The organism is Kitasatospora sp. NPDC088742, assembly GCF_055584905.1.
In genome coordinates this window covers 1-52,274 of the sequence record NZ_JBVJLD010000008.1, presented here as the reverse complement: position 1 = coordinate 52,274, position 52,274 = coordinate 1, and the positions used below count along the sequence as shown (strand labels likewise).

At 71.9% G+C, this 52,274-nt stretch carries 38 protein-coding genes and 1 riboswitch; of the genes, 22 read left to right on the top strand and 16 right to left on the bottom strand.

The window, feature by feature from the left end:
• Positions 1-40 precede the first annotated feature (40 nt).
• From pyk to pta, 3 genes are all read right to left on the bottom strand, one after another.
• Positions 41-1,471 carry a pyruvate kinase gene (pyk, locus tag ACZ6ZR_RS09635; protein WP_465641144.1) on the bottom strand — a complete coding sequence of 477 codons (1,431 nt, stop codon included), beginning with the start codon at positions 1,469-1,471 and terminating at the stop codon, positions 41-43.
• Between the two features lie 97 nt (positions 1,472-1,568).
• Positions 1,569-2,774: an acetate kinase gene (locus ACZ6ZR_RS09630; RefSeq protein WP_465641142.1), complete on the bottom strand. Its 1,206-nt coding sequence runs from the start codon at positions 2,772-2,774 to the stop codon at positions 1,569-1,571.
• Positions 2,771-4,936 (bottom strand): phosphate acetyltransferase, encoded by a 2,166-nt coding sequence (pta, locus tag ACZ6ZR_RS09625; RefSeq protein WP_465641140.1) that lies wholly within the window; start codon positions 4,934-4,936, stop codon positions 2,771-2,773. The genes ACZ6ZR_RS09630 and pta overlap by 4 nt, the downstream gene beginning before the upstream one ends.
• 231 nt (positions 4,937-5,167) lie before the next feature.
• Between pta and ACZ6ZR_RS09620 the strand changes: the two genes are divergently transcribed.
• Positions 5,168-5,872 carry a peptidase inhibitor family I36 protein gene (locus ACZ6ZR_RS09620; protein WP_465641138.1) on the top strand — a complete coding sequence of 235 codons (705 nt, stop codon included), beginning with the start codon at positions 5,168-5,170 and terminating at the stop codon, positions 5,870-5,872.
• Complete coding sequence (locus ACZ6ZR_RS09615; RefSeq protein ID WP_465641136.1) at positions 5,866-7,251, top strand: phosphodiester glycosidase family protein; 1,386 nt, start codon at positions 5,866-5,868, stop codon at positions 7,249-7,251. Before ACZ6ZR_RS09620 ends, ACZ6ZR_RS09615 begins: the two co-directional genes overlap by 7 nt.
• 46 nt (positions 7,252-7,297) lie before the next feature.
• On the opposite strand, the gene glgB is transcribed toward ACZ6ZR_RS09615, so the two are convergent.
• The 4 genes from glgB to ACZ6ZR_RS09595 form a co-directional block, all read right to left on the bottom strand.
• A complete protein-coding gene (gene glgB, locus ACZ6ZR_RS09610; protein WP_465641134.1) occupies positions 7,298-9,733 on the bottom strand; it encodes a 1,4-alpha-glucan branching enzyme in 2,436 nt (811 codons plus the stop codon).
• Between the two features lie 119 nt (positions 9,734-9,852).
• Positions 9,853-11,337: a maltokinase N-terminal cap-like domain-containing protein gene (locus ACZ6ZR_RS09605; RefSeq protein ID WP_465641132.1), complete on the bottom strand. Its 1,485-nt coding sequence runs from the start codon at positions 11,335-11,337 to the stop codon at positions 9,853-9,855.
• 242 nt (positions 11,338-11,579) lie between these two features.
• Entirely contained in the window at positions 11,580-13,283 is a 1,704-nt protein-coding gene (treS, locus tag ACZ6ZR_RS09600; protein WP_465641130.1) for a maltose alpha-D-glucosyltransferase, read from the bottom strand.
• Positions 13,280-15,235: an alpha-1,4-glucan--maltose-1-phosphate maltosyltransferase gene (locus ACZ6ZR_RS09595; protein WP_465641321.1), complete on the bottom strand. Its 1,956-nt coding sequence runs from the start codon at positions 15,233-15,235 to the stop codon at positions 13,280-13,282. Before ACZ6ZR_RS09595 ends, treS begins: the two co-directional genes overlap by 4 nt.
• Positions 15,236-15,996: 761 nt before the next feature.
• Here ACZ6ZR_RS09595 and glgP point away from each other — a divergent pair.
• The 3 genes from glgP to ACZ6ZR_RS09580 all read left to right on the top strand — a co-directional run bounded on the left by glgP (position 15,997) and on the right by ACZ6ZR_RS09580 (position 20,391).
• A complete protein-coding gene (gene glgP / locus ACZ6ZR_RS09590) occupies positions 15,997-18,666 on the top strand; it encodes an alpha-glucan family phosphorylase (protein WP_465641128.1) in 2,670 nt (889 codons plus the stop codon).
• Between the two features lie 67 nt (positions 18,667-18,733).
• Positions 18,734-19,312, top strand: coding sequence for a nicotinamide riboside transporter PnuC (gene pnuC / locus ACZ6ZR_RS09585; RefSeq protein ID WP_465641126.1), 579 nt, complete (start codon positions 18,734-18,736; stop codon positions 19,310-19,312).
• A complete protein-coding gene (locus ACZ6ZR_RS09580; protein WP_465641124.1) occupies positions 19,309-20,391 on the top strand; it encodes an AAA family ATPase in 1,083 nt (360 codons plus the stop codon). The genes pnuC and ACZ6ZR_RS09580 overlap by 4 nt, the downstream gene beginning before the upstream one ends.
• Before the next feature lie 143 nt (positions 20,392-20,534).
• Here ACZ6ZR_RS09580 and ACZ6ZR_RS09575 read toward each other — a convergent pair whose 3' ends face one another.
• The gene (locus ACZ6ZR_RS09575; RefSeq protein ID WP_465641122.1) at positions 20,535-22,367 is read right to left on the bottom strand and encodes an ABC transporter ATP-binding protein; all 1,833 of its coding nucleotides are present in this window, start codon (positions 22,365-22,367) and stop codon (positions 20,535-20,537) included.
• A complete protein-coding gene (locus tag ACZ6ZR_RS09570; protein WP_465641120.1) occupies positions 22,364-24,262 on the bottom strand; it encodes an ABC transporter ATP-binding protein in 1,899 nt (632 codons plus the stop codon). The genes ACZ6ZR_RS09575 and ACZ6ZR_RS09570 overlap by 4 nt, the downstream gene beginning before the upstream one ends.
• Positions 24,263-24,526: 264 nt before the next feature.
• Between ACZ6ZR_RS09570 and ACZ6ZR_RS09565 the strand changes: the two genes are divergently transcribed.
• Entirely contained in the window at positions 24,527-25,948 is a 1,422-nt protein-coding gene (locus tag ACZ6ZR_RS09565) for a family 2B encapsulin nanocompartment shell protein (RefSeq protein ID WP_465641118.1), read from the top strand.
• 298 nt (positions 25,949-26,246) lie between these two features.
• On the opposite strand, the gene glgX is transcribed toward ACZ6ZR_RS09565, so the two are convergent.
• Positions 26,247-28,442, bottom strand: a complete 2,196-nt coding sequence (gene glgX / locus ACZ6ZR_RS09560; RefSeq protein ID WP_465641116.1) for a glycogen debranching protein GlgX — start codon at positions 28,440-28,442, stop codon at positions 26,247-26,249.
• 220 nt (positions 28,443-28,662) lie between these two features.
• Between glgX and ACZ6ZR_RS09555 the strand changes: the two genes are divergently transcribed.
• The 5 genes from ACZ6ZR_RS09555 to ACZ6ZR_RS09535 all read left to right on the top strand — a co-directional run bounded on the left by ACZ6ZR_RS09555 (position 28,663) and on the right by ACZ6ZR_RS09535 (position 33,160).
• Positions 28,663-29,856 (top strand): L,D-transpeptidase, encoded by a 1,194-nt coding sequence (locus ACZ6ZR_RS09555; RefSeq protein WP_465641114.1) that lies wholly within the window; start codon positions 28,663-28,665, stop codon positions 29,854-29,856.
• A gap of 145 nt (positions 29,857-30,001) precedes the next feature.
• Positions 30,002-31,306 (top strand): L,D-transpeptidase, encoded by a 1,305-nt coding sequence (locus tag ACZ6ZR_RS09550; RefSeq protein WP_465641112.1) that lies wholly within the window; start codon positions 30,002-30,004, stop codon positions 31,304-31,306.
• Positions 31,307-31,627: 321 nt separating this feature from the next.
• On the top strand, positions 31,628-32,041 hold the full coding sequence (locus tag ACZ6ZR_RS09545; RefSeq protein ID WP_465641110.1) for an ATP-binding protein: 414 nt from the start codon (positions 31,628-31,630) through the stop codon (positions 32,039-32,041).
• A 233-nt stretch (positions 32,042-32,274) separates the two neighbouring features.
• Entirely contained in the window at positions 32,275-32,610 is a 336-nt protein-coding gene (locus ACZ6ZR_RS09540; protein WP_465641108.1) for an excalibur calcium-binding domain-containing protein, read from the top strand.
• A 46-nt stretch (positions 32,611-32,656) separates the two neighbouring features.
• Positions 32,657-33,160: a DinB family protein gene (locus tag ACZ6ZR_RS09535; protein WP_465641106.1), complete on the top strand. Its 504-nt coding sequence runs from the start codon at positions 32,657-32,659 to the stop codon at positions 33,158-33,160.
• Between the two features lie 15 nt (positions 33,161-33,175).
• On the opposite strand, the gene ACZ6ZR_RS09530 is transcribed toward ACZ6ZR_RS09535, so the two are convergent.
• The 5 genes from ACZ6ZR_RS09530 to gcvT all read right to left on the bottom strand — a co-directional run bounded on the left by ACZ6ZR_RS09530 (position 33,176) and on the right by gcvT (position 38,567).
• Positions 33,176-34,039, bottom strand: coding sequence for an AraC family transcriptional regulator (locus ACZ6ZR_RS09530; protein WP_465641104.1), 864 nt, complete (start codon positions 34,037-34,039; stop codon positions 33,176-33,178).
• Positions 34,040-34,126: 87 nt separating this feature from the next.
• A complete protein-coding gene (locus ACZ6ZR_RS09525; protein ID WP_465641102.1) occupies positions 34,127-35,494 on the bottom strand; it encodes an L-serine ammonia-lyase in 1,368 nt (455 codons plus the stop codon).
• 137 nt (positions 35,495-35,631) lie between these two features.
• Complete coding sequence (locus ACZ6ZR_RS09520) at positions 35,632-36,897, bottom strand: serine hydroxymethyltransferase (protein WP_465641100.1); 1,266 nt, start codon at positions 36,895-36,897, stop codon at positions 35,632-35,634.
• Between the two features lie 86 nt (positions 36,898-36,983).
• Positions 36,984-37,361 carry a glycine cleavage system protein GcvH gene (gene gcvH, locus ACZ6ZR_RS09515; protein WP_465641098.1) on the bottom strand — a complete coding sequence of 126 codons (378 nt, stop codon included), beginning with the start codon at positions 37,359-37,361 and terminating at the stop codon, positions 36,984-36,986.
• Positions 37,362-37,457: 96 nt separating this feature from the next.
• Positions 37,458-38,567 (bottom strand): glycine cleavage system aminomethyltransferase GcvT, encoded by a 1,110-nt coding sequence (gcvT, locus tag ACZ6ZR_RS09510; protein WP_465641096.1) that lies wholly within the window; start codon positions 38,565-38,567, stop codon positions 37,458-37,460.
• 151 nt (positions 38,568-38,718) lie between these two features.
• Positions 38,719-38,822: riboswitch (glycine riboswitch) on the bottom strand.
• A gap of 171 nt (positions 38,823-38,993) precedes the next feature.
• On the opposite strand from gcvT, the gene ACZ6ZR_RS09505 reads away from it, so the two are divergent.
• The 9 genes from ACZ6ZR_RS09505 to ACZ6ZR_RS09465 all read left to right on the top strand — a co-directional run bounded on the left by ACZ6ZR_RS09505 (position 38,994) and on the right by ACZ6ZR_RS09465 (position 48,758).
• A complete protein-coding gene (locus ACZ6ZR_RS09505) occupies positions 38,994-39,803 on the top strand; it encodes an enhanced serine sensitivity protein SseB (RefSeq protein WP_465641094.1) in 810 nt (269 codons plus the stop codon).
• A 145-nt stretch (positions 39,804-39,948) separates the two neighbouring features.
• Positions 39,949-40,716: an enhanced serine sensitivity protein SseB C-terminal domain-containing protein gene (locus ACZ6ZR_RS09500; RefSeq protein ID WP_465641092.1), complete on the top strand. Its 768-nt coding sequence runs from the start codon at positions 39,949-39,951 to the stop codon at positions 40,714-40,716.
• 369 nt (positions 40,717-41,085) lie between these two features.
• Complete coding sequence (locus ACZ6ZR_RS09495; RefSeq protein ID WP_465641090.1) at positions 41,086-42,063, top strand: ABC transporter permease; 978 nt, start codon at positions 41,086-41,088, stop codon at positions 42,061-42,063.
• An 89-nt stretch (positions 42,064-42,152) separates the two neighbouring features.
• Positions 42,153-43,925: an ABC transporter substrate-binding protein gene (locus ACZ6ZR_RS09490; RefSeq protein ID WP_465641088.1), complete on the top strand. Its 1,773-nt coding sequence runs from the start codon at positions 42,153-42,155 to the stop codon at positions 43,923-43,925.
• 107 nt (positions 43,926-44,032) lie between these two features.
• A complete protein-coding gene (locus ACZ6ZR_RS09485) occupies positions 44,033-45,031 on the top strand; it encodes an ABC transporter permease (RefSeq protein ID WP_465641086.1) in 999 nt (332 codons plus the stop codon).
• On the top strand, positions 45,028-46,101 hold the full coding sequence (locus ACZ6ZR_RS09480; protein ID WP_465641084.1) for an ABC transporter ATP-binding protein: 1,074 nt from the start codon (positions 45,028-45,030) through the stop codon (positions 46,099-46,101). The genes ACZ6ZR_RS09485 and ACZ6ZR_RS09480 overlap by 4 nt, the downstream gene beginning before the upstream one ends.
• 34 nt (positions 46,102-46,135) lie before the next feature.
• Positions 46,136-47,170 carry an ABC transporter ATP-binding protein gene (locus ACZ6ZR_RS09475; protein ID WP_465641082.1) on the top strand — a complete coding sequence of 345 codons (1,035 nt, stop codon included), beginning with the start codon at positions 46,136-46,138 and terminating at the stop codon, positions 47,168-47,170.
• 67 nt (positions 47,171-47,237) lie between these two features.
• Entirely contained in the window at positions 47,238-48,047 is an 810-nt protein-coding gene (locus ACZ6ZR_RS09470) for a class I SAM-dependent methyltransferase (protein WP_465641080.1), read from the top strand.
• Between the two features lie 51 nt (positions 48,048-48,098).
• Positions 48,099-48,758: a trimeric intracellular cation channel family protein gene (locus ACZ6ZR_RS09465; RefSeq protein WP_465641078.1), complete on the top strand. Its 660-nt coding sequence runs from the start codon at positions 48,099-48,101 to the stop codon at positions 48,756-48,758.
• On the opposite strand, the gene ACZ6ZR_RS09460 is transcribed toward ACZ6ZR_RS09465, so the two are convergent.
• Entirely contained in the window at positions 48,694-49,515 is an 822-nt protein-coding gene (locus ACZ6ZR_RS09460) for an IclR family transcriptional regulator (protein ID WP_465641076.1), read from the bottom strand. The two genes, ACZ6ZR_RS09465 and ACZ6ZR_RS09460, sit on opposite strands and share 65 nt — an antisense overlap.
• Before the next feature lie 146 nt (positions 49,516-49,661).
• On the opposite strand from ACZ6ZR_RS09460, the gene ACZ6ZR_RS09455 reads away from it, so the two are divergent.
• The gene (locus ACZ6ZR_RS09455) at positions 49,662-50,846 is read left to right on the top strand and encodes a cysteine desulfurase family protein (protein WP_465641074.1); all 1,185 of its coding nucleotides are present in this window, start codon (positions 49,662-49,664) and stop codon (positions 50,844-50,846) included.
• A 189-nt stretch (positions 50,847-51,035) separates the two neighbouring features.
• Positions 51,036-52,172, top strand: coding sequence for a tRNA 2-thiouridine(34) synthase MnmA (gene mnmA, locus ACZ6ZR_RS09450; protein WP_465641072.1), 1,137 nt, complete (start codon positions 51,036-51,038; stop codon positions 52,170-52,172).
• Positions 52,173-52,274: the final 102 nt, after the last annotated feature.

Sequence of the window (52,274 nt, the reverse complement as noted above, 5' to 3'; positions counted from 1 at the left end):
CCGTGAGGAGGTGACGGCCCGTTCGGCTTGCCGCTACAGGTCAGAGACCGCTGCGGGTGCCCAGGTGGTGGACCTGGACCATGTTGGTGTTGCCGGGGACGCCGGGCGGGGAGCCGGCCGTGACGATGACGGTGTCGCCCTCGCTCAGGCGGCTCAGCGCCAGCAGCTCCTGGTCGACCTGGGCGACCATGGCGTCGGTGGTCTCTACCTGCTCGGTGACGTACGCCTCGACGCCCCAGCTCAGCGAGAGCTGGGCGCGGGTCGCGGCGTCCGGGGTGAAGGCGATCACCGGGATCGGCGAGCGGTAGCGCGACAGGCGGCGGGCGGTGTCACCGGACTTGGTGAACGCGACCAGCGCCTTGGCGTTGAGGAAGTCGCCCAGCTCGCAGGCGGCGCGGGCGATCGAGCCGCCCTGGGTGCGCGGCTTGCGGCCCGGGTTGAGCGGCTGGAGGCCCTGCGCGAGCAGCTCCTCCTCGGCCGTCTCGGCGATCCGGCTCATGGTCTTGACGGTCTCGATCGGGTACTTGCCGACGCTGGACTCGGCGGAGAGCATGATCGCGTCCGCGCCGTCCAGGATGGCGTTGGCCACGTCGGAGACCTCGGCGCGGGTCGGCCGCGAGGCGTGGATCATCGACTCCATCATCTGGGTGGCGACGATGACCGGCTTGGCGTTGCGGCGGGCCAGGGTGATCAGCTGCTTCTGGACCAGCGGCACCTTCTCCAGCGGGTACTCGACCGCCAGGTCGCCGCGGGCCACCATGATGGCGTCGAAGGCGAGGACGATCTCCTCCATCGCCTCGACGGCCTGCGGCTTCTCGATCTTGGCGATGACCGGCACACGAATGCCGACCTCGTCCATGACCTTGTGCACGTCGTCGATGTCGGCCGCGTTCCGCACGAAGGACAGCGCGACCATGTCGACCCCGAGCTCCAGGGCGAAGCGCAGGTCGTCCTTGTCCTTCTCGGACAGGGCCGGCACGTTGACCGCCGCGCCGGGGAGGTTGATGCCCTTGTTGTTCGAGAGCACGCCGCCCTCGATCACCACGGTCTTCACCCGCGGGCCGTCGACGCTGACGACCTCCAGGGCGATGACGCCGTCGTTGATCAGGACCGGGTCGCCGGGCTTCACGTCGCCCGGCAGGCCCTTGTAGGTGGTGCCGCAGATGTGCTGGTCGCCCGGCACGTCCTCGGTGGTGATGGTGAACTCGTCACCGTTGTCGACCGTGACCGGGCCGTTGGCGAAGGTCGCCAGGCGGATCTTCGGGCCCTGGAGGTCGGCGAGGATGCCGATGGTACGACCGGTGTCCTGGGACACCTGGCGGACCTTGCGGTACCGCTCCTCGTGCTCGGCGTGGGAGCCGTGGCTCATGTTCAGTCGGGCGACGTTCATGCCCGCTTCGACGATGGCCTTCAGCTGTTCGTAGGAGTCCGTGGCCGGACCCAGGGTGCAGACAATTTTCGCTCGGCGCATATCGGTCAGTCTATCCGTTCGTGTTATCGGTGCATTCGGCCCGAAAGCTGAGGAATCGTCAACGAACTGTCCCGAGGGGTGGGATGCTGATGGTTCGTCAGGTTTGGTGTACCAGAGCGAAGGTCTGCCTGGCGATTTCCAGCTCCTCGTCGGTCGGCACCACCGCCACCGTGACCCGGGAGTACTCGGGCGAGATCACCCGGGCCTCACCGGAGCGGACCGCGTTCAGCTCCGGGTCCACCGCGATGCCGAGCTCCTCCAGACCGGCGCAGGCGGCGGCCCGGACGGGGGCGGCGTTCTCGCCCACCCCGGCCGTGAAGGCCACCGCGTCCACCCGGCCGAGCACGGCGTAGTAGCCGCCGAGGTACTTGCGCAGCCGGTGCACGTAGGCGTCGAAGGCCAGCTTCGCCTCGGCGTCGCCCTCCCCGGCGCGGCGCATCACCTCGCGCATGTCGTTGTCCCCGCACAGGCCCAGCAGGCCGGAGCGGCGGTTCAGCAGCTCGTCGATCTGATCGATGCTCAGGCCGCCCACCCGGTGCAGGTGGAAGACCACGCCCGGGTCGATGTCACCCGAACGAGTGCCCATCACCAGGCCCTCCAGCGGAGTGAGGCCCATCGAGGTGTCCACGCAGACCCCGCCGGCCACGGCCGAGACCGAGCCGCCGTTGCCCAGGTGCAGCACGATCACGTTGACCTCGGCCGGGTCCTTGCCGAGCAGCCGGGCGGTGGCCCGGGAGACGTACTGGTGCGAGGTGCCGTGGAAGCCGTAGCGGCGCACCCGGTGCTCGTCGGCGGTCTTCCGGTCGATCGCGTAGCGGGCCGCGTACTCCGGCATCGTCGCGTGGAAGGCGGTGTCGAAGACCGCGACCTGGGGGAGGTCGGGGCGCAGCGCCCGGGCCACCTCGATGCCGGTGATGTTGGCGGGGTTGTGCAGCGGGGCGACCGGGATCAGCCGGCGGATCTCGGTCAGCACCTCCTCGGTGACCAGGGTGGGCTCGGTGAACCGCAGCCCGCCGTGCACCACCCGGTGGCCGATCGCGGCCAGCTCGGGGGAGTCCAGGCCGAGGCCGTCGGCGGTGAGCTCCTCGGCGACGGCCTTGAGCGCGGCGGCGTGGTCGGCGAAGAGCGCCGAGACCTCGCGCTTCTCCCGGCCGAGCGGGGCGTGCGCCAGGCGGCCGCCGCTCTCGCCGATCCGCTCGACCAGGCCCGAGGCGAGCCGGGAGCCGTCCACCATGTCGATCAGCTGGTACTTGACCGAGGAGGACCCGGCGTTGAGGACGAGTACCCGGGTGGCTCCGGTCACGAGGCGGCTCCTTGGTTCTGCGCCTGGGCCTGGCTCTGGCTCTGGGCCTGGCCCTGGGCCTGGATGGCGGTGATGGCGACGGTGTTCACGATGTCCTGGACCAGTGCCCCCCGCGACAGGTCGTTGACCGGCTTGCGCAGGCCCTGGAGGACCGGGCCGACGGCCACGGCTCCGGCCGAGCGCTGCACGGCCTTGTAGGTGTTGTTGCCGGTGTTGAGGTCGGGGAAGACCAGCACGGTGGCCCGGCCGGCCACCTCGGAGCCGGGCAGCTTGGTGGCGGCCACGTTCGGGTCCACCGCCGCGTCGTACTGGATCGGGCCCTCGACCAGGAGGTCCGGGCGCAGTCCGCGGATCAGCTCGGTGGCCTTGCGGACCTTGTCCACGTCCACGCCGGAGCCGGAGGTGCCGGTGGAGTAGGAGAGCATCGCGACCCGGGGCTCGACCCCGAACTGGGCGGCGGTCTCGGCCGACTGGATCGCGATGTCGGCCAGCTGCTGGGCGTCCGGGTCGGGGTTGACCGCGCAGTCGCCGTAGACCAGCACCTTGTCGGCCAGGCACATGAAGAAGACCGAGGAGACGATCGCGGCGCCGGGCGAGGTCTTGATCACCTCGAAGGCGGGCCGGATGGTGGCGGCGGTCGAGTGCACCGCGCCGGAGACCATGCCGTCGGCGATGCCCTCCTGGACCATCAGGGTGCCGAAGTAGGAGACGTCGGTGACCACGTCCAGGGCCAGCTCGACCGTCATGCCCTTGTGCGCGCGCAGCTTGGCGTAGAGCTCGGCGAACTGCTGGCGCAGCGGGGAGGTGGCCGGGTCGACGATCCGCAGCCGGGCGCCGTCGGCCCGGTCGAGGTCCTCCGCAGGCACCGCGATGCCCAGCGCGGCGGCCTTGCGGCGCACCTCGTCCGGCGGGCCGAGCAGGGTGAGGTCGCAGATGTTGCGGCGCAGCAGCACCTCGGCGGCGCGCAGCACCCGCTCCTCGGTGCCCTCCGGGAGCACCACGTGCCGGCGGTCCGACCGGGCCCGCTCCAGCAGCTCGTGCTCGAACATCATCGGGGTGACCCGCTCGGACTTGCCGAGCTCGATCCGCTTGGTCAACTCGGCGGTGTCCACGTGGAGTTCGAAGAGCCCGAGGGCGATCTCGGCCTTCCGCGGACTGGCCGGGCCGATCCGGCCCTCCAGATGGGTGAGCGCGGCGGCGGTCAGCCAGCTGCCCTCCGGGACCACGGCCACCGGGGTGCCGGGGGCCAGCCGGCCGGCCAGCGCCATCACGTTCGGGCCGGGGTGCTGACCGAGCGTCAGCAGCACGCCGGCGATCGGCGGGGCGCCCGCCGCGTGGGCGGCCAGCGAGCCGATCACCAGGTCGGCCCGGTCCCCGGGGGTGACCACCAGGGCGCCGTCGGTCAGCGCGTTCAGGAAGGTCGGCAGCATGGCGCCGCCGAAGACGAAGCCGCGGACGTCCCGGGCCAGCCCCGCCGCGTCGCCGAGCAGCACCTCGGCACCGGTCGCCTCGACCAGCTGGGCCACCGTGGGGGCGGCCAGGGCGGGCTCCTCCGGGAGCACGTAGGACGGGACGGAGAGCTTCTCCGCCAGCACCCGCTGGATCTGCTGCTTGGCGCCGGGGGCGACCCGGTTGGCGATCATCGCCAGCACCGAGCAGCCCAGGTCGCGGTAGGCCCGGTGGGCGTTGCGCACCTCGGCGACCACGGCCTGCGGGTCCTCGTCGTGGCCGCCGACCACCGGGAGCACCCAGGCGCCGAACTCGTTCGCCAGCCGGGCGTTGAAGGCCAGCTCGTCCGGGATGTTGGTGTCCGCGAAGTCGGTGCCGAGCACCAGGACGGCCTGGCAGCGGCGCTCCAGCGCGTGGAACCGCTCCACCAGGGTCGAGACCAGCTCGTCCTGCCCCTGGGCGGCCTGCAGCGCGGCGGCCTCCTCGTAGGTGAGCCCGTAGAGCTCGTGGGTCGGCAGGTCCAGCCGGTACCGGTCGCGCAGCAGCTCCACCACGTGGTCCGAGCCGGCCTCGCCCGGCGCGCTCGCGTGGACCAGCGGCCGGAAGATCCCGACCCGGTCCACCTGACGGGTGAGCAGTTCCATGACCCCGAGTTCGACCGCCTGCCGGCCGTCCCCCCGGTCGATCCCGGTCACGTACACGCTGCGCGCCACCTGGCAGCTCCGTTTCGGTCGTCCCTCGGTCAGCGGTCACATCGACCATACATTCGCACCGGTCACGGGCGTCCGCATGCCCGGACACCCACCGGAGGCAAGGGACGAAGGTCACCGGACCGCCGGGCCGCAGGGCCCTGACGGGCGGTCAGCCGTTGCCGAAAACCCCTCTCCGGCCGGCCGTGGGGACCCTAGGATCGGCCGTTCATGATCAATAAGGGGGAACCGCACGTGCGAACAGCACTTCTGCGCACCGGCCTGGGCGTCTGCCTGCTCGGCCTGGTGCTCACACTGCTCACCGGGACACGGGCCACCGCGCTCGTGCCGGAGAGCTGCCAGGCCGGGCACTTCTGCACCTACGACGGCGCCGACGGCCAGCTCCGCCTGCACGAGTACCCGGCGGGGGCCTCGGACCTGGAGTTCGCCGACGCTTGGAAGAACCGGGTGAGCTCGGTCCGGAACAACACCGACTACTGGGGGTGCCTCTACGACGGGGTCTCCTACGGCGGGGAGCTGCAGGCGATCCGCCCCCGGTCGAGTGCCGTGGTGAACCTGACGGGTGCGCAGCTCGCCGACAAGGCCGAGTCGTTCAAGCTCGCCAAGTCCAAGGCCGGCTGCTCCACCGGCTACGAGCGCTGCGAGCAGGGCTACGTCTGCCTGTTCAAGGACGTCAGCGGCCGGGGCGTGATGACCTCGGTCGGCGTGCCGGCGATCGCGCAGTACAACCCGGACTGGGACGACCAGGCGGTCTCGATCTTCAACCACACCGCCAGGCACGCCTGTTTCTACCCGCACGCCGATCACACGGTGGGCTGGCCCGGGGACCCGGCGAACCGGATGTTCGTGGTGCTCAGCGGGGACAGCGCGACCCTGCCCGCGGTGTACGCCGGCAACATCAGCTCCCACCAGCAGGTCGAGGGGACGAGCCAGTGCTGACCATCCGACGTACCGTCACCCTCGGCCTGACGGCCGCCCTGCTGACCGGGCTCGGCACCGCTCCGGGGGCGGCGGAGGAGCCGCCCGCCTTCACCGCCGCCAACCTGGCCGCGCTGAGCACCGTGACCACCTCGGCCCCGGGCCCCGGGATCACCCGCACCACCTACACCCGGGACGCGGCCGACCGCCCGTGGCGGGTCAACGTCGTGGTGGTGGACCCGGATGCCGCGCCGCTCTCGCTCACGGGCACGGTCGGTGCGGGCACGGCCCGGGCCGAGCAGGTCACCGCGATGCTGGAGGCCACCACGGCGGTGAAGAGCCGCAAGCCGTACGTCGGGGTCAACGGCGGGTTCTTCGACAACCAGGTGGTGTTCGACCCGGCCACCGGGGTGTCCACCGGTGACCTCGGTGGGCTCTCGATCGCGGACGGGAAGCTGCTCGGCGAGGCGGCCGGCGGCCGGCCGAAGGGTGGGACCGGTACCGAACGCCGCCCGGCCGGATCGGCCCTGGTGCTCCGTCACGGACGCCCGTACATCTCGGAGTTCAGCAGCGCACTGGTGATCGGGACGGCGGCCGGGACGCGGAAGCTGGACGGCGTCGACCGGGCGCCCGGCCGGGCCGCGCACTGCCAGCTCGCCGACCCGCTGGACCGGGACGAGCGGATGAGCGGCGGTGCCTGCACCGATTCGTCGGAGATCGTCGAGTTCACCCCCGAGTACGGCGCGCCGACCCCGGCCGCGGGCTTCCTGGGCGCGGCCGACACCGACGACGGCTACGAGGTCCAGGTGGACGCCGCCGGAGCGGTGAGCTGCTACCCCGTCCGGGGCGGGCGGACGGTGCCGGCCGGCGGCACCGCCTACCAGGGCATCGGGGAGGGGGCGAGCTGGCTGGAGGCCAATCTCTGCGGCCCCGTCAGGACCGCTCCCACGGTGAGCCGGACGGTCACCGACACCCGCTTCGGCGACCAGCTGGTCAGCCCCGGGCAGCCGGTCGACCCGGCGATGTACGTCACGCCCGGCGGGGACCTGCTGGTGCGCGACGCCAAGCGCGAGTACGTCCTGGACGCCCCGGCCGACCAGGCCGCGCGGACGGCCGTCGGGGTGGACGGGTACGGCCGGATGATGCTGGTCACGGTGGACGCCCGGAAGACCGGGACCGTCTGGTACGGCGCCTCCCGCCTGGAGCTGGCCCAGCTGATGCTGGACCTCGGCGCGGTGGACGCGCTCAACCTGGACGGCGGTGGCTCCACCACGCTGGCCGTCCGCGGCGCGGACTACACCGAGCAGCTCGCCAACGTCCCGTCCGAGGGCGGCTTCGACGGCCAGCGCCCGGTCGGCGACGCCGTCTACGTCGGCCGGGGCGGCTACCCGCTCCCGTAGGACGGACCGTCACCCCGGGGGCCCACGCCCCCGGGGTGACGGGTGCTCAGACCGCCGGGCGGAGCCAGAGGGTGGCCAGCGGGGGGAGGACCAGTTCGGCGGAGCGGGGCTGGTCGTTCCAGGGGGTGGCCTCGGACTTGACGGGGTGGGAGTTGGCGATGCCGCTGCCGCCGTACTGCTCGGCGTCGGTGTTCACCACCTCCTCCCAGAGCTGCTCCCGGCCGGGGAGCTGGGGCAGGCCCACCCGGTGGCCGTGGCGGACCACGGGGGAGAAGTTGCAGACCGCGACCAGCGGGGTGCCGTCGGCGGCGTGGCGGACGAAGGAGAGCAGGTTGTCCTCGGCCGCGCCGCCGTCCAGCCAGCGGAAGCCCTCGGGGGTGGTGTCCTGCTCCCAGAGGGCGGGGGTGTCCAGGTAGGTGTGGTTGAGGTCGGCGACCAGGCGGCGCACGCCGAGGTGCTCGCCGGCCGCCGGCCAGTCGTCACCGAGCACCCACCACTGCGGGCCGTCCTCGTGGTTCCACTCCGCCCCCTGAGCGAACTCCTGTCCCATGAACAGGAGTTGCTTGCCTGGGTGGGCCCACATGAAGCCCAGGTAGGCCCGGTGGTTGGCCCGCTGCTGCCACCAGTCGCCGGGCATCTTGGAGACCAGCGCGCGCTTGCCGTGCACCACCTCGTCGTGCGAGATCGGCAGCACGTAGTTCTCCGACCAGGCGTACACCAGCGAGAAGGTGATCTCGTCGTGGTGGTGCTTGCGGTGCACCGGCTCCTTGGAGATGTAGACCAGCGAGTCGTGCATCCAGCCCATGTTCCACTTCAGCCCGAAGCCCAGGCCGCCGCTGTCGGTGGGCCGGGTGACGCCGTCCCAGGCGGTGGACTCCTCGGCGATGGTGACCACGCCGGGGCAGCGCCGGTAGACGGTGGCGTTCATCTCCTGGAGGAAGGCGACGGCGTCCAGGTTCTCCCGGCCGCCGAACTGGTTCGGGGTCCAGGCGCCGCCCTCGCGGGAGTAGTCCAGGTAGAGCATCGAGGCCACCGCGTCCACCCGCAGGCCGTCGACGTGGAACTCCTCGCACCAGTAGACGGCGTTGGCGACAAGGAAGTTGCGCACCTCGGTGCGGGCGTAGTCGAACTCCAGCGTGCCCCAGTCCGGGTGCTCGGCGCGCAGCGGGTCGGCCGGCTCGTAGAGCGGCACGCCGTCGAAGCGGGCCAGCGCGAAGTCGTCCTTGGGGAAGTGCGCGGGCACCCAGTCGACGATCACGCCGATGCCGTGCCGGTGCAGGGTGTCCACCAGGAAGCGGAAGTCGTCGGGGGAGCCCAGCCGGGAGGTCGGCGCGTAGAAGCCGGTCACCTGGTAGCCCCAGGAACCGCCGAAGGGGTGCTCCATCACCGGCATGAACTCCACGTGGGTGAAGCCCAGGCCCTGGAGGTAGCCGGGGAGTTCGGCGGCCAGCTCGCGGTAGGTGGTGAGGTCCGGGCGCCAGGAGGCCAGGTGCAGCTCGTAGACCGACATCGGGGCCCGGTGGTGCACCGTGCGGGCCCGGCGGGCCATCCAGTCGGCGTCCTGCCAGACGTACTCCGAACTGGTCACCACCGAGGCGGTGGCCGGCGGCACCTGGGTGGCCCGGGCCATCGGGTCGGCCTTCTCCAGCACCCGGCCGTCCCGGGCGTGGATCTCGTACTTGTACGTGGCGCCCTCGGCCAGCCCCGGCACGAAGAGCTCCCAGACCCCGGAGGAGCCGAGCGAGCGCATCGGGTGGCCGGTGCCGTCCCAGTGGTTGAAGTCGCCGATCAGCCGCACGCCGGTGGCGTTCGGCGCCCAGACCGCGAAGGAGGTCCCGGCGATCCCGGCCACCGTGCGGACCTGGCTGCCGAGCGCCCGCCAGAGCTGCTCGTGCCGGCCCTCCTGGATCAGGTGCAGGTCCAACTCGCCCAGGGTGGGCGGCAGTCGGTAGCCGTCCTGCTGCTCCAGCGGCTCGGCGCCCGGGTAGCCGACCCGGAGCGTGTACGCCGGGATCTCCCGAAGGCCCGTCAGCAGGCCGGTGAACAGGCCGCGCTGGAGGTGGGTCAGCTCCACCGGCCCCTGCCCGGTGAGCACCAGCACGCGCTCGGCGAACGGGCGCAGCACCCGGATCGTCACGCCCTCGGTGGTGACGTGCGCGCCGAGCAGGGCGTGCGGGTCGTGGTGCTCGCCGGAGAGCAGCCGGTCGATCTCACTGGGCGGCAGCGGTGCCTCGGGCAACCGCAGCGCGGTCTCCGGGTGCCGGGAGGGGGCCGGGTCCGGGACGAGTGCCGGGACGGGGGCCGGGGCCGGGACGGGCGCCGCCGGTTCCGCCGTGACCGCGACGGGGCGTGGTGGGGCCGGCGGATGGGTGCGCCCGGGGCGGGGCTTGGCGCGGCGGTGGGCCGGGTCGCCGGGCCGCTCGGGCAGGAAGGTGGCGGGCACGGGTGTGCTGCGGTCGCGCTTCTGGCCGGGCGGGGTCACGGCGGGGTCCTCCTGCGGGGGGTCGGGCGGATCGTCGGGTCGGGGCGGTCGGGGTGGTCGGGGTGGTCGGGGTGGTGCGGGGCGGGGAAGGCCGGGGAGGCGGACGGGGTGAGCTGCCGTCAGACGGTGAGGGCCAGGCGGTTGATGGCGGCCAGCGGGATGGGGAGCCAGCTCGGCCGGTGCCGGGCCTCGTAGACCACCTCGTAGACCGCCTTGTCGATCTCCAGCGCGCGCATCAGCTCGGGCACCGAGCCCGGCTCCATCCCGCCGCCGGCGTGGTAGCCCGCGCAGTACGCGGTGCGGTTGCGGCCGGCCCAGGCGGCGGCCAGGTGGGCCAGCTCCGGGTCGGCCGGGGTACCGGCCAGCAGGTGGGCGGCGGCGTAGTCGAAGGAGCGCAGCATGGCGGCCACGTCGCGCAGCGCGGGCTGCGGGAGCCTGCGCTCGGCCAGCGGCTTGGCCGGTTCGCCCTCGAAGTCCAGCAGCACCCAGCCGTGCGGGGTGCGCATCGCCTGGCCCAGGTGCAGGTCGCCGTGGATGCGCTGGACCGGCAGGCCGTCCAGGTGGTCCGCCGTCAGCGCGCGGAAGGCGGACCGCAGGGCGGACCGGTACCGGGCCAGGCCGGGGACGGCGGTGACCGCCCGGTCCAGCCGGTCGGCCATCTGGGCCGCCAGCAGGCTGGTCTGGGCCCGGTCCAGCCGGGCCACCGGCATCGAGCGGGCCAGCACCCGGTGCACCTCGGCGGTGGCCCGGCCGAGCCGGTGCGCCTCGATCGCGAAGTTGCCGGGGGAGGGGTCGCCCTTGAGCCGGCCGACCTGGTCCAGGGCCAGCTCCCAGCCGTCCTCGGCGTCCGGCAGGTAGCGCTGGAGCAGGCCGAGGGTGGCCGGTTCGGCCCCCTCCATCCGGCTCTCGAACCAGGCGGCCACCCGGGGGATCCGGGTGGAACCGGCCCGGGAGAGCGCGAGCGAGAGCTCCAGGTCCGGGTTGGTGCCCGGGCTGATCCGGCGGAACAGCTTGAGGATGAACTCGGTGCCGTAGATCACCGAGCTGTTGGACTGCTCGGCGGTGGAGGCCCGGCCGGGCAGGTGGGCGGGCAGGCCCGGGCCCGGGGTGCGGCGGAAGGAGAGCGCGCCGAAGCGGTCGCCGGTGGCCAGGTGCTCCAGCAGACGCCCCGTCAGCTCCGGGTCGTGCACCGCGTCGTAGAGCGCGGCGCCGTCGTGCTGGCCGCCGGAGAGCCGGCCCAGCACGGCGGTCGGCGGCAGGCCGGACGAGTGCTGGGAGCGGATGCCGAGCATCAGCTGGTAGATCTCGCCGGGCGAGTCGTCACCCGCGTACTCCACCCGCAGCAGGAGGTGGAGCAGGGCCGGGTCACCCACCTGGAGCGGGGTGCCGACCAAGGGTGTCAGCCCGGTGATCGCGCGCCCCTTGCCCGCGTACCAGCGCTGGCCGGGCAGCCAGGCCGCGATCAGCGGCAGGGCGGACTGGACCAGCTCGCTGACCCCGACAGCGGTTCTCCGGACCCCGGTGCCCCGCGCTCCGACCGGGGCGGGGGCCGCTCCGGTCGGATCTTGGTGCAGGTGGGCCTGAGAACGGGAGGTTTCGGACATGACTCCCTTTCCCCGGAAGCGGGCCGACTGCCCGACGGGTCTGGCCGGGTCCGTCAGTCTTCCGGATTTCGGCGGCGCGGCGGCGACGGCACGCGAGCCGGGCTCGGGTGTCACGCCATAGTGTGGGTGGCCGTTGGGCTGTTCTCCGTACGCGGTGGTGCAGAGAGGCGCCCGGGGGCGCGAGAACACGCCCTCGCGCCCCCGGGGCAGGTGAACTGACTGATCGTTACTTCACTGGCCGGTCACTGCTTGCGAGGGTTGCGCAGCTGGAACCAGTAGAAGCCGTGCCCGGCCAGGGTCAGCAGGTACGGCCACTCGCCGATGGACGGGAAGCGCACACCGCCGATCAGCTCGACCGGGTAGCGACCCCCGTACCGCCGCAGGTCCAACTCGGTCGGCTGCGCGAACCGCGAGAAGTTGTTCACGCACATGACCAGGTCGTCCTCGTGCTCGCGCACGAAGGCCAGCACCGCGGGGTTGCTGGAGGGCAGTTCGGTGTAGCTGCCGAGGCCGAACGCCGGATTGAGCTTGCGGATCTCGATCATGCGACGCGTCCAGTGCAGCAGCGAGCTCGAACTGCTCTGCTGCGCCTCGACGTTGGTCACCTGATAGCCGTACACCGGGTCCATGATGGGCGGCAGACTGAGCCTGCCCGGGTCGGCCGAGGAGAAACCCGCGTTGCGGTCCGGGGTCCACTGCATCGGGGTGCGGACGCCGTCCCGGTCACCGAGCCAGATGTTGTCGCCCATGCCGATCTCGTCCCCGTAGTAGAGGACCGGCGAGCCGGGCAGCGAGAGCAGCAGGGCGGTGAACAGCTCGACCTGGTTGCGGTCGTTCTCCAGCAGCGGGGAGAGCCGGCGGCGGATGCCCACGTTGGCCCGCATCCGCGGGTCCTTGGCGTACTCCGCGTACATGTAGTCGCGCTCCTCGTCGGTGACCATCTCCAGGGTCAGCTCGTCGTGGTTGCGCAGGAAGATCCCCCACTGGCAGTTGCCGGGGATGGTCGGGGTCTTGGCCAGGATCTCCGAGACCGGGTAGCGGGACTCCCGGCGGACCGCCATGAAGATCCGCGGCATCACCGGGAAGTGGAAGGCCATGTGGCACTCGTCGCCGCCGGAGGAGAAGTCGCCGAAGTAGTCGACCACGTCCTCCGGCCACTGGTTGGCCTCGGCCAGCAGCACGGTGTCCGGGTAGTCCGCGTCGATCTCCTTGCGGACCCGGCGCAGGAACTCGTGGGTCTCCGGGAGGTTCTCGCAGTTGGTGCCCTCGCGGGCGAACAGGTACGGCACCGCGTCCAGCCGGAACCCGTCGATCCCGAGGTCCAGCCAGAACCGCAGCCCCGCGATCATCTCCTCCTGGACCCGGGGGTTGTCGTAGTTCAGGTCCGGCTGGTGCGAGAAGAACCGGTGCCAGAAGTACTGCTTGCGGACCGGGTCGTAGGTCCAGTTCGAGGTCTCGGTGTCGACGAAGATGATCCGCGCGTCCGGGTACTGCTTGTCGTCGTCGGCCCACATGTAGAAGTCCCCGTACGGCCCGTCCGGGTCGCGCCGGGACTCCTGGAACCACGGGTGCTGGTCGCTGGTGTGGTTCATCACGAAGTCGATGACCACCCGCATGCCGCGCTTGTGCGCCGCGTCCACGAACTCCACGAAGTCGGCCAGGTCGCCGAACTCCGGCAGCACCGACTTGTAGTCGGCCACGTCGTACCCGCCGTCCCTGAGCGGCGAGGCGAAGAACGGCGGCAGCCAGAGGCAGTCGACGCCGAGCCACTGCAGGTAGTCCAGCTTCGAGGTGAGGCCCTTGAGATCGCCCACCCCGTCCCCGTTGCTGTCCTGGAACGAGCGCACCAGGACCTCGTAGAACACCGCCCGCTTGAACCACTCCGGGTCGCGGTCTCCCGGCGAGGTCTCGGCGAAGGTGTCGGGCACGGGATCGTTCACTGTCACTGAGGGTTCCTCCGAACCGTGAGGAGGTGGGCCGGCCCGGTGGTGGGGTCGAGCCGGACGTAGTTGTGGCGGTGCCAGGTCCAGGAGGCTCCGGTCAGTTCGTCGTGGACGGCGAGGGGGCCGTCCCAGGGGAGGGTGACGGTGGCTTCCTGGGGGTGGTGGGGGTCGAGGTTGACCACGGTGAGGACGTGGTCGGTGAGGCCGTCCTCGGTGGTGGCGGTCTTGGAGTAGGCGATCAGGTGGTCGTTGTCGGTCTGGTGGAAGACCAGGTCGCGCAGCTGCTGGAGCGCGGGGTGACGGCGCCTCAGGCGGTTGAGGGTGGTGATCAGGGGGGCGAGGGTGTCGGTGCGGGACCAGTCGCGCGGGCGCAGCTCGTACTTCTCGGAGTTCGCGTACTCCTCGGAGCCGGGCTTGGCGGGCTCGCCCTCGAAGTGCTCGAAGCCGGCGTAGACGCCCCAGCTGGGCGCGAGGGTGGCGGCCAGGACGGCGCGCAGGGCGAAGGCGGCGGGGCCGCCGTCCTGGAGGTGGCCGGGCAGGATGTCGGGGGTGTTGGCGAAGAAGTTGGGGCGCATGTAGGAGGCGGCCTCACCGGTCAGTTCGGTGAGGTACTCGGTGAGTTCGTCCTTGGTCTCGCGCCAGGTGAAGTAGGTGTAGGACTGGTGGAAGCCGATCTTCCCCAGGGTGTGCATCATCGCGGGGCGGGTGAAGGCCTCGGCCAGGAAGACCACGTCGGGGTCGGTCCGGGCGATGTCGCCGAGCACCTTCTCCCAGAACAGCACCGGCTTGGTGTGCGGGTTGTCCACCCGGAAGATCCGCACGCCGTGCGCCATCCAGTGCCGCAGGATCCGCAGGGTCTCCTTGACCAGGCCGTCGAAGTCCTGGTCGAAGGCGATCGGGTAGATGTCCTGGTACTTCTTCGGCGGGTTCTCGGCGTGGGCGATGGTGCCGTCGGCGCGGTGGCTGAACCACTCGGGGTGCTTGTTGACCCAGGGGTGGTCGGGGGAGCACTGGAGGGCGAAGTCGAGGGCGACCTCGATGCCGAGCGCGGTGGCCTCGGCGACGAAGAAGTCGAAGTCCTCGATGGTGCCCAGGTCGGGGTGGAGCGCGTCGTGCCCGCCCTCGGGGGAGCCGATCGCCCAGGGGGAGCCGACGTCGTGCCGACCCGCCGTCAGGGAGTTGCCGGGGCCCTTGCGGTAGGCCCGGCCGATCGGGTGGACCGGCGGCAGGTAGAGCACGTCGAAGCCCATCGCGGCCACCGCCGGGAGCCGTTCGGCGGCGGTGCGGAAGGTGCCGGAGACCGGCGGGTTGTTGCCGTCCGGGTCGACCAGGGCGCCCTCGGAGCGCGGGAAGAACTCGTACCAGGATCCGTACAGCGCCCGTTGCCGGTCCACCTGGAGCGGCAACGGCCGGGTGGAGCTGATCAGTTCGCGCAGCGGGTAGCGCTCCAGCAGGGCGGTGACCTCGGGGGCGAGCGCCGCGGCCAGCCGGGAGAGCGGGGAGAGGGCGGTGTCGCGCAGCGCGTCGGCGGCGGCCAGCACGTGCGCCCGGCCCTCCTTCTTGGGGACGCCGGCCGCGGCCCGCTCCAGCAGGGCGGCGCCCTCCTCCAGGACCAGCGTGGTGTCGATCCCGGCGGGGAGCTTGATGGCGGCGGTCCGGCGCCAGTGGGCCACCGGGTCGCCCCAGGCCTCCACCAGGTAGGACCAGCGGCCGGGGGCGGTCGGGGTGACGTAGGCGCCCCAGCGGTCGGTGCCCGGGGCGAGCTCCTCCATCGGGGTCCACGGGGCGCTGCGGCCGCGCGGGTCGCGGAGCACCACGTTGGCGTTGACCGCCTCGTGGCCCTCGCGGAAGACGGTGGCGGTCACCTGGAACCGTTCGCCCACCACCGCCTTGGCCGGGCGGCGCCCGGCGTCGATCTGGGGGGAGACGTCCAGGACGGGGATGCGGCCGATCACGGTGGTGCTCTCTGTCGTCTTGCGGGCGATGGTCTTCCGGGGGGCGGTGGCCTTGGTGGTGGCGCTCTTGGTGGTGGCGCTCTTGCGAGGGGTGGTGGCCCTGGCGGTGGTTTTGGCAGTGGTGGTCTTCCGGGCCGCCCGAGGGGCGGGGAGATCCGGTTCCGACGGCGGTTCGAGGGCCGCCGCGCCGTGAGTCGGTTGATCCCGCGTGTCACCGTGCATGCCTGACTCCTGCCCGAGGGGGACTGCGTGGGTGAGAGAGGACCTGCTCCGGAGACCTGCCCGCGCACGTCCCGGCGCGCGTCGCATCGGGCGCGCTCCCGTGCGACCCAACCCAACCGACAACGACGGGCAGGTGTACGAGGACACGCCTGATCACGAGCACACAGACCGAATGGGCTAAGGGAATTGAAAGATCGTCGGCAAGAAGGGTTTCCGGACGTGAAGCAGACGGAGGAGACGCCACCCGGATCGCTCTCCCCGCCGCAGCTCCGACTTTTGTCCATCCTGACGGCCTCGGCAAGACCTACGGATGAGTAAGCGGGTGATTTCGGACGGTATGCAGGGGTGAATCAGCCAGCGGAAACGTGCGCGTTGCGGAGTGTTCACGTGCCCCTGGGGCGGGCGTGGAATTGAATGCGCCCCCGTGCGCCCCTATGCCGCCGAATGCGCCCGTTGTGATCTCATCAATGGTCCATCCGGGTGCCGAATACGTCAGTTGACGGACCTTCGGCTCGCCCGCCGGGTCTAGGCTGCACGCCGTGAAGGCAATCCGCAGATTCACCGTGCGCACAGTCCTGCCCGAACAACTCCAGCCGCTGCACGAGCTCGCGCTCAACCTCCGCTGGTCCTGGCACCCGGAGACGAGGGAGCTCTTCCGCTCCGTCGATCCGGAGGTCTGGGCGGCGGTCGGTGAGGACCCCGTGCGGCTGCTCGGCGAGGTGCCGGCCGAGCGGCTGTCCGCGCTGGCCGCCGACCGACGCTTCCTACGCCGGTTGAACGACCTCACCGACGAACTCCGTGACTACCTGACCGGACCGCGCTGGTACCAGTCCGCCGAGTCCGCAGGGGACGGCACCGACGCGCTGCCCGCCGCGATCGCCTACTTCTCCCCGGAGTACGGCATCGCCGCCGCGCTACCGCAGTACTCCGGCGGCCTCGGCATCCTGGCCGGGGACCACCTCAAGGCCGCCAGTGACCTGGGCGTCCCGGTGGTCGGCGTCGGCCTGTTCTACCGGCACGGCTACTTCCGCCAGTCGCTCTCCCACGAGGGCTGGCAGCAGGAGCGCTACCCCCTGCTGGACCCGGACGAGCTGGCCGTCAGCCTGCTCCGCGAGCCCGACGGCACCCCCTGCCGGGTGGAGCTCGCCCTCCCCGCGGGCCGCAGCCTCACCGCGCAGATCTGGAAGGCCCAGGTCGGCCGGGTGCCGCTGCTGCTGCTCGACTCCGACATCGAGTGCAACACCGCCGCCGAGCGCGAGGTCACCGACCGCCTCTACGGCGGCGGCAGCGAGCACCGGCTGCTCCAGGAGATGCTGCTGGGCATCGGCGGGGTCCGGGCGGTCCGGACGTACTGCCGGCTCACCGGCCACCCGGGGCCCGAGGTGTTCCACACCAACGAGGGTCACGCGGGCTTCCTCGGCGTCGAGCGGATCCGCGAACTCGTGAACGGACCCGAGCAGTTGGGCTTCACGGCGGCCCTGGAGGCGGTCCGCGCCGGGACCCTCTTCACCACCCACACGCCCGTCCCGGCCGGAATCGACCGCTTCGACCGGGAGCTGGTGGCCCGTCACTTCAGCGGTGACGCCGCCCTCCCCGGCGTCCCGGCCGACCAGGTGCTCGCGCTCGGCGTGGAGAGCTGGCTCGGCGGCGACCCCAAGCTCTTCAACATGGCCGCGATGGGCCTGCGGCTGGCCCAGCGGGCCAACGGCGTCTCCACCCTGCACGGCGAGGTCAGCCGGGGCATGTTCAACGGACTCTGGCCGGGATTCGACGCCACCGAGGTGCCGATCACCTCGGTCACCAACGGCGTCCACGCCCCCACCTGGATCGACCCGGCGGTGGTCCGGCTCGGCGCCGGCGAGCTCGGCCAGGAGCGGATCGAGGAGGCCATGGCCACCGGCGAGGCCCGCCGCTGGACCGGCCTGGAGCGGATCGGCAACACCGAGGTCTGGGAGCTGCGGCGCACCCTGCGCACCCAGCTGGTCGACGAGGCCCGGCTCCGGCTGCGCGCCTCCTGGCGCCAGCGCGGCGCCGGGGACGCCGAGTTGGGCTGGGTCGACACCGTGCTCGACCCGTCCGTGCTGACCATCGGTTTCGCCCGCCGGGTCCCCTCCTACAAGCGGCTCACCCTGATGCTGCGGGACCAGGACCGGCTGCGCTCGCTGCTGCTGCACCCGACCGCGCCGGTGCAGATCGTGGTGGCCGGCAAGGCCCACCCGGCCGACGAGGGCGGCAAGCGGCTGATCCAGCAGCTGGTGGCCTTCGCCGACGACCCGCAGGTGCGGCACCGGATCGTCTTCCTGCCGGACTACGACATGGCGATGGCCCGGCACCTCTACCCGGGCTGCGACGTCTGGCTGAACAACCCGCTCCGCCCGCTGGAGGCCTGCGGCACCTCCGGGATGAAGGCGGCCCTCAACGGCTGCCTCAACCTCTCCATCCTGGACGGTTGGTGGGACGAGTGGTATGACGGCGAGAACGGCTGGGCGATCCCCACCGCCGACGGCGCCTCGGCCACCCTCGACCCGGAGAGCCCGGAGGCCGAACGGCGGGACGACCTGGAGTCGGCCGCCCTCTACGACCTGATCGAGCACCAGGTCGCGGCCCGGTACTACGACCGCGGTGCGGACGGGCTGCCGCACCGCTGGATCGCGATGGTCCGGCACACCCTGGTCACCCTCGGGCCCAAGGTGCTGGCCGGGCGGATGGTCCGGGAGTACGTCGAGCGGCTGTACGCCCCGGCCGCCCGGGCCCAGCGCGAGCTGGCCGCCGGCGGTCACCTCGGAGCCCGGGAGCTGGCCGACTGGAAGGCCGCCGTCCGGGAGGCCTGGCCGTCCGTCCGGGTCGAGCACGTGGAGGCCGAAGGCTCGGCCGAGGCACAGGAGTTGGGGTCCGCGCTGACCGTGCGGGTACAGGTGGCCCTCGGCACCCTGGACGCCGCCGACGTCGAGGTCCAGGTCGTCTCCGGCCGGGTGGACGAGAGCGACGGCATCTCCGACGCCGTCACCCTCGCCCTCAAGCCCACCGGCGGCCCCGACCTCGACGGCCGCCACCGCTACGAGGGCACCCTCGAACTCGCCCGCACCGGCCCCTTCGGCTACACCGTCCGGGTCCTCCCCTCCCACCGTCTCCTCGCCTCCCCGGCCGAACTCGGCCTGGTCGCCCTTCCGGCGGAGACGGCCGGAATGGACACCGGCGTCCTGCGCTGAAACCGCTTGCACGGATGACCCCTCCCGCTTATCGTCACTCTGACATTAAGCGGGAGGGGTCATCGTCATGGCATGGACCGAGGTACTCGGATTCGTCACCGGAGCCGTCTGCGTCTGGCTGACCGTCAGGGCGAAGGTGTGGAACTTCCCGGTCGGGATGGCCAACAACGTCTTCTTCCTGGTGCTGTTCCAGGGCGCCGGCCTGTACGCCGACGCCGGGCTCCAGGTGCTCTTCCTGGCGCTGGCCGGCCACGGCTGGTGGCAGTGGGTACGGGGCGGGGAGCGGCGTGCGGGGCGTGAGGTCCGGTACGCCTCGGCACGGGAGACGGTGCTGCTGGGGCTCCTGGTGGTGCCGGTGACGGCGGCGCTGGCCGCGCTGCTGGGGTGGGTGAACGGCAGCGCTCCGGTCTGGGACGCGCTGACCACGGCGCTCTCGCTGGTGGCGCAGTGGCTGCTGAACACCAAGAAGGTGCAGACCTGGTGGTTCTGGATCGCGGCGGACGTGGTGTACGTGCCGCTGTACGCGAGCAAGGGGCTGTACCTGACGGCGCTGGTGTACGTGCTGTTCCTGGGCATGTGCGTCGCGGGGCTGCGGAGTTGGCGGAGCGCCGTCGCCCCGGCGGCGGTCGTGGGGGTGGCGGCATGACGTTCCGTCACGGGATGGTGATCGGGAAGTTCTACCCGCCGCACGCGGGGCACCACTTCCTGGTCCGGGCGGCGGCGGACTCCTGCGAGCGGGTCACGGTGGTGGTGATGGCGGCGGACGTCGAGTCGGTGCCGCTGGCCGCGCGGGTGGCCTGGCTGCGGGCCGCGCACCCCGGTGTGGAGGTGGCCGGAGTGGTCGACAACCTGCCGGTGGACTACGGCAGCGAGGAGATCTGGGCGGGGCACGTCGCGCTGATGCGGTCGGCGGTGGTGGGCGAGGTGGACGCGGTGTTCAGCTCGGAGGGCTACGGGGTGGAGCTGGCCCGGCGGTTCGGGGCCGCGCCGGTGGTGCTGGACGCCGGGCGGGAGACCTTCGCCGTCTCCGGCACGGCGGTGCGGGCCGATCCGGCGGCGCACTGGGGGGAGTTGGAGCCGCCGGTACGGGGGTGGCTGGCGCGCCGGGTGGTGGTGCTGGGCGCCGAGTCCACCGGCACCACGACGCTCTCCCGCGACCTGGCCGCGGCCCTGCGGGCCCGGGGCGGCCCGCACGCCCGGACGGGCTGGGTGGCCGAGTACGGGCGGGAGTTGACGGTCGCGAAGCTGGCGGTGGCACGGGCGGTGGCGGCCGAGGGCGGGCCGGTGCCGACGGTCTTCGACCTGGAGTGGACGGACGCGGACTTCGAGCTGGTCTGCCGGCGGCAGACCGAGGCGGAGGAGCGGGCGGCGCGGGACGGGGGGCCGGTGCTGGTCTGCGACACCGACGCGCTGGCGGCCACGGTATGGCAGGAGCGGTACGTGGGCGGGGCGACGGAGCGGGTGCGGGCGCTCGCCGCCGGGCTGCCGCCGAGGGCGCTGTACCTGCTCACCTCGGAGGTGGGCGTGCCGTTCGACGACGACGGGCTACGGGACGGGGAGCACCTGCGGGGGTGGATGAACGGGCGGTTCCGCGAGGTGCTCGCGGCCGGGGCGGTGCCCTGGCGCGAACTGACGGGCACTCGGGCGGAGCGGCTGACGGCGGCCCTGGCGGCGGTGGACGACCTGCTCACCGCGGGGTGGGGGCTCGCCGACCCACTGGGATGAGCCACCAGGGGCGCGGGGAACTGCGCGCTTCGGGAGGCGGCGCACCTGCAACTGATCCACCGTCGGCCAGTTGCAGGTGCTGCCATTCCCCTGCGCGCAGTTCCCCGCGCCCCTGCGGGGCGCTTCCTGCGAGGCGCAGCCACTCAGACCAGGCTGTCGCGCCAGGCCTGGTGGAGGTCGGCGAAGTGGCCGTGGTCGGAGATGAGGGTGGCAGGGGTGCCGTCCTCGACGATGCGGCCCTGGTCGAGGACCAGGACGCGGTCGGCGATCTCGACGGTGGAGAGGCGGTGGGCGATGATCACTGCCGTCCGTCCGGCCAGGACGGTCCGCATGGCCTGCTGGACCGCCTGCTCGCCCGGCACGTCCAGCGAGGAGGTGGCCTCGTCGAGGATCAGGACCGCCGGGTCGGCGAGCAACGCCCGGGCGAACGCGACCAGTTGGCGCTGGCCGGCCGAGATGCGGCCACCGCGCTTGCGGACGTCGGTGTCGTAGCCGTCGGGCAGGGCGGAGATGAACTCGTGGGCCCCGATCTCCCGGGCGGCCTGCTCGACCTCGGCCCGGGTGGCGCCGGGCCGGCCGATGGCGATGTTCTCGGCGACGGTGCCGGAGAAGAGGAAGGACTCCTGGGTCACCATCACCACGCCCCGGCGCAGCTCCTCGGTGGGCAGCGCGCGCAGGTCGACGCCGTCGAGGCGGACGGCGCCCTCGCTCGGGTCGTAGAAGCGGGCCAGCAGCTTGGCCAGGGTGGACTTGCCGGCGCCGGTGGCGCCGACCACGGCGGTGGTCTGCCCGGCGGGGAGGACCAGGTCGAAGCGGGGGAGCACCTCCGCGCCCGTGGGGTAGGCGAAGCGGACGCCGTCGAAGGAGACCTCGCGGCCCTTGCCCTCGGCGGCGGGCAGCGGCTGCGGGGTGGCGGGCTCGGCCACGCTGGGCTCGTGCGCCAGCAGGCCGGCGATCTTCTCCAGTGCGGCGGCGGCGGACTGGTAGCTGTTCAGGAACATCGCCAGCTGGTCCAGCGGGTCGTACAGGCGGCGCAGGTAGAGCACGAAGGCGGTGAGCACGCCGAGCTCCAGGCCGCCGTCGGCGGCGAGCACGGCGCCGAGCAGGACCACGCCGGTGATCCAGGTGTTGGCGGTGGCGCGGGAGATGGTGACGTAGCGGGCCATCTCCAGCAGGCCGTCCGCGGTGGCCTGGGCGGACTGACGGTTCACCAGGTCGAAGGCGCGCTGGTTGGCGCTCTCGCGGCGGAAGGCCTGCACCGGGCGGATGCCGTTCATGGTCTCGGTGAAGCGGACGATCACCGAGGCGACCGCCGTCCGGGAGCGCCGGTAGACCTGGAGCGAGCGGCGGCGGAAGGAGCGGACGGTGAGGTACATCGGCAGGAAGGAGAGCAGCGCGGCCAGGCCGAGGCGCCAGTCCATCACCATCAGCACGGCGGAGATGTAGACGACCGAGAGTCCGACGGTGAGCAGCTCCTGGAGGCCCTCGGCCAGGAGCTCGCGCAGTGCGTCCACGTCGCTGGTGGCGCGGGAGATGATCCGGCCGGAGGTGTAGCGCTCGTGGAAGTCGAGGCCGAGCCGCTGGGCGTGGCGGAAGATCCGGCCGCGCAGGGTGAGCAGGATGTCGTTGTTGATCCGGCCGCTGAGCCGGATGAAGGCGCGCTGCAGCACGGTGGAGAGCGCGGCGCAGCCGAGGTAGGCGGCGATCACGGCTATCAGCGGGCCGGCGTCGTGGTCGCGCAGGGCGGGGACGCCCCGGTCGATGGCGACGGCGACCAGCAGCGGGCCGGACTGCAGGGCGGCCTGCTGGATCAGGATGACCAGCATGGCGAAGCCGATCCGGCGGCGGTGCGGGCCGAGCAGTTCGCCGAGCAGCTTGCGGGGCGCGCCGGCCGGGACGGGGATGTCCTGGTCGTCGGCGGGCGGCGGCAGCTCCTCCTCGGCCTCGACGGGTGGGCTCTGCACGGTGGTGGTCATCGGGCGAGGCTCCGTTCGTGAGCATCGGAGTCGGCGGCCGCGTCGGCGGCAGCGGCCTGACCGGTCATCAGCTCGCGGTAGGCGGGGGAGCGGTGCAGCAGCTCCTGGTGGGTGCCGACGTCGGCGATCCGGCCGTCGGCCAGCACCGCGACCCGGTCGGCGAGCAGCACGGTGCTGGGGCGGTGCGCGACCACCAGGGCGGTGGTCCCGGCCAGCACCTGGCGCAGGGCCCGTTCGACCAGGGCCTCGGTGTGCACGTCGAGCGCGGAGAGCGGGTCGTCCAGCACCAGGAACTCGGGGCCGCCGACCACGGCGCGGGCCAGCGCCAGGCGTTGGCGCTGGCCGCCGGAGAGGCTCAGGCCCTGCTCGCCGACCTCGGTGGCGGTGCCGTCGGGCAGCCGGTCGACGAAGCCGGCCTGGGCGGTGGCCAGGGCGGTGGACAGCTCCTCCTCGGTGGCGTCCGGACGGCCCATCAGGACGTTCTCCCGGACCGAGGCGGAGAACAGGGTGGGGTCCTCGAAGGCGACGCTGACCAGCTCGCGCAGTTCGGGCAGCGGTATCGAGCGGATGTCCCGGCCGTCCAGGGTGACGCTGCCGCCGGTGGTCTCGTAGAGCCGGGGGAGCAGCGCGGTGAGGGTGGTCTTGCCGCAGCCGGTGGAGCCGACCAGGGCCATCGTCTCGCCGTGCCGGACGTGCAGGTCGATCCCGTCCAGCAGGTCGGGGGAGTCGGCGGGTGCGTCGGGGTAGCGGAAGCGGACGCCGGAGAAGCGGATGCCCCGGTCCTCGGAGGCCGGCGTCGCCGGGGAGGCGGCGGCCGGGAGCCCGGCGGGGTCGTCCTCGGGCTCGTCCATCACCTCGAAGTAGCGGTCGGTGGCGGTGGCCGCCTCGTTGGCGTAGGCGAGCAGCCAGCCGAGCGACTCGACCGGCCAGCGCAGAGCCAGCGCGATGGAGAGGAAGGCGACCAGGGTGCCGACGGTCAGCTGGTCGTCGGCGACCAGGACGGCGCCGACCGCGAGCGCGATGCCGAGGGCGACCTCGGGCAGGCCGACGATGACCGCCCAGAGGTTGGCCAGCATGTCGGCCTTGCGGATCTCGGTGCCGCGCAGCTCCTCGGTCTGCCGCTTGAAGCGCTCGGCCATGGTCCGGTGGCGGCCGAAGGCCTTGAGGATGCGGATGCCGAGCACCGACTCCTCGATCACGGTGGCCAGGTCGCCGGTCTGGTCCTGGGCCTGCCGCGCGGCGGCGGCGTACCGGCCCTCGAAGTGACTGGTCAGCAGGATCAGCGGGACCACCGGCAGCAGCATGATCAGCCCGAGCCGCCAGTCCAGCAGGAACATCATCACCGTGCCGGTCAGGAAGACCAGCGAGTTGACGATCAGGAAGACCAGCGGGAAGGCCAGGAAGAGCCGCATGGTGAACATGTCGGAGGTGGCCCGGGAGAGCAGCTGCCCGGACGGCCAGCGGTCGTGGAAGGAGACCGGCAGGCGCTGGAGCTTGGCGTAGAGGTCGCCGCGCATGGCGCTCTCCACCTTCGCCAGCGGGCGGGCCACGATCACCCGGCGGATGCCGAACAGCCCGGCCTCGGCGAAGCCGAGCAGCAGGAGCAGCCCGGCCAGCGGCCAGAGCGCGCCCAGGTCGTGGTGGGCGATCGGCCCGTCGACGATCCGCTGGAGCACCAGCGGCACCAGCAGCACGCTGCCGGAGGCGAGCAGGGCGGCGGTGACCGAGCCGGCGATCCGCCAGCGGGCGGTCCGCGCGTACGGCCACAGGCGCAGCAGCGAGCGCACCGTGGAACGTCTCGGTGGGGCCTGCGCGGCGGGTGGTGACGGTGTGTCGGCGGTACTGAGCTGCTGTTTCTCGGCCACGGCCGAGAGGGTAAGCCGATCCGCTGACATTTCTCATCCGGTTTTACGGGCCTGTCGGCGAGAACCGGCCACCTCCGGGAGGCAGGCGCACCGGAGCGGTCCGCGGAGCGGTGGTGCGGGTGGGCGCCGGCGGCCGGAGTGGTGTGCGCCGGGCGTGGCCGGGACGGCCTGGCTCGAAAGCGCTGTGCCGAGCGGAGACCGCGCAACGGCCGCCTCTTGTGGGCGCCCCCGGCCGGTGCGATTCGATCACCTCGGGAGCGTGACACTCCGGTGAGAGAGAGGCAGGACCAGGCGATGACGGTCGAGACCGAGCCGGCTTCCGAGTCGGCGGCCGTTCAGGAGCGAACCCAGCTCAGTCTGAGCACGGCGGCCGCGCGCAACCTCGCCACCACGACCAAGTCCGAACCGCAGAACCAGGACGTCAGCTCGCGCTGGCTGTCCCGGCTGCTGCCCTGGGTGGAGGTGCAGGCCGGCACCTACCGGGTGAACCGCCGCCTGACCTACGCCGTCGGCCGGGGCCGGGTGGCCTTCGAGCAGACCGGCGTCGAGGCCCGGGTGGTGCCGCCCTCGCTGGCCGAGGTGCCGCCGCTGCGCGGCTACGCCGACCAGGCGGTGCTGGCCGAGCTGGCCGGCCTCTTCGTCTCACGGACCGTCACCCCCGGCCAGGCGCTGGTCGAGGAGGGAGCCCCGGTCCAGGAGCTCTTCCTGATCGCGCACGGGAAGCTGGAGCGGACCGGCACCGGCAAGTACGGCGAGCCCACCGACCTCGGGCAGCTGGCCGACGGCGACCACCTCGGCGAGGAGGCCGTCCTGGAGGAGGCGCCGCACTGGGCGTACACCGTCCGGGCGCTCACCGCGGGGACGGTGCTGGCGCTCCCCTTCTCCGCCTTCCGGCAGCTGTTGGACCGCGCGCCCGGCCTGCGGGCCCAGCTGGACGGCTACCTGGCCGGCACCCGGCGGGCGCAGAACGCGCTCGGCGAGGCCGTGATCGAGGTGGCGGCCGGCCACACCGGTGAGCCGTCGTTGCACACCACCTTCGTGGACTACGAACTCCGGCCCCGCGAGTACGAGTTGGCGGTGGCCCAGACGGTGCTGCGGGTGCACACCAGGGTGGCCGACCTCTACAACCAGCCGATGAACCAGACCGAGCAGCAGCTCCGGCTGACCGTCGACGCGCTGAAGGAGCGTCAGGAGCACGAGCTGGTCAACAACCCGGACTTCGGCCTGCTCCACAACGCCGCCTTCGACCAGCGGATCTCCACCCACTCCGGCCCGCCCACCCCCGACGACCTGGACGAGCTGCTCTCCATGCGCCGGGACACCCACTACCTGTTCGCCCACCCCAAGGCGATCGCGGCCTTCGGGCGGGAGTGCAACCGGCGCGGCCTCTACTTCGGCGGGGCGGACGTCGGCGGCCACCACCTGCCGGCCTGGCGCGGGGTGCCGATCCTGCCCTGCGGCAAGATCCCGGTGGTCGGCGGGCACACCTCGTCCATCCTGGCGATGCGGGTCGGGGAGAAGGCCCAGGGTGTGGTCGCCCTGCGGCAGACCAACATCCCGGACGAGCTGGAGCCCGGGCTGAACGTGCGCTTCATGGGGATCGACGAGAAGGCGATCGTCTCCTACCTGGTCAGCGTCTACCACTCCGCCGCCGTGCTGGTCCCCGACGCGCTGGGAATCCTGGAGAACGTCCAGGTCAACGGCGCCCGGAGCTGAGGAGAGCCGCCATGGTGTCACCTCTCGCCCGCGTCCTCGCCGGGGCGCCGGCCAGTGGACCGGTGGTGCTGGCCGACGCCAAGTGCGCGCTGGCCGAGTGGGTGGTGGACGACTACTACTGCGACGAGGAGGACGACGGCGCCGACCCGGAGCGGGCCGGGGCTCGACTTCAACCTGCCCACCCTGATCGCCGCCGCCGACGGCTGCTCGCTGGAGGAGGCGGTGCGGCGCAGCATCGAGGTGCACGACGAGCTGGTGCGTGGCACCGCACCAGCCCGCGAAGTACCACGAGGGTTGATCACCCCAAGGGTCCCTCCGCCGGCGCGCGCAGCAGGACCAGCGAGCGGGCGGCCAGGGTGACGGACCCGCCGCGCCCCGGGTCCTCGGCCCCGGGGCGGGCGGTGTCCACCACCGTCTCGAACCGGCAGGGCCAGGGGTCGCCGGGCAGCGTGAAGGGGACGTCGACCGAGCCGCCGTTGAGCAGCAGCAGGAAGCTGTCGTCGGTCAACTCGCAGCCGTGCTCGTCCCGTTCGGACATCGCGGAGCCGGAGAGCAGCATCCCGAGCACCCCGTCGGGGGCGTACCAGTCGCCCTCGGTCATCTCCTTGCCGCGGGCGTTGAACCAGACCAGGTCCCGCTGCCCGCCCGGGGCGGCCGCCCGGCCGGAGAAGAAGGCGCGCTGCCGCAGCACCGGGTGCCTGCGCCGCAGTCGGATCAACCGGCCGGTGAGCGCGGTGAGTTCGCGCCACTCGGGCCGGGCGAGCAGCGACCAGTCCAGCCAGCTGGTCTCGTTGTCCTGGCAGTAGGCGTTGTTGTTGCCGCCCTGGGTGCGGCCCAGCTCGTCCCCGGCGGTGATCATCGGAACGCCGGTGGAGAGCAGCAGGGTGCTCATCAGGTTGCGGAGTTGACGCAGTCTCAGCTCGCGGACGGCCGGGTCGGTGGTCTCGCCCTCCACGCCGCAGTTCCAGGACCGGTTGTCGTCGGTGCCGTCCCGGTTCTGCTCGCCGTTGGCCTCGTTGTGCTTGTGGTCGTAGGAGACCAGGTCGCGCAGGGTGAAGCCGTCGTGCGCGGTGACGAAGTTGACCGAGGCGTAGGGGCGGCGGCCGCCGCGCTGGTAGAGGTCGGAGGAGCCGGAGAGCCGGTAGCCCAGCTCGCGGACGTCCAGCCGGGCGCCGCGCCAGAAGTCCCGTGCGGTGTCCCGGTACTTGTCGTTCCACTCGGCCCAGAGCGGCGGGAAGCCGCCGACCTGGTAGCCGCCCGGGCCGACGTCCCAGGGCTCGGCGATCAGCTTCACCCGGCTGAGCAGCGGGTCCTGGGAGACGGCGCCGAGGAAGGGGTGGTGCATCTCCACCCCGTCCGAGCCCCGGGCCAGCGCGGCGGCCAGGTCGAAGCGGAAGCCGTCCACGCCCATCTCGGTGACCCAGTAGCGCAGCGAGTCGGTGATCAGCCGGACGGTGTGCGGCTGGCGGGTGTCCAGGGTGTTGCCGCAGCCGGTGTAGTCGGCGTAGCCGCGGCGGCTGCGGTCCAGCCGGTAGTACCCGGCGTTGTCGATGCCGCGCAGCGAGAGTGAGGGGCCCATCACCCCGCTCTCGGCGGTGTGGTTGTAGACCACGTCGAGGATCACCTCGATGCCGGCCGCGTGCAGCGCCCGGACCATCCGCTTGAACTCGCCCACTTGCTGGCCGCGGCTGCCGGAGGCGGCGTACCCGGCGTGCGGGGCGAAGAAGCCGAGGGTGTTGTAGCCCCAGTAGTTGGTCAGCCCGCGCTGCTGGAGGTGGTCCTCGTCGGCGTACTGGTGCACCGGCAGCAGCTCGACCGCGGTGACGCCGAGGTCGACCAGGTGGCCGATGGCCGCCGGGTGGGCCAACCCGGCGTAGGTGCCCCGGAGTTCGCGCGGCACGCCCGGGTGGCGCATGGTGAAGCCGCGCACGTGCAGCTCGTACAGGACGGTCTCGGCCCAGGGGGTCTTCGGGCGCTGGTCGTCGTACCAGTCGTCGTCGTCGTGGACCACCACCGCCTTGGGCACGTACGGCGCGGAGTCCCGGTTGTCCCGGACGGTGTCCGCGACGTCCTGCTCGGGCCAGCCTCGGACGGCGGCGCAGACCGCGTCGTGGGCGGTGTAACTCCCGTCCACCGCACGGGCGTACGGGTCGAGGAGGAGTTTGGCCGGATTCCACCGGGCGCCGGTCCACGGGTCCCAGCGGCCGTGCACCCGGTAGCCGTAGCGGGCGCCGGGCAGGACCCCGGGCAGGTAGCCGTGCCAGGTCTGGAAGGTCCGCTCGGTGAGCGGGTGCCTGGTCTCGGTGCCGTCCTCGGCGAACAGGCAGAGCTCCACCGCCTCGGCGTCCGGTGCCCAGAGCGCGAAGTTGGTCCCGTGGCCGCCGCCGTGGTCGGCGCGGAACCTTGCGCCGAGCGGCTGCCAGCTGCCGGGCCAGGGCACCGCCGGGTCGATCGCGCCGTGTTCCGCCCGTTCCCGCCGCTGCCAAGCCGTCATCGGCCGCACCTCTCCCAGCGCGGGACGTCCCGGGCCCCGCCTAGCTCTTGTTCCCTGATCGGCTGTCGCTGTCACGTGACGGATCGTGCCGTGAACGATTGTGTCGTGTGCCGATGCCTTCCGACGTCTCCTGCGCGTATCGGATCCGACGTGTCCGGGCGGGTTCAGGGTCGTTATGCCGGGCGGTTGTTGACGGCAGAAGTGGGTACGGAGGAACGGCATGCGCTCCCGGGTGGCGGTCGTGGTGGCGGTCGGGCTCTGCCTGCTGAGCGCCTGCACCAGCGAGCGGCAGGGCGTGCCGAGCACGGACGCCGCCGCGTCGACCGCTCCGGCGGTGTCCCGGGCGGTGATCACCAGCGCCCCGGCCGACGGGGCGCAGGAGGTGCCGGCCGAGGGGCCGGTCCGGGTGACGGTGGCCCAGGGGAAGCTGGTCTCCGTCCGGCTGGCCGACCAGAAGGGCGCGGAGGTGCCCGGGAAGATCGGCCCGGACGGCTCCTGGGTCCCGGACGGGCGGCTCGCGCTGGCCACCGCGTACACCCTGGACACGGTGGCCGAGGACCAGGCCGGGCTGAAGGCGGCCCAGCACGCCGCCTTCGCGACGCTCGCCCCCGACCACACCTTCGCCGCCTTCTTCACCCCCGAGGACGGCTCCACCGTGGGCGTCGGGATGCCCGTCTCGCTCCGCTTCACCCGCCCGATCACCGACCGCGCCGCGGTGGAGAAGGCGGTCTCCGTCACCACCGACCCGCCGGTGCCGGTGGCCGCGCACTGGTTCGGCGGCCGGCGGCTCGACCTGCGCCCGGAGAAGTACTGGGCGGCCGGCACCAAGGTGACCCTGTCGCTGCGCCTCAAGGACGTGCAGGGCGCCCCGGGGGACTACGGCACCCAGTCCAAGGACGTGCACTTCACCGTCGGCCGCTCGGTGGTCTCCACCGTCGACCTGGACGCGCACACCATGACGGTCCGTCAGGACGGGCGGGTGCTGCGGACCCTGAGGGTCTCCGGCGGCAGCCCGGAGTTCTCCACCTACCTGGGCACCATGGTGATCTCGGAGAAGTTCTCCGTCACCCGGATGAACTCGCAGACCGTCGGCCTCGGCGACGAGTACGACATCAAGGACGTCCCGCACGCGATGCGGCTGACCTCCTCGGGCACCTTCGTGCACGGCAACTACTGGGCCGCCCGGGACGTCTTCGGCAACGCCAACACCAGCCACGGCTGCATCGGCCTGGCCGACGTCAAGGGCGGTTCGGACAGCTCCCCGGCCGGCTGGTTCTTCGAGCAGTCCACCGTCGGCGACGTGATCGAGGTGCGCGGGCGGCAGGGGGACCGGGTGCCGGCCGACAACGGCCTGAACGGCTGGAACCTCAGCTGGGACCAGTGGCGGTCGGGCAGCGCGCTCGGCGTGCGCTGACGGCGCACGGGACGGACACCGCCCTCCCGCCGGGTGTTCACCGGAACTCCCCCGATATCCTTCGCGCACCGCGCCCGGGCCGGGTGCAACCGAACCGGCGGCCGACGCGTATAGAGAGCGTGGACATCCGGATGGGGAGCGCACAGTGAAGCCGGTGCAGGCGGCCGACGCCGCGATAGTCAGAGGCCGACGGGCCGCCGTGGCCGTGCTGGTCGGAGGCGCGCTGTTGCTGACGGCCGCCTGCGGCGGCGCGTCCGACGCGGGGGGCTCGGGCGGTGCCGCCGGAACGGCGGGCTCCGGCGGGCAGGCCGCGAGCACGGGCGGCGCGGCCACGGCCGGCGGCTCCGGCCAGCCCTCGGGGGCGGCCTCCGGCCCCGCCGAGAGCACGCCGAAGAACTCGGCCGCGGTGCTCACCGTCACCCCCAAGGACGGTACGCAGGACGTCAACCCCAACGACGCGCTGAACGTCGCGGTGGCCCAGGGCACGCTGACCACGGTCGAGGTGACCGACAAGAACGGCAAGGCGGTGCCCGGCAAGACCACCGCCGACGGCAAGAGCTGGAAGCCGGACAGCCCGCTCAAGGTCGGCATGACCTACCAGGTGAGCGCGCAGGCCAAGGACGGCGACGGCCTGGTCTCCGCGGCCACCTCCAGCTTCACCACGCTGACCCCGGCCAAGCTGGTCTCCAGCAACGACAACATCTCGGACGGCGGCACCTACGGCGTCGGGATGATCGTCTCGGTCAACTTCTCCAAGCCGGTGAAGAACAAGGACGCGGTGGTGCAGGGCATCACCTTCGAGAGCGCCAACGGCACCGTGGTCAAGGGCCACTGGTTCGGCACCCAGCGGCTGGACTTCCGGCCGGAGAAGTACTGGAAGCCGGGCACCAAGGTGACCATCAAGTACCGGCTGAAGAACGTCGAGGTCTCGCCCGGGGTCTTCGGCGACGTGGACCGGGACGAGCCGTTCACCATCGGCCGGGAGCAGATCAGCGTGGTGGACGCGGCCACCCACCAGATGACGGTGCAGCGGGACGGCAAGGTCTCCAAGACCATCCCGATCACCGCCGGGGACGACCAGAACCCGTCCTGGAACGGCACGATGGTCATCTCCAGCAAGGAGAAGGTCACCCGGATGAACTCGGCCACCGTCTCCAACATCAAGGGCTCGGAGTACGACATCTCCGACGTCCCGCACGCCATGCGGCTGACCAACACCGGCACCTACGTGCACGGCAACTACTGGGGCAGCGCCTTCGGCAAGTCCAACGCCAGCCACGGCTGCATCGGCCTCCAGGACACCAAGGGCGGCAGCGACGGCTCCACGGCCGGCAAGTTCTTCGCCGACTCGATCGTCGGTGACGTGGTGAAGATCCAGAACGCCAAGGGCAAGACGGTCTCGGGCGAGAACGGCCTCAGCGGCTGGACCGTGCCGTGGAGCGCCTGGTAGGTCTCCGGCGCACTCCGGCACACCGGAAAATGGCTCAACTGTTCGGCCCGGGCCCCCTGTTGGGGGTTCGGGCCGTTCTGTTGTGCGAGTCGGAGGTGCGTTGCGTCTGTCATATGCCAAATGAATAGTGATCGTTTACTCATTGTCAGTACGCGGGCGCTCGCAGTCCGCAATGATTGGCGCATGGCGGGATGGGGCGAAGCAGAGTGGGCATCACTTCCGGCAGCCGGAACGACTGCTGACGGCCCGTCGGACATCGCGGAAGGTGGGGTGCTCGCCCTGGAGACTCTGGAACGACTCAGCCCGCAGGAGGTCGAGCGCGTGCACTTCGGCCGACTCTGCGCCCAAGTCGCCGCCGAGGAGGAGGTGTTCCTGCCCTCCCGCCCCGAACTCGTCGGCACCGCCCGGCGGGTGGTCCTCACCGTCCTGCAGGGCTGGCGGCTCCACCAGTTACTGGAAGTCGGCGAGCTGCTCACCGGCGAGCTGATGGCCAACGCCGTCCGCCACACCGGCGGCCGCACCATCGGCCTGCGCCTCACCCGCCGCCCCGGCTGGCTCCGGGTCGAGGTCCGCGACTCCTCCCGCGCCCTGCCCTGCCTGGTCCTCGCCGAACCCGGCGGCGAGACCGGCCACGGCATGCTCCTGGTCAACACCCTCGCCGAGCGCTGGGGTGCCGACCTGCTGCCGCGCGGCAAGGGCGTCTGGTTCGAACTCAAGATCCGCGAGCGCACGTAGCCCCGAAGGCCCGGCCCCGAAAACAGTGCGGGGCCCCCGGATGGCCGTGGTGCGGCGTGGGGGCCCCTGCAGATGTCACCGCGCCGGCCAAGGGGGTGCGTGCCGCGCGGGTGTCGATGGACTGACTATCGCACGGTCTCAGGATGTGGGCAAAATCGAACGAAAGGTTTGTAAGCTAGTTCACCTTCGCTAATCGCGTGGATTCGCCTGCCTCCCTTTGATTATTCAGCCAGATGCGGTTGTGCATCCACCTCGCGCTCCGCGCACCCTGGTCGTCCTCGAACCGGCACGCGGCGGGGTGGTCGGCGGACCTTGACCGCCTGGCCGGCGGCGGGACACCCACCCCGGCGAACGGCCGCCCCGCCGTCCCGGTCGCCGCGACGCCGGTGCCGGTGCCGGTGCGGCCGGAGACCGCTGAGCCGAGCAGTCCGCCGGAGGGCAACTCCTCGGTGTCCTACGCGAACTGTGACGCCGTCAGGGCGGCCGGCAAGGCGCCGTTGCGGGTGGGGCAGCCCGGGTACAGCAGGAAGTTGGACAGGGACGGCGACGGGGTGGCGTGCGAGCCGTAGGAAATGTGCTCGACAGGGCGGGCGGGGTCGGCCAGGATGCGGCGCGATGACTCGAACCGATATGCCCCAGACCCTGGACGAGCGCACCACGCTGCTCACCTTCCTCGACTACGCCCGGGCCACCGCACTGGCCAAGGTCGACGCGCTGGACCCGGCGGACGCCGCGAAGGTGCAGCTGCCCGGCTCGCCGTTGATGACCCTCGGCGGGCTGATCAGCCATCTGCGGTGGGTGGAGCACTGGTGGCTGGACGTGGTGCTGCTCGGGGGTGAGGACCGGGCGCCGTGGACCGAGGAGGACCCGGACCGGGAGATGCGGATCGGGGCGGAGGTCCCGATCGCCACCCTGGTGGCCGAGTACCGGGAGCAGATCACGCGCCACCGCGAGCTGGTGGGCGAGCTCGACCTCGACACCTGGGCCGTCGGCACCGTCCGCGGCGGCACCCGGGTCAACCTCCGGTGGATCCTGTTCCACCTGGTCGAGGAGATCTCCCGGCACAACGGCCACCTGGACCTGCTGCGCGAGCTGGCCGACGGCTCCACCGGCGACTGACCGTCCGTCAGGACGTCAGCGCTCCAACGGGATCCAGAGCTGGGCCGTGGTGTCGGAGCCGTCCGGGAAGGACCCGAGCGCGAGCAGCTCGGGCCCCGGGCGGCTGCGGTAGGCGCTGGACGGGAACCACTGGGTGAAGACGTCCCGCCAGAGTTCCTGGAGGGCCTGCGGGAACGGGCCCGAGGTCTCGAAGACGCCCCAGTCGCCGGCCGGGACCACCAGGGTGTCCAGCCCCTCCGGCACCGGATCCGGTGCCACCACGGCCTGGTAGTAGTCGAGTTCGGTCCCCTCGGCCCGGCTCGGGTCGAGGCCGTCGCAGACCGAGAGCATCCCGGCCGGCTCCGCCCCCGGCGCCGCCAGCCCGGCGATCCGCTCCAACTCCTCGCGGCCCACGCCGCGCAGGAACTCGGCGATGTACGGGTTCTCCCCGCGGTGCACCAGGGGCACCCGGGCCATCCGGCCCGCCAGGGTGAACTCGGGCTTGTGCACGATCCGGTACCGCATGCTGCTGTTCCCTTCGACGACGAGTCGGAAGGAGAGCCGGGGCTGCGCCGTCAGCTCGGCGCCGCTGCGCCGGGCCTCGCCCGGCCCGACCCCGTGCACGGCCCGGAACGCGCGCGCGAACGCCTCGCCCGAGCCGTACCCGTACCGGACCGCGACCTCCAGCAGCGTCCGCTCCCCGGCGAGCACCTCGGCCCCGGCCAGCGTCAGCCGCCGGCGCCGTACGTACTCGGAGAGCGGCATCCCGGCCAGCGCCGAGAACAGCCGCCGGAAGTGGTACTCCGAGGTCAGCGCGATCCGCGCCAACTCGGCCACGTCGAGCGGCAGTTCGAGCTGCTCCTCGATCCGGTCCAGCGCGCGGTTCAGGCCGTCCAGCACCCGGGTCTCCTTCCCTGATGCACCCACCGTAGAAAAGCGGAGCGGGCCCGGACCCGACAGTCCGTGCCCGCTCCGGTCAGTTCGGGATCAGCACTCGATGACGTTCACGGCGAGGCCGCCGCGCGAGGTCTCCTTGTACTTCACCTTCATGTCCGCCCCGGTCTCCTTCATGGTCTTGATCGCCTTGTCGAGGGAGACGTGGTGGCGGCCGTCGCCGCGCAGCGCCATCCGGGCGGCGGTGACGGCCTTCACGGAGGCCATGCCGTTGCGCTCGATGCAGGGGATCTGGACCAGGCCGCCGACCGGGTCGCAGGTGAGGCCGAGGTTGTGCTCGATGCCGATCTCGGCCGCGTTCTCGACCTGCTCGGGGGAGCCGCCGAGCACCTCGGCCAGGCCGCCCGCCGCCATCGAGCAGGCGGAGCCGACCTCGCCCTGGCAGCCGACCTCGGCGCCGGAGATGGAGGCGTTCTCCTTGAAGAGCATGCCGATCGCGCCGGCGGCCAGCAGGAAGCGGACGATGCCGTCGTCGTCGGCGCCCGGGATGAAGTTGGTGAAGTAGTGCAGGACGGCCGGGATGATCCCGGCGGCGCCGTTGGTCGGGGCGGTGACGACCCGCTGGCCGGAGGCGTTCTCCTCGTTGACGGCCATCGCGTAGAGGGTGACCCACTCCATCGCGTTGGCCGGGCCGATGCCCTCGGCGCGCAGCGCGCGGGCGCCGGAGGCGGCCCGGCGGCGGACCTTGAGGCCGCCCGGGAGGATGCCCTCGCGGTTCATGCCGGCCGTGACGCACTCCTGCATGACCTTCCAGATCTCCAGCAGCCCGGAGCGGATCTCGGCCTCGGAACGCCAGGCCTTCTCGTTCTCCAGCATCAGGCCGGAGATGGACAGGCCGGTCTCCCGGGTGAGCCGCAGCAGCTCCTCGCCGGTGCGGAAGGGGTAGCGCAGCGCGGTGTCGTCCGGGACGACCCGGTCGGCGCCGATCGCGTCCTCGTCCACCACGAAGCCGCCGCCGACGGAGTAGTAGGTCTTCTCCAGCAGGGTGGCGCCCTCGGCGTCGAAGGCCCAGAGGGTCATGCCGTTGGCGTGGTAGGGGAGGGACTTGCGCCGGTGCAGGACCAGCTGGGTGTCCAGGTCGAAGGCGATGTCCTGGACGCCGAGCAGGTGCAGGCGCTTCTCGGCCTTGATCCGCTCGACGTCCACGTCCGCCTGGTCGACGTCGACGGTGCGCGGGGAGTTGCCCTCCAGGCCGAGCAGGACGGCCTTCGGGGTGCCGTGGCCGTGGCCGGTGGCGCCGAGCGAGCCGAACAGCTCGGCCCGGACGGAGACGGTCTGGGCGAGCAGGCTCTCGGACTTGAGGCGGCGGGCGAACATCCGGGCCGCGCGCATCGGTCCTACGGTGTGCGAGCTGGAGGGGCCGATACCGATGGAGAAGAGGTCGAAGACGCTGATGGCCACGGAGGTGACGTCCTTGTCTGGTCTCGTGGGTGGAACGGGCAGGCATGGCACGGGGCACCGCGCGCCACGATTCCAGTGTGCGCGGTGCCCCGGCCCTGACATAACGACGGTCCGGTGGCCGTCAGGCCACCGGGGGACTACAGCTCCGGGTAGAGCGGGTACTTCGCGGCCAGCGCGGTGACCCGGGCCTTCAGCGACTCGGCCTTGGCCTCGTCGAAGGAGGGCAGCAGGGTCTCGGCGATGACGTCCGCGACCTCGCGGAAGTCATCGGCCTGGAAGCCGCGGGTGGCCAGGGCCGGGGTGCCGATCCGCAGGCCGGAGGTGACCATCGGCGGGCGCGGGTCGTTCGGGACGGCGTTGCGGTTCACCGTGATGCCGACCTCGTGCAGGCGGTCCTCGGCCTGCTGGCCGTCGAGCTCGCTGTTGCGCAGGTCGACCAGGACCAGGTGGACGTCGGTGCCGCCGGAGAGCACGGAGACCCCGGCCGCCTTGGCGTCGTCCTGCAGCAGGCGGGCGGCGAGCGCCTTCGCGCCCTCCAGGGTGCGCTGCTGACGGTCCTTGAACTCCTCCGAGGCGGCGACCTTGAAGGAGACCGCCTTGGCCGCGATCACGTGCTCCAGCGGGCCGCCCTGGAAGCCGGGGAAGACCGAGGAGTTGAGCTTCTTGGCGAACTCCTGCTTGGCCAGGATGATGCCGCCGCGCGGGCCGCCCAGGGTCTTGTGCGTGGTGGAGGTGACCACGTCCGCGTACTCGACCGGGTTCGGGTGCAGACCGGCGGCGACCAGGCCGGCGAAGTGGGCCATGTCGACCCAGAGGTACGCCTCGACCTCGTCGGCGATCCGGCGGAACTCGGCGAAGTCCAGCTGGCGCGGGTAGGCGGACCAGCCCGCGATGATGACCTTCGGGCGGTGCTCCTTGGCGAGGCGCTCGACCTCGGCCATGTCGACCAGGCCGGCCTCGTCGACGTGGTACGCGACCACGTTGAACTGCTTGCCGGAGAAGTTCAGCCGCATGCCGTGGGTCAGGTGGCCGCCGTGCGCCAGGTCCAGGCCCAGGATGGTGTCGCCGGGCTGGGCGATGGCGAACAGCGCGGCCTGGTTGGCGGAGGCGCCCGAGTGCGGCTGGACGTTGGCGTACTCCGCCCCGAACAGCTCCTTGACCCGGTCGATCGCGATCTGCTCGGCCACGTCGACGTGCTCGCAGCCGCCGTAGTAGCGACGGCCGGGGTAGCCCTCGGCGTACTTGTTGGTCAGGACCGAGCCCTGGGCCTCCATCACCGCGACGGGCGCGAAGTTCTCGGAGGCGATCATCTCGAGGGTGGTCTGCTGGCGGTGCAGCTCGGCGTCGACCGCGGCGGCGATCTCCGGGTCGAGCGCGTGCAGGGACTGGTTCAGGACGGTCATGTTGGGTCTTCCCCTGGGGCGGTGCGGGCAGTGGACCTAGGGAAGGGGCGGCCGCCGCGCTGCGGCCGCCCCCGTCTACCGGTGGGTCAGGCGCCGATGAAGGCGTCGTACTCCGCGGCGGTCAGCAGCTTGCCGGTCTCGGCGATCTCGACCTTGAACAGCCAGGCGTCGCCGAACGGTTCGTTGTTGACCGAGGCCGGGTCGTCGATGACGGCCTGGTTGATCTCGGTCACCGTGCCGGTGACGGGCGAGAACAGGTCGCTGACCGACTTGGTGGACTCGAGCTCGCCACAGGACTCACCGGCGGTGATCTCGTCGCCGACCTCGGGCAGCTGGACGTAGACGATGTCACCGAGCGCGTCGGCGGCGTGCTTGGTGATGCCGACCGTCGCGACCGCACCGCTCTCGGCGGTGGTCAGCCACTCGTGCTCCTCGGTGTACTGCAGGTTCGTGGGGTTGCTCATGACGTCATTCTCCAGGATCGCAAGAGGGTAGGGCGAAGCCGTCCGCTGAGCGGACCGGGCGTTTCGGGATGTGAGGGGCCGGGATGTGAGGAGGCGTTAGCGGGCGCGCTTGTAGAACGGCAGCGCGATGACCTCGACCGGCTCGTGCTTGCCGCGCACGTCGACCGCGACCGCGCTGCCGGGGGCGGCGTGCGCCGCGTCCACGTAGGCGATGGCGATCGGCTTGCCCAGGGTGGGGGAGGGGGCGCCGGAGGTGATCCGCCCGATCGGGGTACCGTCCGCGTCGACCACGGCGTACTCGGCCCGCGGGACCCGCTTGCCCTCGGAGACCAGGCCGACCAGCTTGCGCGGCGGGTTGGACTCGGCCTGCGCCGCGGCGGCCTCCAAGGCCTTGCGGCCGACGAAGTCGCCCTCCTTCTCGAACTTGACGACCCGTCCGAGGCCGGCGTCGAAGGGGGTCAGCTCGGTGGTCAGCTCGTGCCCGTACAGCGGCATGCCGGCCTCCAGGCGGAGGGTGTCGCGGCAGGAGAGGCCGCAGGGGACCAGGCCGGCTTCGGTGCCGGCCTCGGTCAGCGCGGTCCACAGGTGCTCGGCGTCGGCCGGGGCGCAGAAGACCTCGAAGCCGTCCTCACCGGTGTAGCCGGTGCGGGCCAGCCAGACCTCCCGGCCCGCGACGGTGGCGGGCAGCAGGGCGTAGTACTTGAGGCCGGGCAGGTCGGCGTCGGTGACGGAGGCGAGGATGCCGTTGGCCTCCGGGCCCTGGACCGCGAGCAGCGCGTAGGCGTCCCGGTCGTCGCGGACCTCGGCGTCGAAGCCGGCCGCGCGCTCGGTCAGCGCGTCCAGCACGACCTGGGCGTTGGAGGCGTTGGCCACCACCATGTACTCGGCGTCGCCGGTCCGGTAGACGATCAGGTCGTCCAGGATGCCGCCGTCCTCGCGGCAGATCATGGTGTAGCGGGCGCGCAGCACGCCGAGCGCGGAGATGTGGCCGACCAGCGCGAAGTCGAGCAGCTCACCGGCCTGCGGGCCGGTCACGGTGATCTCGCCCATGTGCGAGAGGTCGAACAGGCCGGCCTTGGTGCGGACGGCCAGGTGCTCCTCGCGCTCGCTGCCGTAGCGCAGCGGCATGTCCCAGCCCGCGAAGTCGGTCATGGTGGCACCGAGCGAGCGGTGCAGTGCGTCGAGCGCGGTCAGGCGAGGGGACATGGCGACGGAACTCCTTGGCCGGAAACGGGCATGCGGGGGTGGAGTCTCCCCGTCTGTCGTCGCAACCTGAGAGCTTCACCGCCCATCCAAGGATGGCGGCTTGCACCGTGGGTGGGCGCACGGCGCGGCCGTGTCCACTTTCCAGATCTGCCTCGCCCGTGCGGTAGGGGTGCCTGAGAGATTCCGGGGAGGACTTGCTCCTTCGGCGCCGGCCCAGCGCACGGGGCGCACTCCGGACTCTCCCGCGCGGGTTCGAGCGGCCAGTGTGAAGTTGTCGAGCGGGGTCATCATGGCACGAGACCCGGCCCGGACGGGAGAGGGGCCCGCCCGCTGGGTCAGGTCTGCCCCGGACCACGTCACTCCCGCCCCCGCAGGCGTCAGACAGGCCCTAGGCTGAGCCCGCACAGCTACAGAGGGGCGCGACCGATGAACCAGCCTGGCGAGACCGGGGTGCAGGGGTGGGCCGAGCCCGGTAGTGCGCCGGCCGGGGGGAGCTGGCCGGCCAACGAGCTGGAGCAGGTGCTGACGGCGGCGCTGGGCGATCCGGGGGCGACGCCGCGGGTGATCGAGGTGCTGGCGCGCAGTCAGATCTGGATCCCGCTGCCGGCCGGGGCCGACCCGCAGGGCGAGGGGCTGGACCTGCCGACCATCGAGCTGGCCGGGTCCCCGTACGTGCCGGTGTTCTCCTCGCAGGAGCTCTTCCTCCAGCTCGCGCCCGGCGTGCCGTTCGCGATCGCACCGGCCTGGGAGTTCGCCCGCGGGCTGCCGGTCGGGGTCGGGATCGCGGTCAACCCGGAGGCGCCGGTGGGCATCCCGGTGCCGCCGGAGGGGGTCGGCGAGCTGCGCCGCGGGCCGCTCGCGGAGCGCTGGGAGCAGCAGCCGGAGGGCGGTGCCCGGGTGGCGCTGCGGGAGCCGGAGCCGGCCGAGGAGCCGTACGCCTTCCTCGGTGCGGCGATCACCGAACTGGCCGAGCTGCCGGGGGTGCTGACGGCCCGTCGGGCGCTGGCCGGAGTGGAGCTGGACACCCCGGTGCTGTTCGTCGGGGTGCAGCTGGACCCGGCCTGGCCGGCCGATCCGGGGCAGGTCAACGAGGCGCTCGGCCGGGCGCTCGGAACCATGCCGCCGCGGTGGGGCGTCCACCTGGTGCTGCTCGACCTGGTGGCCGACCCGGTGGTGGAGTGGATGCTCACCCGGGTCCGTCCGTTCTACGTCAGGTCCGGGACGGTCCCGGGCTGACGTCCGAACTGACCACCGAACCGTTACGCGCCGGTACGGGGCGGCGGTATGACGGCTGTCGGGCTCGGCCAATAGGCTTCCCCCCGACAACCACGGACGGCCACGGGTGGCCGAGCGCGAGACGGGACGGCGGGCGGAGCACGGCATGAGCGCGGGAGCGGCGGCAGACGGCGCGATCGAGCGCGCCCTCGGCGAGGTCGCGCCGGAGCGCTACGACGCCTACGAGCGGCTGCTGGGGGCGCTGGCGGCGGGCCGGGTCTGGATGCTGCTCTGGCACGGGCAGCCGGGGAGCCCGGACGCCCAGTACGGGAACATGGAGATCGGCGGGCACGGCTACGCCCCCGCCGTCACCTCCCCCGACCAGCTGTCGCTCTGCGGCTGGACCAGGAGCCACGAGGTGATCTCCGGGATGGAGATCGCCAACGCGCTGTACCGCACCCGCTGGGGCCTGTGGCTCAACCCGCACGTGCCCGGCGGCGGGGTCGGGGTGCCCTGGGCGGACCTGCGCCGGATCGCCGGCGGTCTGGACCGGCTGCCGGCCGGGCCGCTCCAGCTGGCCGAACCGGCTGTCCAGGCACCGCAGTTCTACGCCCAGCTGCAGCGCGAGGCGGCGGCGGTGCGTCCGCTCCGGGCGCTGCGGCAGGCCTGGGTGCGCCCGGCCGTCGGTGACGCCTACCTGGCCGTCGGGCTGGACATGTACGACACCTCGCCGCCGTCCGTGGAGGCGGCCCGGGCGCTGGTGCAGCGTGCGGTGGCGCACGCCCCGGCCGGGCTCGCGGTCTCCACCGTGCTGCTGGCCGACGAGCTGGACCCGGTGGCGATGTGGCTGCGCGCCTTCGCCCGCCCGTTCTTCGACCGCGAGTCGGCGAACCACCCGCCGCAGGGCTACTGGCCGCACCAGCCCTGGCGCTGACCTGGGCCTCCGTCCTTTCCCGAGAGGGAAGTCGACGGAGTGTACCGGCGACCCTTCGCACCCGTCTTGACAGTCGAGTAACACCTGTGTGAAGAACGCTATTCGCCAGGACACGGCCGTGCATGCGGACAGATCACAGTTGGGCATCCTTCGGTTGTCAGGTCTGGCGTAAGGCCTCCCCGATGCCAGAGAGTCTGCGCAGTGCAGTGCGGGGCTTACCTCAGCTGCCAGGCAACTCCCTTGCTTCTCAGCACCTTTCGCAATCGCGATTCCGGACCGTAGCCATGTCTGGGCCCTACCCGGGCCCGGTGCTCGGCGTACGAACGGCACCGTGGCCGGCCACCGTCGGCGAGGGGAAACGAAAGACACATGAGCACTTCCACCAAGAGCATCGACGCTCCGGAGGCCCCCGAGGCCCCGGCCAAGCGGATCGAGGGCCGGTCGCCCGGCCGGATCGCCTGGGACCGCCTCAAGCGTGACAAGGTCGCGCTGGCCGGCGGCATCGTGGTGCTGCTGCTGATCCTGGCCGCGATCCTCGCGCCCGTGATCACCGGGCTGCTCGGACACCCCGTGGACGAACCGCACCCGGACCAGATCAACCCCGATCTCGGCCTCCCCAAGGGGGCGTTCGGCGGCATCAGCGGCGACTTCCTGCTCGGCGTCGACCCGACCTTCGGCCGCGACGTGTTCAGCCGGATCGTCTACGGCGCCCGGATCTCGCTCACCGTGGCCTTCCTGGCCGCCGGTGTGTCGGTGGTCATCGGCGTGCTGGCGGGCATCGCGGCCGGCTACTTCGGTGGCTGGGTCGACGCGGTGATCAGCCGGGTGATGGACGTCCTGCTGGCCTTCCCGCAGCTGCTGTTCTCCATCGCGCTGGTCTCGGTGATGCCCAACTCCGTTCTGGGGCTGGAGGGCAGCGCCGTCCGGATGGCGATCCTGGTGCTGGTGATCGGCTTCTTCGGCTGGCCCTACATCGGGCGCATCGTCCGAGGTCAGGCCCTGTCGCTGCGCGAACGCGAGTTCGTCGACGCGGCCCGCAGCCTGGGCGCCGGCTGGCCGCACATCCTGCTGCGCGAGCTGCTCCCCAACCTGGTCGCCCCGATCCTGGTCTACGCGACCCTGATCATCCCGACCAACATCCTGAGCGAGGCCGCCCTCAGCTTCCTCGGCGCGGGCGTGAAGCCCCCGACCCCGTCCTGGGGCCAGATGCTCTCCGAGGCCACCCGGATCTACCAGGTCGACCCCACCTACATGGTGGTGCCCGGTCTGGCCATCTTCATCACGGTGCTGGCCTTCAACCTGTTCGGCGACGGGCTGCGCGACGCGCTCGACCCCAAGGGCAACTGACCCCCGGTCAGCCGTCCCGCGAACTGCCCTCCGTACCAGGACCTTTCGAGACTGTTCAACCCCAGCACGACCATCAGGAGGAAGTACCCATGACGCGAAACCGGACGCTCGCCGCCGCCGCCCTGGTGGCCACGCTGGCCGTCACCCTGACCGCCTGCGGCGGCAGCGCGGACAAGAAGGGCACCAGCGGCGAAAGCTCCAAGGCGTCGGCCGGCGGCTTCAACGCGGCGGTCGACAAGGTGCTCAACCCGTCCGACAAGAAGGGCGGCACGCTCAACCTCTGGAGCACCACCGACGCCGACTCCTGGGACCCGGGCCGCGCGTACTACGCGTCGATCTGGAACATGCAGCGCTTCTACGCCCGTACCCTGCTGGCCTTCGACTCGAAGCCGGGCAAGGGCGGTCTGGAGCTGGTGCCGGACCTCGCGGCCGCCAAGCCGGAGATCTCCGCCGACGGCAAGACGTACACCTTCAAGCTCAAGAAGGGCGTCAAGTTCGAGGACGGCTCGGCCATCACCTCGAAGGACGTCAAGTACGGCATCGAGCGAGTCTTCGCCCAGGACGTCATCTCCGGCGGCCCGACCTACCTGGTGAACAGCCTCGACCAGGGCCAGGGCTACAAGGGTCCCTACACGGACACCACCCCGGACAAGATGGGCCTCAAGACCGTCGAGACCCCGGACGACTCCACCATCATCTTCAAGCTGGACAAGGCCGACTCGGCCTTCCCGTACCTGCTCGCGATGGGCACCGCCTCGCCCGTCCCGCAGAAGTCGGACACCGGCTCCAAGTACGGTGAGAAGCCGGTCTCCTCCGGCCCGTACAAGTTCAAGTCGATCGAGCCGGGCAAGTCCGTCGAGTTCGTCCGCAACGAGAACTGGGACGCCTCCACCGACCCGTTCCGCAAGGCGCTGCCGGACGTGGTGAAGCTGACCATCACCACCAACGCCGACGACATGGACAAGCGCCAGCTCGACGGCTCGGTCGACCTCGACTTCGCACAGACCGGTCTCTCCCAGGCCGCCCAGGCCCAGGTGCTGACCAACGACAAGCTCAAGGCGAACACCGACGACCCGTACAACGGGTTCATCCGGTACATCGCGATGGTCCCGAAGATCGCCCCGTTCGACAACGAGCACTGCCGCAAGGCGGTCATGTACGCGGCCGACACCACCGCGCTGCAGACCGCCCGCGGCGGTCAGGTGGCCGGCTCGCCGTACGGCTCGATGCTGCCCCCGAACATCCTCGGCTCGGACAGCTACGACCCCTTCACCCTGCTCGACGGCAAGCCCGACCTGGAGAAGGCCAAGGAGGAGCTGAAGGCCTGCAACAAGCCGGACGGCTTCAAGGCCACCATCGCGGTCCGCGGCAACAAGGACAAGGAGATCAAGTCCGCCGTCGCCCTGCAGACCGCGCTGAAGGCGATCAACGTCGACATCACCCTCGACCAGTACGACGGCAAGCTGCTGGCCTCGGTGGCCGGTTCGCCGGAGGTCGTGAAGAGCAAGAACTACGGCCTGATCGTGGCCGGTTGGGGTGCCGACTACCCGACGGGTGCCGGTTACATGCAGCCGCTGATGGACGGTCGCTTCATCACCGCCAACGGCAACAGCAACTACCCGGAGACCAACGACCCGGAGATCAACGCGCTGTTCGACAAGGCCGGTGCCGAGCCGGACGCCGCCAAGGCCGCCGAGATCTACAAGCAGATCAACCACAAGGTGACCGACATGGCCGTCTACCTGCCGGTGGTCGCGGACAAGGCGCTCAACTACCGCAACCCGCGCCTGACCAACGTGTTCATCAACGACGCGTTCGGCATGGTCGACTTCCAGGCCCTCGGTACCTCCGACGGCAAGTGACCTGCCCAGTCCCGTAGTTCGCACAGCTAGTCCGAAGGGCAGGTGAAGGCGCCGCCCGGGCCGGGCACCCCACGAGGGTGCCCGGCCCGGGGGCGGCGTCGACCGCAGTGCTCGTGTACATCATCCGACGGCTCGTCAATGTCGTCGCCATGCTGGTGGTGGTTGCGGCCGTCACCTTCGGCATCTTCTTCATGGTGCCGAAACTGACCGGGAGCGACCCGGCGCTGCTCTACGTCGGCAAGATCGCCGACCCGGCGGCCATCGAGGGCATCCGTCACAAGATGGGCCTCGACAAGTCCGTCATCGAGCAGTTCTGGCTCTTCCTCAAGGGCCTGGTCATCGGACGCGACTACAGCACCGGCGTGGACGTCACCCACTGCTCCGCGCCCTGCTTCGGCTACTCGTTCAAGACCGAGCGCGAGGTCTTCCCGGTGCTGCTGGACCGGCTGGGCGTCACCGCCTCGCTGGCCCTCGGCGCCTCGATCCTCTGGGTCGGCTTCGGCACCATGACCGGCATGATCTCCGCGCTCAAGCGGGGCTCCGCGCTGGACCGCTTCACCATGACCACGGCCCTGGCCGGCGTCTCGCTGCCGATCTACTTCACCGGCATGCTGGCCAGCGCGATCTTCGTCTACCAGCTCGGCGTCTTCCCGAACGACTACGTCCCGTTCGCCGACGACCCGATCGCCTGGTTCCAGAACCTGGTGCTCCCCTGGGTCACCCTGGCCTTCCTCTACGCGGCCAACTACGCCCGCCTCACCCGGGCCACGCTGCTGGAGGTGCTCGGCGAGGACTACGTCCGCACCGCCCGGGCCAAGGGCCTCGGCGAGGGCACGGTGATCCGCAAGCACGCGATGCGCTCCACCCTGACCCCGATCCTGACCGTCTTCGGCATGGACCTCGGCGGCCTGATCGGCGGCGCGGTGCTCACCGAGTCCACCTTCAACTTCCGCGGCCTGGGCTACGAGGCGGTCTCCTCGATCGCGGCCAGCGACCTGCCGGTGATCATGGGCGTGACCCTCTTCGCGGGCTTCTTCATCATCCTGGCCAACCTGCTGGTTGACATCCTGTACGCCGCTGTCGACCCCCGCGTGAGGCTCGCATGACCGAGATCCAGATCGACAAGTCCGGCGCCGCGCAGCCCGGTTCGGCCTACCTGGAGGTCAAGGACCTCCGGGTGCACTTCCCCACCGACGACGGCCTGGTCAAGTCGGTGGACGGGCTCAGCTTCTCGCTGGAGAAGGGCAAGACCCTCGGCATCGTCGGCGAGTCCGGCTCCGGGAAGTCCGTCACCTCGCTCTCCATCATGGGCCTGCACCGGATGGGCAAGCGCGGCGCCCCGCGGATCACCGGCCAGGTCTGGCTGGACGGCGAGGACCTGATCGCGGCCGGCCCGGACCGGGTCCGTCAGCTGCGCGGCCAGAAGATGGCGATGATCTTCCAGGACCCGCTGACCGCGATGCACCCGTACTACACGGTCGGCACCCAGATCGTCGAGGGCTACCGCGCCCACCACCCCGGCACCTCCAAGAAGGAGGCCCGGACCAGGGCGATCGAGATGCTCGACCGGGTCGGCATCCCGCAGCCGGACAAGCGGGTGGACTCCTACCCGCACGAGTTCTCCGGCGGCATGCGCCAGCGCGCGATGATCGCCATGGCGCTGGTCAACGACCCCTCGCTGCTGATCGCCGACGAGCCCACCACCGCCCTGGACGTCACCGTCCAGGCGCAGATCCTGGACTTGATCCGGGACCTGCAGAAGGAGTTCGGCTCGGCGGTCATCATCATCACGCACGACCTGGGCGTGGTGGCCGAGCTGGCCGACGACATCCTGGTGATGTACGGCGGCAAGTGCGTGGAGCGCGGGCCGGCCGGGACCCTCTTCGAGTCCCCCGAACACCCGTACACCTGGGGCCTGCTGGGCTCGATGCCGCGCCTCGACCGGCCGCTCCAGGAGCGCCTGGTTCCGGTCAAGGGCACCCCGCCCAGCCTGATCAACGTGCCCTCCGGCTGCGCCTTCCACCCGCGCTGCCCGTACGCGGACCGCACCGGCGGCCGCTCCACGTCCGAGGTTCCGAAGCTGGCCGAGGCCGCGCCCGGACACCACGCCGCGTGCCACCTGCCGATCGCCGACCGGCACCGCATCTTCACCGAAGAGATCGCGCCCCGGCTGTGAGCGTCGTCCGTACCACCCCTCAGGAGAAGACCCCATGACGGACTCATCGACGACGGCGGCGACCGTGCCCGCTCCCGCGCCGGCCTCCGACCGTGAGCCGCTGCTCCGGGTGACCGGTCTGACCAGGCACTTCCCGATCACCAAGGGTCTGCTGCGCCGTCAGGTCGGCGCCGTCCGCGCGGTGGACGGGATCGACTTCGAGGTCCGCGCGGGGGAGACCCTCGGCGTGGTCGGCGAGTCCGGCTGCGGCAAGTCCACCATGGGCCGCCTGGTCACCCGGCTGGACGAACCGACCGGCGGCAAGGTCGAGTTCGACGGCCGGGACATCACCCACCTCGGTGTGTCGGGGATGCGCCCGCTCCGCCGCGACATCCAGATGATCTTCCAGGACCCGTACTCCTCGCTCAACCCCCGGCACACCGTGGGCACCATCGTCGGAGCGCCGTTCCGGCTCCAGAAGGTCTCCACCGAGCACGGCGTCAAGCGCGCGGTGCAGGACCTGCTGGAGCTCTGCGGCCTCAGCCCTGAGCACTACAACCGCTACCCGCACGAGTTCTCCGGCGGCCAGCGCCAGCGCATCGGCATCGCCCGCGCGCTGGCCCTCAAGCCGAAGATGATCGTGGCGGACGAGCCGGTCTCTGCCCTGGACGTCTCCATCCAGGCCCAGGTGGTCAACCTGCTCGACGACCTCCAGAACGAGCTCGGCCTGACCTACCTGATCATCGCGCACGACCTCTCGGTGGTCCGGCACGTCTCCGACCGGGTCGCGGTGATGTACCTCGGCAAGGTGGTGGAGATCGCCGACCGGGACTCGCTCTACACGGCGCCGATGCACCCGTACACCAACGCGCTGATGTCCGCCGTCCCGGTGCCGGACCCCCGGCGCAAGGAGCAGCGCGAGCGGATCCGGCTCACCGGTGACGTGCCGTCACCGATCAACCCGCCGAGCGGCTGCCGCTTCCGCACCCGGTGCTGGAAGGCCCAGGACATCTGCGCGAGCGAGGAGCCGCGGCTGGTCGCTCCGAAGGCCGGGCACCAGGTGGCCTGCCATTTCCCTGAGAACAGCTGATCTCCACCGCTTAGACTGCCCGTCGGCACGACCGGGTCACTCCGGTCACAGATGGGCTGTTCAACACGTGGTGGATTTCCAGGAGTTCGAGCGCGGCGGCTGGGCACGGCGCAGCGGTACGTACGACGGCGGCTTCGGTGCGATGACGGCGGGACTGCACTCCCGCATGCTCGCCGAGGCCGCCGTCGGCGCAGGTACGAGGGTGCTCGAAGTGGGCTGCGGCACCGGGCGGTTGGGCCTGGCCGCGGCGGCGCTCGGGGCCGAGGTGACGGCCACCGACGTGGTCGAGGAAATGGTGGCCGAGGCGGCCCGGGTGCTGCCCCGGGCGGTCACCGCCGGTCTGCCCGGACTGCCGTTCGCGGCAGGTGGGTTCGAGGCCGCCGTCGGTGCCTTCGTGATCAACCACGTGCCCGACCCGCCGGCCGCCGTCCGCGACCTGGCCCGGGTGGTGGCCCCCGGCGGGCGGGTGGTGCTCTCCTGCTGGGACTCCCTGGCGGCCAACCGGGCCCAGGGCCTGTTCTTCGACGCCTTCGCCGAGTCCGGGGCCACCCGCCCGGCCGGTCTGCCGGGTGACGCCCCGTTCGCCCCGTACGCGGCCCCCGGGCCCTTCGCGGAGCTGCTCCGCTCGGCCGGGCTGACCGGGGTGGCGGTGCACCGGGTCGGCTGGACCCACCGGGTCGACCCGGGCCGCTGGTGGAAGGACGTCTTGGAGGGCACCGTGCTCACCTCCTCCCTGATCGAGGGTCAGCCCCCGGAGACGGCCGCCCGGATCGAGCGGGCGTACCTGCGGCTGGCCGCCCGGTACGCGGCCGCGGACGGCACCGTGGAGCTCCCGGTGGCCGCCCTGCTGGCCGTCGGCCGGGTGGCCACGGACTGACCTCCGGGGCGGCTCGTCCTCGTTCGGGTGACGGCGCGGTAAGAATTGACGGTGACTTCGCAGCTCTTCCCACCCGACGTGCAGCAGACCCTGGACCTGATCGGCATCTTCGTCTTCGCCCTGTCCGGGGGCCTGCTGGCCGTCCGCAAGAACATGGACATCTTCGGCATCTGCGTGCTGGCCGAGGCCACCGCGCTGGGCGGTGGTGTGATGCGCGACCTGGTGATCGGGGCCACCCCGGTGGTCGCCTTCACCAACCTCGGGTACTTCATCACCCCGTTGCTGGCCGGCGTGGTGGTGTTCTTCCTCCACCCCGAGGTGGAGCGGATCAACCGCAGCGTGCAGACCCTGGACGCGCTCGGTCTCGGCCTGTTCTGCGTGACCGGCACCGCCAAGGCGCACGACTACGGCCTCGGCTCGGTCTCCTCGGTCGCCCTCGGCATGCTGACCGCGGCCGGCGGCGGGGTGATCCGCGACGTGCTGGCGCACGAGACGCCCTCGCTGCTGCGCTGGGACCGGGAGATCTACGCGGTGCCGGCCCTGGTCGGCGCGGCCATGGTCGCGGCGCTGACCGCCACCGGCGCCCTCACCACCGCCACCGCCACGGCGGCCGCGCTGACCGCCTTCGTGCTGCGGATGCTGGCGCTCAAATACGGCTGGCGGGCGCCGCGTGCTTGGCACCGCAACGGTTCTCGCACCAGCGAGGAGTAGGGGAGCCGCCGTAGGCCAGCGAGATCGCCTCGGCGGTGCAGAGCAGCTCCGGCACCAGCTTGGAGAGCTCGGCGACCGGGGTGGTGACGGCCGCCGCGGAGATCGAGAAGGCGGCGATCGCGGTGCCCTCGGTGCCGACGATCGGGGCCGCGATGCAGTTCACCGTCTCCTGGTACTCGGCCTCGTCCACCGCCCAGCCCAGGCGCCGCACCGAGGCCAGCTCGCCCCGCAGCTCCTCGGCGGTGCGCAGCGAACGGCTGGTCCCGGCGGTGAACTCCTGGCCCTCCAGAAAGGCCGTCAGCTGATCCTCCGCCAGATCGGCCAGCAGCACCTTGCCCACGGCGGTGGTCACCGCCGGCACCCGACGGCCGATCCGCACCGAGGGGTCGGCCCAGGAGCCGGGCCGGTCGGAGTGGCGGCTCTCCACCTTGTCCAGGTAGAGCACCTCGCCCTCGTCCAGCACCGCCAGCTGCACGGTGTGCCCGTACCGCTCGTTCAGCGCCGCCAGGTACGGGGCCGCCACCTGGCGCACGTCGATCCCGTCCAGGGCCTGCTGGGCCAGCGAGAACAGCCGCCCGCCGAGCCGGTAGCGCTGGTCGGACTGGCGGTGCACGAAGCCGTGCTCCTGGAGCGTGCGCAGCAGACGGAGCGCGGTGGACTTGTGCACCCCGATCCGGGAGGCGGCCTGCTCCAGCGAGGCGGGACCCTGGCCGAGCGAGGCCAGGATGGTCAGTGCCCGGTCCACCGTCTGCGACATGGCAGCCCCTCCCCTGAGCGGGCGCGGCAGTGCCCGGATGCGGCAGGAGGCTAACGGCGCGTTGCACGGGGTGCAATGGCCAAATCGTGATACTGGACGGCCGATCGGCAGGACGCCGCCCGCCCGGCCCCTACACTTGGTCCGCTATGCCATACCTGGATCACGCGGCCACCACTCCGATGCTGCCCGAGGCGATCGCCGCCATGAGCGCGCACCTCGGGGTGGTCGGCAATGCCTCCTCGCTGCACGCGGCCGGACGCCGGGCCCGCCGGGTGGTGGAGGAGTCCCGCGAGTCGCTGGCCGCCTCCCTCGGCGCCCGCCCCAGCGAGATCGTCCTCACCGCCGGCGGCACCGAGTCCGACAACCTCGCGGTCAAGGGCCTCTACTGGGCCCGCCGGGACGCCGACCCGGCCCGCCGCCGGGTGCTGTGCAGCCCGGTCGAGCACCACGCGGTGCTGGACGCCGTGCACTGGCTCTCCGAGCACGAGGACGCCCAGGTCGAGTACCTGCCGGTGGACGCGTACGGCCGGGTGCACCCGGACGCGCTGCGGGAGGCCGTCGAGCGCGACCCGGCCTCGGTCGCCCTGATCACCGTGATGTGGGCCAACAACGAGGTCGGCACCATTCAGCCGATTCGTGAACTGGTCGACGTCGCACGGGAGTTCGGAATCCCGATGCATGCCGACGCGGTGCAGGCGCTCGGCCAGGTGCCGGTCTCCTTCGCCGACTCCGGACTGGACGCGCTCACCGTGACCGGGCACAAGATCGGCGGCCCGTACGGGGTCGGCGCACTGCTGCTCGGCCGGGGCGTCGGCCCCGTCCCGCTGCTGCACGGCGGCGGGCAGGAGCGGGACGTCCGCTCCGGCACGCTCGACGTCCCGGCGGCGGCGGGCTTCGCGGCGGCGGCCGGACTGGCCGTCGAGCGGCGGGCCGGGTACGCGGCGGAGGTCGGCGCGCTCCGCGACGAACTGGTCGCCGAGGTGCTGGCCGCCGTGCCGGACGCGGTGCTGAACGGCGACCCGGCGGCGGAGGGGCGGCTGCCCGCCAACGCGCACTTCTCCTTCCCCGGCTGCGAGGGCGACGCGCTGCTGATGCTCCTCGACGCCCAGGGCATCGAGTGCTCCACCGGCTCCGCCTGCTCGGCCGGCGTCCCCCAGCCCAGCCACGTCCTGCTCGCCCTGGGCGCCGACCCCCTGCTGGCCCGCGCCTCCCTCCGCTTCTCCCTCGGCCACACCTCCACCCGCGCCGACATCGCCGCCCTCGCCGCCGCCATCGCCCCGGCGGTGCACCGCTCCCGCAGCGCGGGATTGGCTGCCGCCGCCCGCCGCTGAGGCAGATGGCTCGGCAGGGCAGCGACCCAGGGGCGCGAGGAACTGCGCGAGTACGGAAGGCGGACCAGAGCCAGATCGGGGCATGCGAGCCAGTTGCACGTGCTGCCGTTCCCCCGCGCGCAGTTCCCCGCGCCCTTGGTGTAACCACTTTCGTCCGCCCCTGCGGGAGCACGTAGGCTGGACGCCATCATGACTGACTTCCCTGGTGCCCCCACTTCGCCCGGCAGCGGCCGGCTCCGCGTGCTCGCCGCGATGTCCGGCGGCGTCGACTCGGCCGTCGCGGCCGCCCGGGCGGCGGAGGCCGGGCACGAGGTGACGGGCGTTCACCTGGCGCTGTCCTCGAACCCGCAGTCCTTCCGCACCGGCGCCCGGGGCTGCTGCACCATCGAGGACTCCCGGGACGCCCGCCGGGCCGCCGACGTGATCGGCATCCCGTTCTACGTCTGGGACCTGGCCGAGCGCTTCCGCGAGGACGTGATCGACGACTTCGTCGCCGAGTACGCGGCCGGCCGCACCCCCAACCCCTGCCTGCGCTGCAACGAGAAGATCAAGTTCGCCGCGCTGCTGGACAAGGCGATCGCCCTCGGCTTCGACGCGGTCTGCACCGGCCACTACGCCCGGATCGTCGATCTCCCCACCGGGGAGCGGCAGTTGCACCGCGCGGTGGACATGGCCAAGGACCAGTCCTACGTGCTCGGCGTCCTCGACGCCGAGCAGCTCGCGCACTCGCTCTTCCCGCTCGGCGACACCACCAAGGACGTCATCCGCGAGGAGGCCGAGCGCCGTGGCCTGGCCGTCGCCAAGAAGCCGGACAGCCACGACATCTGCTTCATCGCCGACGGCGACACCCAGGGCTTCCTGGCCAAGCACCTCGGCACCGCCACCGGCGACATCCTGGACGCCGACGGCACCAAGCTCGGCGAGCACGACGGCGCCTACGGCTTCACCATCGGCCAGCGCAAGGGCCTGCGGATCGGCCGCCCGGCCGCCGACGGGAAGCCCCGCTACGTGCTGGACATCTCGCCGGTGAACAACACCGTCACGGTCGGCCCGGTCGAGGGCCTGGACGTCACGGGCCTGACCGCCATCCGCCCCCGCTGGTGCGGCGACGCCCCGGTGGGCGAGGGCTCCTACACCGCCCAGCTCCGTGCCCACGGCGACGAGGTGCCCGTCACCGCCGAACTGACCGACGGTCAGCTCCGCGTCAGCCTGGCCGCCCCGGCCCGCGGCATCGCCCCGGGCCAGGCCGTGGTGCTCTACGACGGCACCCGCGTCGTGGGCTCGGCCACCATCGCCACCACCGAGCGGCGGCAGGTCACGGTCTGATTTCTGGTGCCGGGCCCGAGGGCCGGACCTGGCATCATTGCTCCGTGAACGAACTTGTTTTCCGCTCCGACCATCCTCGTGGTGCCCGCGTCTGCGCGGGCC

Excerpts from the sequence above, each read along its gene's own strand:
- pyk (WP_465641144.1), bottom strand. The coding sequence starts at position 1,471 with ATGCGCCGAGCGAAAATTGTCTGCACCCTGGGTCCGGCCACGGACTCC.
- ACZ6ZR_RS09605 (WP_465641132.1), bottom strand. The coding sequence starts at position 11,337 with ATGTCCGAAACCTCCCGTTCTCAGGCCCACCTGCACCAAGATCCGACC.
- pnuC (WP_465641126.1), top strand. The coding sequence starts at position 18,734 with ATGGCATGGACCGAGGTACTCGGATTCGTCACCGGAGCCGTCTGCGTC.
- ACZ6ZR_RS09580 (WP_465641124.1), top strand. The coding sequence starts at position 19,309 with ATGACGTTCCGTCACGGGATGGTGATCGGGAAGTTCTACCCGCCGCAC.
- ACZ6ZR_RS09575 (WP_465641122.1), bottom strand. The coding sequence starts at position 22,367 with ATGACCACCACCGTGCAGAGCCCACCCGTCGAGGCCGAGGAGGAGCTG.
- ACZ6ZR_RS09570 (WP_465641120.1), bottom strand. The coding sequence starts at position 24,262 with ATGTCAGCGGATCGGCTTACCCTCTCGGCCGTGGCCGAGAAACAGCAG.
- ACZ6ZR_RS09565 (WP_465641118.1), top strand. The coding sequence starts at position 24,527 with ATGACGGTCGAGACCGAGCCGGCTTCCGAGTCGGCGGCCGTTCAGGAG.
- glgX (WP_465641116.1), bottom strand. The coding sequence starts at position 28,442 with ATGACGGCTTGGCAGCGGCGGGAACGGGCGGAACACGGCGCGATCGAC.
- ACZ6ZR_RS09555 (WP_465641114.1), top strand. The coding sequence starts at position 28,663 with ATGCGCTCCCGGGTGGCGGTCGTGGTGGCGGTCGGGCTCTGCCTGCTG.
- ACZ6ZR_RS09540 (WP_465641108.1), top strand. The coding sequence starts at position 32,275 with ATGCGGTTGTGCATCCACCTCGCGCTCCGCGCACCCTGGTCGTCCTCG.
- ACZ6ZR_RS09535 (WP_465641106.1), top strand. The coding sequence starts at position 32,657 with ATGACTCGAACCGATATGCCCCAGACCCTGGACGAGCGCACCACGCTG.
- ACZ6ZR_RS09520 (WP_465641100.1), bottom strand. The coding sequence starts at position 36,897 with ATGACCGTCCTGAACCAGTCCCTGCACGCGCTCGACCCGGAGATCGCC.
- gcvH (WP_465641098.1), bottom strand. The coding sequence starts at position 37,361 with ATGAGCAACCCCACGAACCTGCAGTACACCGAGGAGCACGAGTGGCTG.
- gcvT (WP_465641096.1), bottom strand. The coding sequence starts at position 38,567 with ATGTCCCCTCGCCTGACCGCGCTCGACGCACTGCACCGCTCGCTCGGT.
- ACZ6ZR_RS09505 (WP_465641094.1), top strand. The coding sequence starts at position 38,994 with ATGAACCAGCCTGGCGAGACCGGGGTGCAGGGGTGGGCCGAGCCCGGT.
- ACZ6ZR_RS09500 (WP_465641092.1), top strand. The coding sequence starts at position 39,949 with ATGAGCGCGGGAGCGGCGGCAGACGGCGCGATCGAGCGCGCCCTCGGC.
- ACZ6ZR_RS09495 (WP_465641090.1), top strand. The coding sequence starts at position 41,086 with ATGAGCACTTCCACCAAGAGCATCGACGCTCCGGAGGCCCCCGAGGCC.
- ACZ6ZR_RS09490 (WP_465641088.1), top strand. The coding sequence starts at position 42,153 with ATGACGCGAAACCGGACGCTCGCCGCCGCCGCCCTGGTGGCCACGCTG.
- ACZ6ZR_RS09480 (WP_465641084.1), top strand. The coding sequence starts at position 45,028 with ATGACCGAGATCCAGATCGACAAGTCCGGCGCCGCGCAGCCCGGTTCG.
- ACZ6ZR_RS09475 (WP_465641082.1), top strand. The coding sequence starts at position 46,136 with ATGACGGACTCATCGACGACGGCGGCGACCGTGCCCGCTCCCGCGCCG.
- ACZ6ZR_RS09460 (WP_465641076.1), bottom strand. The coding sequence starts at position 49,515 with ATGTCGCAGACGGTGGACCGGGCACTGACCATCCTGGCCTCGCTCGGC.
- ACZ6ZR_RS09455 (WP_465641074.1), top strand. The coding sequence starts at position 49,662 with ATGCCATACCTGGATCACGCGGCCACCACTCCGATGCTGCCCGAGGCG.
- mnmA (WP_465641072.1), top strand. The coding sequence starts at position 51,036 with ATGACTGACTTCCCTGGTGCCCCCACTTCGCCCGGCAGCGGCCGGCTC.